Origin of the sequence: Cellulosimicrobium sp. KWT-B, from assembly GCF_002127155.1 — a bacterium.
GTDB lineage: Bacteria > Actinomycetota > Actinomycetes > Actinomycetales > Cellulomonadaceae > Cellulosimicrobium > Cellulosimicrobium funkei.
On sequence record NZ_NEDO01000004.1, the window covers coordinates 1 to 57,671 of the forward strand.

General features: G+C 73.8%; 39 protein-coding genes (1 of these 39 running past the window's edge). 9 read left to right on the forward strand and 30 right to left on the reverse strand.

Features of this window, described 5'->3' with window-relative positions:
* Positions 1-547 precede the first annotated feature (547 nt).
* Together B9L22_RS12925 and B9L22_RS12930 are read right to left on the reverse strand one after the other, a co-directional pair.
* Positions 548-2,233, reverse strand: a complete 1,686-nt coding sequence (locus B9L22_RS12925; RefSeq protein ID WP_233140100.1) for a 5-oxoprolinase/urea amidolyase family protein — start codon at positions 2,231-2,233, stop codon at positions 548-550.
* Entirely contained in the window at positions 2,230-3,030 is an 801-nt protein-coding gene (locus B9L22_RS12930; protein ID WP_233140101.1) for a LamB/YcsF family protein, read from the reverse strand. The genes B9L22_RS12925 and B9L22_RS12930 overlap by 4 nt, the downstream gene beginning before the upstream one ends.
* Before the next feature lie 133 nt (positions 3,031-3,163).
* Between B9L22_RS12930 and B9L22_RS12935 the strand changes: the two genes are divergently transcribed.
* Positions 3,164-3,838 carry an N-acetyltransferase gene (locus B9L22_RS12935; RefSeq protein ID WP_086150712.1) on the forward strand — a complete coding sequence of 225 codons (675 nt, stop codon included), beginning with the start codon at positions 3,164-3,166 and terminating at the stop codon, positions 3,836-3,838.
* Between the two features lie 112 nt (positions 3,839-3,950).
* Here the strand turns inward: B9L22_RS12935 and B9L22_RS12940 are convergent, their stop codons facing one another.
* The 15 genes from B9L22_RS12940 to B9L22_RS13010 form a co-directional block, all read right to left on the reverse strand.
* Positions 3,951-4,685: a hypothetical protein gene (locus tag B9L22_RS12940; protein ID WP_086150713.1), complete on the reverse strand. Its 735-nt coding sequence runs from the start codon at positions 4,683-4,685 to the stop codon at positions 3,951-3,953.
* A gap of 263 nt (positions 4,686-4,948) precedes the next feature.
* On the reverse strand, positions 4,949-10,534 hold the full coding sequence (locus tag B9L22_RS12945) for a ThuA domain-containing protein (protein ID WP_086150714.1): 5,586 nt from the start codon (positions 10,532-10,534) through the stop codon (positions 4,949-4,951).
* A gap of 105 nt (positions 10,535-10,639) precedes the next feature.
* Positions 10,640-11,584 (reverse strand): sugar phosphate isomerase/epimerase, encoded by a 945-nt coding sequence (locus B9L22_RS12950; RefSeq protein WP_233140102.1) that lies wholly within the window; start codon positions 11,582-11,584, stop codon positions 10,640-10,642.
* A gap of 185 nt (positions 11,585-11,769) precedes the next feature.
* A complete protein-coding gene (locus B9L22_RS12955) occupies positions 11,770-12,993 on the reverse strand; it encodes a substrate-binding domain-containing protein (protein ID WP_086150715.1) in 1,224 nt (407 codons plus the stop codon).
* A gap of 148 nt (positions 12,994-13,141) precedes the next feature.
* Positions 13,142-14,224, reverse strand: a complete 1,083-nt coding sequence (locus B9L22_RS12960) for an ABC transporter permease (protein ID WP_051028488.1) — start codon at positions 14,222-14,224, stop codon at positions 13,142-13,144.
* Positions 14,221-15,267, reverse strand: a complete 1,047-nt coding sequence (locus B9L22_RS12965; protein WP_034654875.1) for an ABC transporter permease — start codon at positions 15,265-15,267, stop codon at positions 14,221-14,223. The genes B9L22_RS12960 and B9L22_RS12965 overlap by 4 nt, the downstream gene beginning before the upstream one ends.
* Entirely contained in the window at positions 15,264-16,922 is a 1,659-nt protein-coding gene (locus B9L22_RS12970) for a sugar ABC transporter ATP-binding protein (RefSeq protein ID WP_083711953.1), read from the reverse strand. Before B9L22_RS12970 ends, B9L22_RS12965 begins: the two co-directional genes overlap by 4 nt.
* Positions 16,919-18,166: a Gfo/Idh/MocA family protein gene (locus B9L22_RS12975; RefSeq protein ID WP_086150716.1), complete on the reverse strand. Its 1,248-nt coding sequence runs from the start codon at positions 18,164-18,166 to the stop codon at positions 16,919-16,921. The genes B9L22_RS12970 and B9L22_RS12975 overlap by 4 nt, the downstream gene beginning before the upstream one ends.
* A gap of 223 nt (positions 18,167-18,389) precedes the next feature.
* The gene (locus B9L22_RS12980; protein WP_021483379.1) at positions 18,390-19,391 is read right to left on the reverse strand and encodes a sugar phosphate isomerase/epimerase; all 1,002 of its coding nucleotides are present in this window, start codon (positions 19,389-19,391) and stop codon (positions 18,390-18,392) included.
* Positions 19,392-19,431: 40 nt separating this feature from the next.
* Positions 19,432-20,229, reverse strand: coding sequence for a hypothetical protein (locus tag B9L22_RS12985; RefSeq protein WP_143317298.1), 798 nt, complete (start codon positions 20,227-20,229; stop codon positions 19,432-19,434).
* Positions 20,230-20,484: 255 nt separating this feature from the next.
* Positions 20,485-25,470, reverse strand: coding sequence for a ThuA domain-containing protein (locus tag B9L22_RS12990; protein WP_086150718.1), 4,986 nt, complete (start codon positions 25,468-25,470; stop codon positions 20,485-20,487).
* A 252-nt stretch (positions 25,471-25,722) separates the two neighbouring features.
* The gene (locus B9L22_RS12995; RefSeq protein ID WP_021479936.1) at positions 25,723-26,895 is read right to left on the reverse strand and encodes a Gfo/Idh/MocA family protein; all 1,173 of its coding nucleotides are present in this window, start codon (positions 26,893-26,895) and stop codon (positions 25,723-25,725) included.
* 119 nt (positions 26,896-27,014) lie between these two features.
* Positions 27,015-28,082 (reverse strand): substrate-binding domain-containing protein, encoded by a 1,068-nt coding sequence (locus B9L22_RS13000; protein WP_021479937.1) that lies wholly within the window; start codon positions 28,080-28,082, stop codon positions 27,015-27,017.
* Positions 28,083-28,199: 117 nt separating this feature from the next.
* Positions 28,200-29,240, reverse strand: coding sequence for an ABC transporter permease (locus B9L22_RS13005; protein WP_021479938.1), 1,041 nt, complete (start codon positions 29,238-29,240; stop codon positions 28,200-28,202).
* Entirely contained in the window at positions 29,237-30,757 is a 1,521-nt protein-coding gene (locus B9L22_RS13010; RefSeq protein WP_086150719.1) for a sugar ABC transporter ATP-binding protein, read from the reverse strand. The genes B9L22_RS13005 and B9L22_RS13010 overlap by 4 nt, the downstream gene beginning before the upstream one ends.
* A gap of 409 nt (positions 30,758-31,166) precedes the next feature.
* On the opposite strand from B9L22_RS13010, the gene B9L22_RS13015 reads away from it, so the two are divergent.
* From B9L22_RS13015 to B9L22_RS13025, 3 genes are all read left to right on the forward strand, one after another.
* The gene (locus tag B9L22_RS13015) at positions 31,167-32,348 is read left to right on the forward strand and encodes an ROK family protein (protein ID WP_034655387.1); all 1,182 of its coding nucleotides are present in this window, start codon (positions 31,167-31,169) and stop codon (positions 32,346-32,348) included.
* 69 nt (positions 32,349-32,417) lie between these two features.
* The gene (locus B9L22_RS13020) at positions 32,418-33,083 is read left to right on the forward strand and encodes a ThuA domain-containing protein (protein ID WP_021483712.1); all 666 of its coding nucleotides are present in this window, start codon (positions 32,418-32,420) and stop codon (positions 33,081-33,083) included.
* A 10-nt stretch (positions 33,084-33,093) separates the two neighbouring features.
* A complete protein-coding gene (locus B9L22_RS13025) occupies positions 33,094-33,993 on the forward strand; it encodes a dihydrodipicolinate synthase family protein (protein ID WP_086150720.1) in 900 nt (299 codons plus the stop codon).
* 4 nt (positions 33,994-33,997) lie between these two features.
* On the opposite strand, the gene B9L22_RS13030 is transcribed toward B9L22_RS13025, so the two are convergent.
* The 3 genes from B9L22_RS13030 to B9L22_RS13040 all read right to left on the reverse strand — a co-directional run bounded on the left by B9L22_RS13030 (position 33,998) and on the right by B9L22_RS13040 (position 38,230).
* On the reverse strand, positions 33,998-35,104 hold the full coding sequence (locus B9L22_RS13030; protein ID WP_086150721.1) for a hypothetical protein: 1,107 nt from the start codon (positions 35,102-35,104) through the stop codon (positions 33,998-34,000).
* A gap of 34 nt (positions 35,105-35,138) precedes the next feature.
* Positions 35,139-37,586, reverse strand: coding sequence for an NAD-dependent DNA ligase LigA (gene ligA / locus B9L22_RS13035; RefSeq protein ID WP_369824831.1), 2,448 nt, complete (start codon positions 37,584-37,586; stop codon positions 35,139-35,141).
* A gap of 62 nt (positions 37,587-37,648) precedes the next feature.
* Positions 37,649-38,230, reverse strand: a complete 582-nt coding sequence (locus tag B9L22_RS13040) for a M15 family metallopeptidase (RefSeq protein ID WP_081896044.1) — start codon at positions 38,228-38,230, stop codon at positions 37,649-37,651.
* A gap of 195 nt (positions 38,231-38,425) precedes the next feature.
* Between B9L22_RS13040 and B9L22_RS13045 the strand changes: the two genes are divergently transcribed.
* Entirely contained in the window at positions 38,426-39,649 is a 1,224-nt protein-coding gene (locus tag B9L22_RS13045; RefSeq protein ID WP_086150722.1) for a sensor histidine kinase, read from the forward strand.
* Positions 39,646-40,371: a response regulator transcription factor gene (locus B9L22_RS13050; protein ID WP_031315413.1), complete on the forward strand. Its 726-nt coding sequence runs from the start codon at positions 39,646-39,648 to the stop codon at positions 40,369-40,371. The genes B9L22_RS13045 and B9L22_RS13050 overlap by 4 nt, the downstream gene beginning before the upstream one ends.
* A gap of 7 nt (positions 40,372-40,378) precedes the next feature.
* Here B9L22_RS13050 and B9L22_RS13055 read toward each other — a convergent pair whose 3' ends face one another.
* The 3 genes from B9L22_RS13055 to adhE form a co-directional block, all read right to left on the reverse strand.
* The gene (locus B9L22_RS13055) at positions 40,379-40,768 is read right to left on the reverse strand and encodes a hypothetical protein (protein WP_143317300.1); all 390 of its coding nucleotides are present in this window, start codon (positions 40,766-40,768) and stop codon (positions 40,379-40,381) included.
* Between the two features lie 64 nt (positions 40,769-40,832).
* Entirely contained in the window at positions 40,833-41,054 is a 222-nt protein-coding gene (locus tag B9L22_RS13060; protein ID WP_031315411.1) for a helix-turn-helix domain-containing protein, read from the reverse strand.
* Positions 41,055-41,270: 216 nt separating this feature from the next.
* Positions 41,271-44,015 (reverse strand): bifunctional acetaldehyde-CoA/alcohol dehydrogenase, encoded by a 2,745-nt coding sequence (gene adhE / locus B9L22_RS13065; RefSeq protein ID WP_086150724.1) that lies wholly within the window; start codon positions 44,013-44,015, stop codon positions 41,271-41,273.
* Between the two features lie 206 nt (positions 44,016-44,221).
* Between adhE and B9L22_RS13070 the strand changes: the two genes are divergently transcribed.
* Complete coding sequence (locus B9L22_RS13070) at positions 44,222-46,435, forward strand: prolyl oligopeptidase family protein (protein WP_086150725.1); 2,214 nt, start codon at positions 44,222-44,224, stop codon at positions 46,433-46,435.
* A gap of 93 nt (positions 46,436-46,528) precedes the next feature.
* On the opposite strand, the gene B9L22_RS13075 is transcribed toward B9L22_RS13070, so the two are convergent.
* The 3 genes from B9L22_RS13075 to B9L22_RS13085 all read right to left on the reverse strand — a co-directional run bounded on the left by B9L22_RS13075 (position 46,529) and on the right by B9L22_RS13085 (position 51,012).
* Complete coding sequence (locus tag B9L22_RS13075) at positions 46,529-49,006, reverse strand: glycoside hydrolase family 65 protein (RefSeq protein ID WP_086150726.1); 2,478 nt, start codon at positions 49,004-49,006, stop codon at positions 46,529-46,531.
* Positions 49,003-49,791, reverse strand: coding sequence for an HAD family phosphatase (locus B9L22_RS13080; RefSeq protein ID WP_086150727.1), 789 nt, complete (start codon positions 49,789-49,791; stop codon positions 49,003-49,005). The genes B9L22_RS13075 and B9L22_RS13080 overlap by 4 nt, the downstream gene beginning before the upstream one ends.
* A 168-nt stretch (positions 49,792-49,959) precedes the next feature.
* Positions 49,960-51,012 (reverse strand): hypothetical protein, encoded by a 1,053-nt coding sequence (locus B9L22_RS13085; RefSeq protein ID WP_086150728.1) that lies wholly within the window; start codon positions 51,010-51,012, stop codon positions 49,960-49,962.
* 158 nt (positions 51,013-51,170) lie between these two features.
* Between B9L22_RS13085 and B9L22_RS13090 the strand changes: the two genes are divergently transcribed.
* Positions 51,171-51,599, forward strand: a complete 429-nt coding sequence (locus B9L22_RS13090) for an ester cyclase (RefSeq protein ID WP_076406036.1) — start codon at positions 51,171-51,173, stop codon at positions 51,597-51,599.
* Here B9L22_RS13090 and mnmA read toward each other — a convergent pair.
* Positions 51,572-52,759, reverse strand: a complete 1,188-nt coding sequence (mnmA, locus tag B9L22_RS13095) for a tRNA 2-thiouridine(34) synthase MnmA (protein ID WP_086150729.1) — start codon at positions 52,757-52,759, stop codon at positions 51,572-51,574. The genes B9L22_RS13090 and mnmA overlap by 28 nt on opposite strands.
* Positions 52,756-53,988: a cysteine desulfurase family protein gene (locus B9L22_RS13100; RefSeq protein ID WP_086150997.1), complete on the reverse strand. Its 1,233-nt coding sequence runs from the start codon at positions 53,986-53,988 to the stop codon at positions 52,756-52,758. The genes mnmA and B9L22_RS13100 overlap by 4 nt, the downstream gene beginning before the upstream one ends.
* A gap of 290 nt (positions 53,989-54,278) precedes the next feature.
* On the opposite strand from B9L22_RS13100, the gene B9L22_RS13105 reads away from it, so the two are divergent.
* Positions 54,279-55,325: an aminoglycoside phosphotransferase family protein gene (locus B9L22_RS13105; protein ID WP_086150730.1), complete on the forward strand. Its 1,047-nt coding sequence runs from the start codon at positions 54,279-54,281 to the stop codon at positions 55,323-55,325.
* A 61-nt stretch (positions 55,326-55,386) separates the two neighbouring features.
* Here the strand turns inward: B9L22_RS13105 and B9L22_RS13110 are convergent, their stop codons facing one another.
* Both B9L22_RS13110 and B9L22_RS13115 read right to left on the reverse strand, forming a co-directional pair.
* A complete protein-coding gene (locus B9L22_RS13110) occupies positions 55,387-57,522 on the reverse strand; it encodes a PhoX family phosphatase (protein WP_086150731.1) in 2,136 nt (711 codons plus the stop codon).
* A gap of 126 nt (positions 57,523-57,648) precedes the next feature.
* Positions 57,649-57,671: the end of an electron transfer flavoprotein subunit alpha/FixB family protein gene (locus B9L22_RS13115; protein WP_085387578.1), read on the reverse strand. 985 nt of this gene lie beyond the right edge of the window; only the last 23 of its 1,008 coding nucleotides appear in the window; the start codon falls outside the window, past its right edge — the gene reads right to left on this strand; its stop codon occupies positions 57,649-57,651.

Genomic DNA, 57,671 nt, shown 5'->3' on the forward strand with positions numbered 1-57,671 from the left:
GGGTTCACAAAACTGGCATCAACACGAAAGATGACATCATCTTCCGAAATCAACCAAAGGAATCCCAGACACAACCAACCCAACCACCCGACGGGCAACCAGGCCAGCCATGCCACAGGGACAAAAAATTTGGCATTGACTAACAAGCACACTGTTGAGTTCTCAAACAACCGACACACACCAACTCAGCACCACCCGACCGGGCGAGAACCTCGCTTGGGGCAACCCTTCAACCTTACCAGGTCTTCCCCGGTTCCTCAACCCCGGCTGTTCGCCGTGGTCCAGTCACCGTGGTCTTCCTCGTCGCGGGCAGAGAACACTCTACGCCATGCGGTGGAAGGGTTTCGACCCCGGGACCAGCCACCCTCGATCGTTCGAGGCGGTGTCTGTTCCTCCCTGTCGGGCCGACATCCAGAACATTACGCGGCCTCGCGCGACATGGTCAAGCCGCTCCCCGGTGACCCGGCCCACAGGGACGTCGCCGCTCGACGCACGGCACGACGTGCGGCCGTCCGCCCCGCACTCCCGCGCTCCCCTGGCGCCCCGATCAGACCGTCGTCGCGAGCCGCAGGATCACGCGGTCCCCCGGTCGGAGCTGGGCCGCGCGGTCGACGTCCCGCTCGCGGAGCACCCCGATGACCGGGTATCCCCCGGTGACCGGGCGGTCCGCGAGGAAGACGACGGGACGCCCGTCGGGCGGGACCTGGACCGCGCCGCGGACGAGCCCCTCGGACGCCAGCTCCCCCGGCCTGCGGGGCACCGCCTGGCCGTCGAGCCGCAGCGCCACGCGGTCGCTGTCCGGCGTCACGGTCCGCAGCGCGCGCAGCGCGTGCCCCGCACCGGGGAGGAACCAGTCGGAGCGCGGCCCGGGCAGCACCTCGAGCACCGCACCCGCCCGCTCGCCCGGACGCGGCTCGCCGGGCGGGAACCGCACCGGTGCGACGTCGGGCCACGGCCACGCGCCCGACGGCGCGGCCCCCACCGCGACGGCGTCACCCGGCTGCAGGGGTTCCGGACCGAGCCGGGCCAGCACGTCCCGCGAGCGCGACCCGAGGGCCGCGGGCGGCCGGAGCCCGCCGCGCACCGCGAGGTAGGTGCGCAGACCGTGCGCCGGCAGGCCGAGGCGCAGGGTCCCGCCGTCGGGCACCCGGAGGGCCGCGTGCATGCCGACCGGGCTCCCGTCCACGCTCGCGGGGACCGCCGCCCCGGCCAGCGCGACGACCGCCCCGCCGGCGAACCGCACGGCGAGACCACCGAGGGTGACCTCGATCGCGGCGGCACCGTCCGGGTTGCCCACGAGCCGGTTCGCGAGCGCGTACGACGCGCGGTCGGCCGCTCCCGACGGCCCGACGCCGACAGCGGCGAGCCCCGGGCGCCCCGCGTCCTCGACGAGCGCGAGGGGTCCGGTCGCGAGCACCTCCAGGGCGCGCGGGCCCGGCGGCGAGGGGGTGGTGGCCCGGTCCTGCGCGGGCTGCACGCGCGGCGCCCCCGCACTCCCGTGCTGCTGCTCCCTCCGCGGCGGCACGAGCGCGCCCGCGGTCACGGCCGCGCGGACCGGCACGAACCGCACGCGCGCGCCGGGCGCGACGAGCGCGGGCGGGTCGCGGTCGACGTCGAACATCCGCGCGTCCGTGCGGCCGAGGAGGCGCCACCCGCCCGGGGACTCCCCCGGGTAGACGGCGGTGAGCCCGCCCGCGAGCGCCACCGAGCCGGCGGGGACACGGGTGCGCGGGGTGGCCAGGCGCGGGGCGGCGATCGCGGGATCGACCCCGGAGAGGTACGTGAAGCCCGGCGCGAACCCGCCGAACGCGGCCTCGTACTCGCGGCCGTGGTGCCGCGCGACGACCTCCTCGACGCTCAGGCCCGCCCAGCGGGCGACGTCGTCCAGGTCGGGGCCGTCGTAGCGCACGGGGATCTCGACGAGCTCCCCGACGTGGGTGGTGGGGCCGGTCGTCGACGCGCGCCGCGCCGCCGCGCGCAGCCACGCCCGGGCGGCGGGGACGTCCGCAGGCGCCGCGCAGCGCACGAGCACCGTGCGGGCGGCCGGGACGACGTCGACCACGCCGGGCGGCGCGTCGCCCAGGGCCCGGTGCAGCGCGCGCACGGCGGCGAGGTCGGGAAGGTCGACGAGCAGCGCGGCCTCGCCGAACGCGTGCACCGTCACCTCTCCGTCGGGGCCGTCGGCCGCGTCGCGGACCGGCGACCCGGGAGCGGGCGACCCTCCGGTCGTCACGGCACGGCGTCCGCGCCCGCCGACCCGCCGTGCGGGGAGTCGACGAAGGGCCGCACGACGACCCCGGCCTCCTGGAGCGCGGTCCGCAGCGCCCCGAGCAGCCCGACCGCCCCGGGGGTGTCCGAGTGGACGCACACCGAGTCCGCCTCGACGCGCAGCGACGTGCCGTCCGCGGCCTCGACCGTGCCGGTCGTCACGAGCCGGACGACGCGCCGGGCGACCTCGTCGCCGTCGTGCACGACGGCGCCCGGCTCCCCGCGCGGGACGAGCTCGCCCGACGGGAGGTAGCCGCGGTCGGCGAAGGCCTCACGGACGGTGGGCTGCCCCGCCGCGTCCGCGAGCCGCAGCACGGCCGAGCCGGGCAGCCCGACGACGGGCAGCGTGGGGTCGTAGGCGCGCACCGCGTCGACGACGGCCCGGGCCTGCGCCTCGTGGTGGACGATCGCGTTGTAGAGCGCGCCGTGCGGCTTGACGTACCGCACGCGGTCCCCCGCGAGCCGGGCGAACCCGTCGAGGGCGGCGAGCTGGTAGAGCACCTCGTCGGCGAGCTCGCCGGGGTCCACGTCCATGAACCGCCGTCCGAAGCCCGCCCGGTCCCGGTAGCTCACGTGCGCGCCCACCCGCACCCCGCGCGCGGCGGCGTCCCGCGTCACGGTCCGCATGGTCGTCGCGTCGCCCGCGTGGAACCCGCACGCGACGTTAGCGCTGGTCACGAGGCCGAGCAGGGCCTGGTCGTCGCCGAGGGTCCAGCGGCCGAAGCCCTCGCCGAGGTCGGCGTTGAGGTCGATGCGCGTCACGCGTCCATCATGCCCGGGACGCGCGCTCGGCGGGCCCTGCCACGGGCCCCACGGCTGCGCCACCGCGGGGCCGACGCGGTGTCCACCGTGCCGCGGGCGGGGACGCGGAGACCACGGGCGTAGATTTCCTGGCATGCCGGACGACACCACCACCGCCACGACGGCCGTGCGCCGCGCGACGACCGCCGACGCCGCCGCGCTCGCGGACCTGGCCGCGCTCACGTTCCCGCTCGCGTGCCCGCCCGGCACGTCGCCGGACGCGATCGCCGAGCACGTCGCGACGCAGCTCTCGCCCGACCGGTTCCGCGCGTGGGCCGCGAGCGCCGCGCACGCGCTGCTGCTCGTCGAGGCGGCGTCGCCCGGCGCCTCAGCAGGAACGTCGGCGGGCGCGTCGGGAGACACGTCGCCAAGCACGTCGGCGGGCACGTCGGCAGGCACCGTGGAGACGGACGCCGGGTCGCCCGAGGCCGCGAGCGGCCCGCTCGGGTACGCGCTGCTGGCGAGAGGCGTCCCCGACGACCCGGACGTGGCGGCCGCCGTCGGGCCGGGCGAGGCGGTGGAGCTGTCGAAGATCTACGTGCACCCGGTCGCGCAGGGCACGGGCGTCGCGAGCGTGCTCATGACCGCGACGACGGGGGCCGCGGCGCTGCTCGGGCCCGGGCTCCCCCTCTGGCTCGGCACGAACGGGCACAACGCGCGCGCCCAGGCCTTCTACCGCAAGCACGGGTTCGCCGTGGTCGGGGGCCGGACGTACGTCGTCGGCGGGGAGACCCATGCGGACGTCGTCATGGCCCTGCCCCGCCGCTGACGGACGGGAGGTCCCGGTCGGGCTCGGCCTGCACCCCGGAGGGCGCCCGACCGGGAGGTCGGTGGGCGGCCCGTGCGGGCCGCGGTCGTGCGGTGGACGGTGGTCGGTCGGCTCAGTGGTCGTGCGCGTCCTCGCCGTCGGCGCCCTCGTGGCCGCCCTCGTCACCGCCCGTGTGGCCGAGGCCGAGGCCCCCGTCGAGCGAGTCGTCGGGGTGGACGGGCAGGAAGACGTGGACGTGGCCCTGGCCGTCGGCGGTCGAGCGCAGGTCGAGCTGGACGGCGGCGAGGCCCCACGTCTCGACGGCGCGCGTGCGCAGGTCGCCCGCGAGGGCGTACAGGTCCGGGGCCGCGGCGGGGTCGGCGCTCGCGGCGAGCCCGACGGCGTCGAGCGCGTCCCCGACGAGCTCGAGCGACGTGAGCATCCCGTTGCGGACGATGTTGTGCTCGGAGGAGCCGCTCGCGAGCGCCTCGGTCTCGGCGACGAGGCCGTCGACGGTCGCGTGCCACGCGGTGACGTCGCCCGGTTCCGCGGGGACGGCGCTCGACCCGTCGACGGGGAGCACCGCGTGGAGGCCGTGCAGGACGGGGACGAGCTCGGTCTGGAGGTACCGGGCGTGGTCGATCGACGCGACGAGGTTCTCGGCGTCGCGCGCCTCCTCGGCCGCCTCGAGCTCGGCGACGCGCGCCGGGTCGACGGCGAAGCCGCCGTCGTCAGCGGCCGCGCCGCCGCGCGTGAGCCCCACGACGGCCGCGACGGCGACCGCCACGAGCGCGAGCGCGCCGACGACGAGCAGGACGCGGCGCCACGGGTCGAGGCCCACGAACCACCGGCGCGCGCGGACGCGCACCGGTGGCCGGGGTTCGGGGCGGCCGGCACCGCCCCGGTCGGCAGGACGGGAGCGTGCGGGCGTCGTCGGGCCACCGGTGCGGCCGGTGCCCTTCCGGGCTCCTCCCGCCGGGGTCCGGGTCGTCGGCGTCCGTGCCGAGGTGCGCTGTGCCACCTGTCGCTCCTGTCCTGTGGTCGTCCCGCCGGGTGCGCCGGCCCGGCCCGTGGGCCGGGCCGGCGCGGCGGCCGGTGACGGGGGGCGGGTCTCCCGTCACCGGCCCGCCGTCAGCCGCAGCTCACGGCGTCGTACGGCACCTCGATCTCGGTCGTGACGTCGCCGAGCGTCGCCGTGACCGTGGCCGTGCCCGCCTCGAACGCCGTCGCGCGCGACGCGAACGACTGGTAGGCGTTGGCGCCCACCTCGACCGCGCCGAACTCCTTGGAGCCGAACGGCGTGGTGAGGGTGATCGCGACGGGCGCCTCGTCGGCGTTCGTCGCGCGCAGGGCGAGGTACGCCTTGCCCGCGAGGCAGCGGGCCGAGGCGGTGACCTCGACGTCGACCGTGGGCTCGGGCTCGGAGTCCGTCGTGAGACGGAACCAGTCGAACGCCACCGTGACCGGCGTCTCCTGCTCCGGGCCGATCGCCATGAGGCCGACCTTCGTCAGCGCCGCGTCGTTGGTGACCGGGGCGCCCAGCGGGGTCCAGGTCACCCCGCCGTCGCTGACCCAGCCCTGGTACGTGCTGCCCACCTTCTCGAGCCGCAGGTACCAGTAGCCCGACTCGGTCGAGTCGGCGAGCTCGAGCTGGCGGTTGCCGCCGTTGCCGAACTGGCCGCCCTTCTCCGAGACGAGCTCGGCGCCGAGGTTCAGCGCCGCGCCCGGGGCGTTCTTCGCGAGCACGTCGGCCTTGACGTAGTTGTCGTCGTCGCCGTACGCGATGAGGCCCGCGAGCTGCCACCGGTGCACGAGCGGCGCCTTGAACCGCGTCTCGACGACCCAGTCGCCCTCCGGTGCCGTCTGGAGGACGAAGTTGCGCGGGTCGCCGTTGTTGCCGGCGTTGATGTCGCCCGGCTGGGTCGTGATGCGCAGCTCGCCGTCGGCGACGGCGACCTTGGACCCGTCGTAGCGCACGACCGCGTCCCAGCGGCAGCCGTCGAGGGCGTCGCCCTCGAACTCGTCGCTCGGCTCGCGCTCGCCGTCGTCCGACCCGTCGCCCGTGACGCGCACGTAGTCGACCTTGGCGACCGAGTCGGCGGCCGCGGTGTCGCCGCCGGCCATCACGCCGAACGTCGCGCCCGGCTTCACGGGCGCCGAGCCCGCGAGCGCCGTCCACGTCTGGCCGTCCGCCGAGTACGCGGCCGTGATGGCGGAGCCGTCCGAGACGAGGCGCAGGTGGATCGACGTCGGGAAGTCCCCGGCGACGTTCGTCTGGCCGTGCCACGTGCGGGCGCCGCCGGTCTCGGTCTGGAACTCGAGGAACCGGTTGCCGTTCTGGTTCTTCGTGAACGCGAGCTTCGTGTACTCGTCGTCGGTCACGTGGACCAGGAGGCCGGCGTGCTGCCAGTGCCGGGCGAGCGGGACGTCGAGCTTCGTCTCGAGCGTCCAGGCGCCGGCGGGTGCGGGCTGACCGAGATAGCTGATCGGCCCGGTCTGCGCCTCGTTGATGTCGCCCTGCACGACCGGCAGGACGGCGTGGCCGTCGGCGACGGTGATCGGCTTGCCGTCGGCCTGGCGGACGACCGTCCACCGCGGGTCGAGGGTGTCGCCGTCGAACTCGTCGGACGAGTCCGCGAGGCACTGCGGCGGGGTCTCCTCACCGGGTCCCCCGGTCTGCGGGTCGTCGTCGAACGCGAAGTCCTGGAACTCGACGGCGCTCGTGGCCGACGTGCTGTGCGCGGTGACGAAGAGCCCCACGTCCTGCACGGACGCCGCACCCGGGAGGGCCTGGGGCTCCCCGATCTGCGTGAAGTTCTCGCCGTCCTTGCTCCAGGAGGCCGTGTACAGGTCGCCGTCGCGCACGATCCGCACCCACGCGGGGTAGCTCGTCGAGCTCGCGGCGGACGACGTGACGAGCTGGCCGGCCGCGTTGCCGCGGAGCCACTCGAAGCCACCGCTCGGGCGCATGCCCAGTGCGGCGTAGCCCGGCGAGCTCCCGACCTGCGTGACGTCGTTGCGGACGATGATCCCGGCCTTGGCGGACCCGTTCGAGTTGCCCTGGCTGGTGATCTTCACCGTCGCCGACCAGTTCTCGTCGGCGCCCTGCTCGCGGTAGATGGTCGAGTACTCGTCGGTGCCCTGCCACATGTTCGCGCCGCCCGACGTGATGAGGTACTTGCCCTCGGCGAGCTGCTCGAACGTCCCGTTCGCGTTGGTGAAGGTCTTCATGCCCCCGAAGAGGTCGCCGACCTGCGCCACGACGACGCGGGACCGCGTGTAGAGGCCCTTGTCGTTGGTCGCGACCGCGGTCAGCTCGTAGTTGTTGTCCGCCGTCACCTCCCACGTGGCCTCGTACGGCGCCTCGGTGTCGGTCCCGATCGACTCGCCGTCGACGAAGAACTCGACCTCGGTGACCGTGTTCTCCGTGTCGTCGGCCTCGGCCGTGACCGTGATCTCGCCCTGCTCCAGGCGCACGCCCGCCTCGGGCGCGGTGATGCGCACCTTCGGCCGCGTGGTGGCGGAGACGCCCTTGCCGTCGGCCTCGACGAAGTTGAGGCGACGCTCGCCCGCGCCGGGGAAGACGACGTAGAGCGTGAACGGCTCCCGGGGGTCGGTGACGTCCACGGTCACGTCGGTGAACGTGCCGAGACCCGTCTGCGGGACCTCCGCCGTACCGAGGAGCTCGCCGTCCGCGGCGTCGCGCCGCAGCTCGATCGTGCCCTCGGCCGCCGCGGCGACGCGCAGCGTGAGCGCCTGCACGCCGTACAGGCTCACCGGGTCGTACGACGCCCAGGCCCCGTTCGACCCGGTGATGACCGAGCCGCCGCCCTCGACGTCCCGGCTCGGGATCGTCGTGGTGCCGTCGGAGTCGGCGTGGAACTCCGCCTCGCGCTTCTTCGGGAAGATGAGCGTGGTGTCGGAGCCGGTGAGGGCCGGGACGTCGTCCACGCCGCCGCGGTCGGTGTAGCGCGCGTCGATCACGTAGAAGACGTTCATGTCCTCGCCGTGGCCGCCGCCGAGGCTCGTCGCGACCGTGCCCGTCCGGCCGTGCAGCGGCTCGGAGGGGTGCGCGTGCGCGTCGTGGCCGAGCGCGGGCTGGATGATGACCTGCTCGTCGTCGATGGTCTCGCCGTCCGGCGAGTCCTCGGCGTCCGTCACGGCCACGTCCCACGTGATGTCGTCACCGAAGGTGAAGAACGAGCCGGTGGGCGGCAGGCCGAAGTCGACCTCGGGCCGCGTGTTGCCGACCGTGATCGGCACGGTCGCCGTGCCGACCTTCCCGGCCGGGTCGGTCACCGTGAGGCGGGCGTCGTAGACGCCGTTCTCCGTGTAGGTGTGGCTCGGGGCGGCGGACGTCGAGTCCGTCGTGCCGTCACCGTCGAAGTCCCACGCGTACGTGAGCGCCTCGCCCTCGGGGTCGGTGCTCCCGGTCCCGTCGAACGACACCTCGAGCGGCGCGATGCCGGAGTCGGGCGTCGCGACCGGCTTCGACACCGGCGAGCGCGAGCCCGACAGGTAGTCGATGCGGTGCAGCCCCGAGTTGGGGTTGTCGCGACCGAAGCCGCCGCCCCAGTCGAGCACGTACATCGCGCCGTCGGGGCCGAACTTCGAGTCGATCGGCGCGAGGAACTGCTCCTGCGGGAGGAACGGGTTGACCTTCTCGACGTCGGTCACGCCGGGAGCGGCCTCGGGGTCCTTGAGGTCGATCGTGTACATCTTGTTCCGGGCCCACTCGTAGAAGAAGGCCTTGCCGTCGTAGGACGACGGGAACTTCGTGTCGGAGTCGAGCTCCGGGTCGTACTCGTAGAACGGGCCGCCCATGGGCGCGAGGCCGCCGCCGGCGTTGATGACGCCGGGCACGGACGAGCGCTGGTAGCCGTACCAGAGGTCCGCCGGCTGCGCGGCGGGGAGCTCGGTGAGGCCGGTGTTCTTCACCGAGTCGTTGACCGGGGCGTCGCAGTCGAAGAAGTCACCGACCGTGACCGGGCTCGTGCGGTAGTCGACGTCGCGGAACGGCTCGTTGTTCCCCATGCACAGGGGCCAGCCGAAGAAGCCGGGCTCCTTGATGAGGTTCCACTCGGCGATGCCCGCGGGGCCACGGTTCGCCGGGTTGTCCGACCCGTTGTCGGGCGAGTAGTCGGCGACGCCGAGGTTGCCCGTCTTCGGGTCGATGGTGAACCGGAACGGGTTGCGGAAGCCCATCGCGTAGATCTCGGGCAGCGTCTTCTCGGTGCCCGGCGCGAAGAGGTTGCCCTCGGGGATCGAGTACGTGCCGTCGTCCTCGGGGTGGACCCGCAGCACCTTGCCGCGCAGGTCGTTCGTGTTCGCCGACGTCGCGCGCGCGTCGTGGAACGTGCCGTCGCGCTCGGAGATCGGCGCGTAGCCGCCGGACGGCTCGGAGTGCGGGTTCACGTCGTCGCCCACGCCGATGTACAGGTCACCGGTCTCGTGGTCGACGAGCAGGCCGCCGCCCGTGTGGCCCGGCTCGTCGGGCAGGCGCCCGGCCGGGATCTCCATCAGGACCTTCTCCGACGCCGGGTCGATCACGGTCGCGCCCGGGCCGTCCGAGGACACCGTGAACCGCGAGACGCGGTTGAAGAAGTTCGCCGGGTCGGAGTCGTTCGAGCTCGCGGGCGAGTAGTACTGGTACAGGTACCCGTTCTCCGCGAAGTCCTTGTCGAGCGCGATGCCGAGCAGGCCGTCCTCGCCGCCCGAGTACACGGGGAGCGTGAGCGCCGTCGTCGTGTTCTGCGTCCGCGGGTCGTAGACGCGGACCTGGCCGCGCACGAGCTCGGTGTAGAACACGCGGCCGTCGGGCGCGACGTCCATGCCGAAGGGGGCGCTCGTGTTGGAGTCGAGCGCGACCTTCTCGAACGAGCCCCAGTCGGTGCCGCCGCAGTCGCCCTCGACGAGGCCCGCGGCCCACTGCACGCCGCCGACGACGTGCTGCACGAAGTCGGGCTCCTGCGTGTAGTGCGCCCCGAAGTGGCCCATGCCCGTCATCCAGGCACGACCGCCGTCGTACGGCTTGCACCAGGAGATCGGGTGGTCGTAGCCCATCTTGTTGCCGCCGGCGTCGTACGTCGTCTCGTCCATCGTGGCGAGGACGTGCGCGCTGCCGCGGACGTTGGCCGAGAAGTTGTACCACTCGTCCGCGCGCGTCCAGCGCTGGGACAGGTGCTCGGTCGACGGGTGCGTGCGGTCCTCGACGCGGACCGTGCCGGGCAGGCCGGGGCTGTTGCCCGTGGCGGCGTGACCGGGCATGAGCGCGCCGATCATGTCGTCCCACCACTGGTAGCTGCCGCGCATGTCGGTCGCGTTGTGGATGGCGACGATGCCGCCGCCCGCCTGCTGGTAGCGCTCGAGCGCCGCCTTCTCGTCCGCGTTCCACGGGTCGCCCGACGTCTGGAACATGACGAGGGCGTCGTACTGCGCGAGGTTGTCGTCGGTGAACACCGAGGAGTCCTCGGTGTGGTCGGACTCGATGCCGACCTCGGCGAACGCGGCCTCGAGCACGGGCGTGCCCTGCGTGATCGCCTCGGTGTGCCGGAACTGGGTCGTCTTGGTGAAGATGAGCACCTTGTGCTCGTCCTCCGCGGGGACGGGGTCGTCCGCGGCAACGGCCGTCGTGACGGGCGCAAGCGTGAACGCGAGCGCCCCGACGGTCAGTGCGGCGGCGACCGATCTCGCCCTGCGTGGGCGTCGTGCAGTCATCGTGGTGCCTCCAGGGGCATGACGTGCGGGCCCGGACGTCGTCGTCCGGGCAGGGTGGTCGTCATCCCGCGGCGTGCCGGCGCCGGCGGTCGTCTGCGACTACGGCTACGTGCTCTCCGGCTCGGGCATCAGTCCCTTCAGGTAGGCGAGGCCATCGACGGCGATGGCGTCCTGGGTCGGCGCCAGCGGGCGCCAGATCGAGGCGGCCGTGGCGATCGTCGCGTTCTCGGCGGTGAAGGACTCGATGACGAGCGGTCCGTCGTAGCCGGTCGCGTCGAGCGCGGCGAGCAGGCCGCGCCAGTCGAGGTGGTCGGTGCCCGGTGCGCCGCGGTCGTTGCCGCACACCTGGACGTGCGCGATGCGCTCGCCCGCGCGAGTCACCGCGGCGGGCAGGTCCGTCTCCTCGATGTTCATGTGGTAGACGTCGAGCATGAGGCCGATGCCGGCCGCGGGCAGGCGCCGCACGACCTCCAGCCCCTGGTCGACGGTGTTGACGAGGCTCGTCTCGTAGCGGTTGAGCGGCTCGAGCCCGACGACGACGCCCGCCGCCACGGCGTGCTCGACGACCGGGGCGAGGTGCTCGGCGAGCTCCTCGTAGGTGGCCTCGCGCTCGGCCGGGCCGAGCCGCCACGTGCGCCCGACCGACGCGTATGCCGGGCCGCCGATCACCGGGGCGCCGACGGTCCGTGCGACGTCGACGACGTGACGCAGGTAGTCCTGGGTGGCGCGCACCGTCGCGGCGTCCGTGGCGACGAGCTCGCGGCCCTCGCCCATGACGAGCGAGACGCTCGCGGCGAGGCCGTGGTCGGCGAGCACGGCGGCCGCCGTCGCCGGGTCCCAGTCCCCCGGGTTCTCGACGGGCAGCTCGAGCACGTCGAAGCCCCACCCCGCGACGCGCGGGGCGATGCCGCGCAGCGCGTCGTCGGTCAGGGGCGACGTCCACACCCACGTGTTGACGCCGAGCGCGCGCCGGCGCACCGGGGCGGGCGCGCCGTCGGGCGCGAGCAGGTCGGTCGCGCGGTGCGCGGGGGTCGGGCCGGGAAGAGCCACGTCGCTCTCTCTCGTCGGGTCCGAGCACTCGGCCGTCCCGCCCGCGTGCCCGACGCCGCGGCGCGCCCCCGTGCGGGAGGTGCGCCGCGCCGTCGGGCGGGCGGGCGGGGCGCCCGGCCGGTCGGACGGCGACCGGGCGGCCCCAGGTGGTCCGGCCGCGCGGCCGGACCGGGGTGGTGCTGGCGTCAGCGGTCGGTCCACGCCTCCGGGAACCCGGGCAGGTCCTCGCCGCCGAACTTCGCGTAGTGCAGGGACGGCATGTCCTTGTTCGCCTCGAGGTAGGCGTCGAGGTCCTCGGCGACGACCGGCGACTGCGGCAGGACCCACTCGGACGGCACCTGCTCGCCGGCCCAGATCATCTGCGCCGCGAGGATCGGCGTGCGCCACTGGAAGTTGGAGTACACGGCGCCGATGGCGGTCATGTCCGTGTCCTTCCACTTGCGCAGGAAGCTCATCTCGTCCTCGCCCATGAAGACCGGGTACGGCTTGCCCGCGTCCTCGAACGCCTCGACGGCCGCGACGGCGCCGTCGCCGGCGTCCATCCAGATGCCGTCCACGTCCCCGCGCTGGAGGTACTGCGTGACGATGTCCTTGATCTTCGCGCCGTCGCCGCCGGTGAACTCGGCGCCCACGACCTCGAGCTCCGACTCGGAGAAGATCTTGTCGGCAGCGGCCCAGCGGTTCTCGAGCACGTCGACGCCGGGCAGGATGCGCAGCGCGAGGACCTTCGAGCCGGGCTCGAGGTTCTCGACGAGGAACTCGGCGCCGTCGGCGCCGTACGCGTAGCCGCCGATCGGGTGGATGAACGTCACCATGCAGTCGGTGTTGACGCCGCGGTCGAACACGATGACGGGCTTGCCCGACTCGCACGCCGCCTCGACGGCGGGCGTGAGGGTCGCGGTGGTCGACGGCGAGATGACGATCGCGTCGCAGTCGCCGGCCGCGACGAACGCCTGGATGTCGGAGATCTGCTTGTTGTCGTCGTCGGCGGCGTCGGAGACGCGGAACTCGCCGATCACACCCGCCTCGGTGAGGACGTCGACCTGCTGCTGCATGGTGATGAACCCGGTGACGCGCCACGGGTTGGACACCGACGCGTTCGAGAAGCACAGCGTGTTGCCGCCCTCGGCGCTCGCGAACTCGGCCGTGTCCACGTACTCGGGCTCGATGGCCTGGAGCCACGGCTGGTCGGCCGGGCCCTCGGGCACGACCTCGCGCTGGGCGAGCTGGCGGTCGTAGTCCGCCTGGACGAACCACTCGGAGTCGGCGCCGCCGGACTCCTCGCCCGCGGGGCTCTCCTCGGCCGAGGTCTCCCCGCCCGTGTCTGTGGGGGTGTCGGTCGTGCAGGCGGCCGCGAGGAACAGCGTGGCCACCGCCGTGCCGGCCAGGAGTGCTCGTGTACGTCGCATGTCCTTCTTCTCCTTGGTGAGACGTCGTCGTCCCGCAACGTGCGGGGAAGGGGGTACAGCTCGGGTGCTGCCACACGGCCGTGCGCGGGGGTCCGGCAGGGGTCGTGCGCGGGGAGGGGCGCGGGCGTCGTCGCCGGGCGCGCGGGGCTCAGGCGTTCGCGGGGGCGGGCTCCTTCGGTGCGGGGGTCGGGCCCGCCGCCGGCGGGGCGTCGGGGGTGGACGCGCGGCGCCGCGACCGGCGCGGCAGCGCGGCGTAGGCGACGGCCGCGATGATGATCACGCCCTGCACGGCGGGGCGGATCGTCGACGGCAGGCTCAGCTGGTTGAAGAGGGTGAACAGCGCCTCGAGCGTGAGCGCGCCCGCCATCGCGGCGATCACGGTCCCCCGCCCGCCGCCGAGGACGACGCCCCCGAGCACGACGGCGGTGATCGCCATGAACTCCAGGCCCTGCCCGACCTGGGCGGTGACGCCGGCGTACCCGCCGATGAGGATCGCCGCGACGGTCGCCAGGAAGCCCGAGAGGAGGAAGGCGCGCGTGCGCACCCACCACACCGAGCCGCCCGCGTAGCCCGCCGCGACGTCGTTGTCGCCCGTCGCGACGAGCGTGCGGCCGAACGGGCGGCGCATGAGCAGGGCCGCGGCGACGCCGAGCACGACGACGACGAGCAGCGCGTACGGCACCTGGAACTGGCCCGGGGTATCGGGGATGCCCCCGCGTCCCCACTGCCGGAACCCGTCGGTGAGGGCGCCCGTGGGGGCTCCGCCCGTCCAGAGCCGGATCGCGCCGTAGAGCACGAGCATCATGCCGAGCGTCGTGATGAACGACGGCACCTTGAGCAGCGTGGTCACGAGGCCGTTGACGAGCCCGACCGCGAGGCCGAAGACGATCATGAGGGCCATGACGGGCCAGGTCATGGAGTCCTCGCCGTCCATGAGCTTCGCGGCGATGACGACCTGGGCGCCCACGAGCGAGCCGACCGACAGGTCGAACTCGCCCGAGACGATGACGAAGTACTGCCCGATCGCGAGGATGACCAGCGGCGCGGCCTTCTTGACGAACGCCATGAGCGACATGGGCTCGCCGAACGACGGGTTCATCACGAGGATGACCGCGAAGACGAGCACGAGCAGCGCGAACACGGTCCAGCTGCCGCCCGCGGTGAGGCGCTCGAGCCAGCCGGCCCGCGGCGCGCGCGCCGGGATGGTCCGGCGCGTGGTGTCGGTGGTCATGCGGACGCACCTCCGGTGCGGGTCGGGCGGAAGCGGGCCCGGCTGCTCGCCGGGTCGATCTGGCGCCGGGCGTACAGGGCGACGGCGGCGATGATGATGACGCCGCGCAGCACGTCCTTGAAGAACGGGTCGACGTCGAGCACGTTGAACACCGTGTCGAGCACGGCGAGGATGAGCACGCCGCCCACCGTCCCGACGACCGAGCCGCGCCCGCCCATGAGGAGCGTCCCGCCGAGCACGACGGCGGCGATCGAGTCGAGGTCGAGACCGTAGGAGTAGACGAGCGCGTTGCCGGTGCCGAAGCGCGCGGCGATGAGCAGACCGGCGACGCCCGCGCAGACCGAGCACAGCACGTGCGCGAGAACCAGCGTCCGGTCCGTCCGGATGCCCGAGAGCCGGGCGACGTCGGTGTTCCCCCCGACGGCGAACATGTGGTACCCGGGGCGGGTGCGCGTCAGGAGCACGACGCCCGCGGCCGCGACGAGCAGCATGACGACCGTCGAGACCGGCACCGGGCCGACGCGCGTGTACCCGAACATCTGGAACGAGGCGGGCACCTCCCCCGCCGGGCCCTTGAACTGCGTGTCGAGGTAGCCCTTGATGATGAGCCCGACGCCGAGCGTCGCGATGAACGCGTTGACCCGCAGCTTCGCGATGACGAGCCCGTTGACGAGGCCGACGACCGCCGCGACGCCCACCGCCGCGAGGACGCCGAGCCACACGCGCGACGGGTCGCCCGCCATCGTCGTCGCGCCGACGATCGAGCTGAGCGCGACGACGTAGCCGACGGACAGGTCGAGCGACTTGCACAGGACGGCGAACGTCTGCCCGATCGCGACGAAGCCGAGCAGGCTCGTCTGCGTGAGCATGTACGCCGTGTTCGCCGTGCTGAACAGGTTGCCGCCGCCCACGGCCACGAGGACGCCGGCGATCACGAGGATCCCGACGAGGGCGAGGTAGACGATCTCCGTCGAGCCCAGCCGGCGACGGCGCGCGGGGGCGCGGCTCGCGGTGGGGGCGGCGGTCGCGACCGCGGTGCTCATCGGTGCTCCTTCGGGCCGTCGGGGGCGTGCGGGGCGCTGCGGGGCGTGGTGCCGGGGTCGGCGCCCGGGAGGTCGTCGGCGTCGGCGAGTGCGCCGAGGTCGACCTGGACGTGCTCGCCGGAGGTGTCCTCGCCCGCGCCCGTGGCGAGCGCCATGACGGTCTCCTCGTCGCTGCCCGCGGGGAGCTCGCCCGCGAGGCGGCCGTCGCGCATGACGAGCACGCGGTCGGCCATGGCGACCACCTCGGGGAGCTCGGACGAGATGAACAGCACGGCGACGCCGTTCGCGGTGAGCTCGCGCATGAGGTCGTAGACCGCGCGCTTGGCGCCCACGTCGATGCCGCGCGTCGGCTCGTCGAGCACGATGACCTGCGGGTCCGTGACGAGCCACTTCGCGAGGACGACCTTCTGCTGGTTGCCGCCCGACAGGTACTGGACCTCGGCCTCCTGCGAGCTCGCGACGAGCTCGAGCGAGGACAGGATGCCCGGGATGCGCTTCGCGCGCCGGTCGGCCTGGCCGGGCACGACGGCGTCGAGCACGAGGCGCGCGTTGGCGAGGATCGACTGGCCCAGCGCGAGCCCCTCGGCCTTGCGGTCCTCGGTGACGAGCGCGAGGCCGGCGCGGACCGCCTGGCGCGGCGAGCGCACGTCGACCGGCTTCCCGCCGACGAGGACGCGGCCGCGCGTGAAACCCGCGATGCCGAAGACGCCGTGCGCGATCTCGGTGCGTCCCGAGCCCTGGAGCCCGGCGAGCGCGACGATCTCGCCCGCGCGGACCTCGAACGACACGTCGTCGACCTGCGTGTTGCCGACGCCCTCGAGCGCGAGCCGCACCTCGCCCGGGACGATCGCTGGGTCCTTGTCCGGGAAGTACCCCGCGAAGTCGCGGCCGACCATCGTGCGCACGAGCCGGTCCGCGTCGATGTCCGCCGTCGGCGTCGTCAGCACGTGGTTGCCGTCCTTGAGCACCGTGATGGTGTCGCAGAGGTCGAAGATCTCCTTGAGGCGGTGCGAGACGTAGAGGATCGCGACGCCGCGCTCCTTGAGCCGGTGCACGAGCTCGTAGAGGAGCTCGACCTCCTGGTCGGCGAGCGCCGCCGTCGGCTCGTCCATCGAGATGATCCGCGCGTCGTAGGAGACGGCCTTGACGATCTCGACGATCTGCTGCTGCGCCACGGACAGCGAGCCGACGCGCGTCCACGACGCGAGCCCCGTCAGGCCGAGCTCGGTGAGCAGGGCGGTCGTGTCCGCGTGCATGCGCCGCCGGTCGACGAGGCCCGCGCGGCGCGGCTCGCGGCCGAGGTAGACGTTCTCGGCGACGGACCGCTCGGGCAGGAGGTTGAACTCCTGGAACACCGTCGACACGCCCGCGTGCTGCGCGGCGAGCGGCGACGCGAACGTCGTCGTCTCGCCGTCGAGCTCGAGCGTGCCCGCGTCGGGGCGGTGCACGCCGGCGATGATCTTCATGAGCGTCGACTTGCCGGCGCCGTTCTCGCCGACGAGCGCGTGGACCTCGCCGGGCCGCACGTCGAGGTCGATCCCGCGCAGCACGGAGTTCCCGAAGAACTCCTTGCCGATGCCGCGCAGGCGCAGGAGCGGCCGGTCGTCGCCCTCCCCCGCGGCGGGACGCGGCTCGCGCGTCGTCGTCGCGGTCACGACGCGACCTCGACCCAGCCGCCCGTGCGCACCGACGTGGCCACGGCGTCGGCGAGCCGCGCGGCGCGCAGGCCGTCGTCGAACGTGGGCAGGCCGTCCGGGACGGCGCCGCCGATGGCCGCGGCGGTGTCGGCGACGAGCGCGTCGAAGCAGTCCTGGTAGCCCTGCGCGTGCCCGGCGGGGAGGCGCGAGTACCGGGCCGCCGCCGGGGAGAGCGTCTCGGGGTCGCGCACGAGGAGGCGCGACGTCGTGCGCCGGCCCTCCCAGAGCGTCTCGGGCTGCTCCTGGTCGAACGCGAGGGTGGACTCCGAGCCGGAGATCTCGAGGTAGAGCCGGTTCTTGCGGCCGGCCGACACCTGCGAGATCACGGCCGAGCCGAGCGCGCCGCCGTCCGTCGCGTACTGGAGCGTCACGGCGTCCTCGGTCGCGACCTCGTGCACGACGCCGTCGGCGCCGCGGCGGTGCGGGTTCACCGTGGCCGACTGCGCGACGAGGCGCACGATGCGCTGGCCCGTCGTGAACTCCAGCAGGTCGCAGAAGTGGGAGCCGATGTCGCCGAACGCGCGGCTCGCGCCGCCCAGCGCGGGGTCGACGCGCCAGTTGTCGTCGGAGTCGCGCAGCAGCCAGTCCTGCAGGTACGAGCCGTGCACGAGCGAGACGGTGCCCACCTCGCCGCGGCGCACGCGCTCGCGCGCCTCGCGGACCATGGCGTGGAAGCGGTAGGTGAACGGCACGACGGCGACGCGACCGTCCCGCTCGCGCGCCGCGGCCGCGAGGCCGGCGAGCTCGACCGCGCCGGCGACGTCGGTCGCGAGCGGCTTCTCGCACACCACGTGCTTGCCGGCGGCGAGCGCCGCGCGCGCCAGGGGGACGTGCAGGTGGTTGGGCGTGCACACGTGCACCACGTCGACCTCGGGGTCCGTGAGCAGCTCGTCGACCGTCGCGACGGCGCGCTCGGCGCCGAGGCCCGGCGCGGCGGCGCGCGCGATGTCGAGGTCGGCGGCGGCGACGCTCACGACGCGGCCTCCGCCCGTGCGCACGGCCCGGGCGTGGACCCCGCCCATGAACCCGGTGCCGAGGATCCCGGCGCGGTACCCGGCGGCGGGCAGCCCGAGCTCGTCGGGGTTGCTTGCGGGGAAGGTGCTTCGGGCGGTCGAGGCCCCTGGCGTGGTCGCTCCCGGGAAGGGCGTCTCCGGCTCCAGCACCGGGGTACGCACGTCCTGCGCGACGTCGTCGGCTCGCATGGATGACAACGTAGGGGCACTTATGTCGAGGGTCAAGCAAAAGCCGAACATTGACCGTCACGGTTAGATAACCCTGTCCGCAAAACAAATGTGAAGGCTCACACGACCGTCCCGGACGCGCGCACGCCACCGCCCCCGGCCGTCGGAACGACCGGGGGCGGTGGCGTGTCGGACTGCCCCCACCCGCCGGCCGGCGACGCCGGCCGGCGGGGAGACTGCGGTGCTACTTGGTCGAGAACGCGGCGTCGAAGGCCGCGTCGGGCGCGTCGAACGCGTACTTCTTGACGAACTCGAGGGCCTCGGGCGCGCCGACGAGACGGTCCATGCCCGCGTCCTCCCACTCGACCGAGATCGGGCCCTCGTAGCCGATCGTGTTGAGCATGCGGAACGCGTCCTCCCACGGCACGTCACCGTGGCCCGTGGAGATGAAGTCCCAGCCGCGGCGCGGGTCCGCCCAGGCCAGGTGCGAGCCCATCCGGCCGTTGCGTCCGTTGTGCATCCGCTTCTTCGTGTCCTTGCAGTCCACGTGGTAGATGCGGTCCTTGAAGTCCCACAGGAAGCTCACCGGGTCGAGGTCCTGCCACACCATGTGGCTCGGGTCCCAGTTGAGCCCGAACGCCTCGCGGTGCCCGATCGCCTCGAGCGTGCGGACCGTGGTCCAGTAGTCGTACGCGATCTCGCTCGGGTGCACCTCGTGGGCGAACCGGACCCCGACCTCGTCGAACACGTCGAGGATCGGGTTCCAGCGGTCCGCGAAGTCCTGGTACCCGGCGTCGATCGCCTCCTGGGAGACCGGCGGGAACATCGCGACGTACTTCCAGATCGCCGAGCCCGTGAAGCCCACGACGGTCTTCACGCCCAGCTTCGCGGCGAGGCGCGCGGTGTGCTTCATCTCCTCCGCGGCGCGCTGGCGCACGCCCTCGGGGTCGCCGTCGCCCCACACGACGTCCGGCAGGATGTCGCGGTGGCGCTGGTCGATCGGGTCGTCGCACACCGCCTGGCCCTTGAGGTGGTTCGAGATCGCGTAGACCTTGAGGTCGTACTTGGCCAGCAGGTCGAGCTTGCCCTGGACGTACTCGTCGTCGTCCCAGCGCCAGGGGTCGAGGTGGTCGCCCCAGCACGCGATCTCCAGGCCGTCGTAGCCCCAGCCGGACGCGAGGCGTGCCACCTCCTCGAACGGCAGGTCGGCCCACTGCCCGGTGAAGAGGGTGATCGGTCGTGCCATGGTCGTGTCTCCTTCGGTCGTTCTCGGTTCGTGCCCGGGGTCACCGGGCGGACGTCTTGGTCAGGGGGCGGGGCGTGTCGCCCGCGGCCTCGTCGGTGCCCGACGCGCGCGAGCGGCGCCGCACGACGACGTAGCCCCCGGCGAGCAGCGCCGCGGCGACCACGGCGACGGCGACCCACGCGAGCGCGCTCGTCGACCCGTCGTCCGTGGCGGTGCCGTCGCCCGCGGCGCCCTCTCCGGCGGCGTCGTCGCCCGCGGCGGCGTCGTCGCCGGCCGCGTCGGCGCCCGCCGCGTCACCCTCCGCGCCGGCGGCCTCGCCGCCCTCCTGCGCCGCCGCGTCGTCGCCCTCGCGCGGGGCGGGCTCCGGCAGCGGCACGACGTCGACCTGCGCCGTCGCGGTGGCCTCGGCGGGGTGGGTGATCGTGGCGGTGAGCGTCCAGTTGCCGTCGGCGAGGACGCCGGGGTCGGACGTGTACCAGCCGACGCCCTCGGACGCCGACCGCAGCGTGAGGGGGCCGACGGTCTCGCCGGCCGCGGACTCCCCCGTCACCGAGACGTCGGCCGCCTCCTCCACGGGGTGGCCGTCGACCTTCCAGGTGAGGTTCGCGGACACGCCGCCCTGGCCGTCCGTGCCGAGCGAGATGACGACGTCGCCGCCGTGGGCGCCGGCCGGGGCCGCGCCGACGAGCGCGAGCACGCCGCCGAGCAGGAGGCCCAGCGCCGCGGTGAGGAGCGCGCGGGGGCGGCGCCGCACGGGGGCGGCCGTCCGGCGGAGCGGCAGGAGCCGCGTGCCGCCCGGAGGTCGGGGGCTGGTGCGCTGGCGGGGCGTACGGGACATCGGGTCATCACCTCGTCGTGGGTCCGTGTGCGGTGGGGGCGGCGGTCGTCGCCGGTCCCCCGGGGTGCCCCGGCGCCGGGCCGGAGCGCCCGTTCCCGGGCGCCGGGGCCGGAGACCCGGAGGTCCCCGTCGTGCTCGTCGTGCGGGCAGCGTACGGTCGGCCCGGCCGATGGGCCGCCCGGACGCCCGAGCGCCCGCGCGCCGAGCGCGGTGCCCGGCGGGCCGGTGCTCAGCGCACCGACCCGCCGGAGCTCGTCAGGAGCAGGACCGGGCCGCGTAGTCCGCCGTCCCGGAGAACGTCCTCCCCTCGGCGCCCGTGGCGGTCACGGTCACGGTGCCCGCGTCGACCGCGACGGCGCGCGACGCGAACGACTGGTACGCGTTCGCACCCGGCGCGACGTCCGCGACCTGCTTCGACCCGTACGGGGTCTCGAGCGTGATCGCGAGCGGGACCGTGTCGTCGTTCGCCGCGCGGACCGCGACGAACACCTTGCCGGCCATGCAGCGCGTCTCCGCGGTGATGGTGACGGCGATCGGCTCGGCCTCGTCCTCGACCACCCGGAAGTGGCCGAAGGACGCCGGAGCACCGGTGTCGGCCGACGCCCCGAGGGCGAAGAGACCGACCTTGGCGTCCGCGGCGGGCGCGTTGGTCACGCTCTCGTCGAACGTGGTCCACGTCTCGCCGTCCGCGCTGTACGCGCCGGTGAACGTGTCACCGGAGCGCGTGAGGCGCAGGTGCCACACCGACTCGGCGAGGCTCCCCGTCTGCGGCTGCGGGTTCTGCACCACGCCGCCGACCTCGCTGCGCAGCTCGATCCGGGCGTTGCGCGCCTGGCCGGCCTGGTTGTCGACCACGTAGTCGAGCTTCACGTAGTCGTCGTCGCCGCCGTAGACGATCAGACCGCCCTGCTGGTACTGACGGTCGAACGCGGAGCCGTCGACGACGGTCTCGATCGTCCACTCGTCACCCGGCTGGTCCTGCAGCACGATGTTCGGCACCGGGCGGTTGTCCGTCCCGTAGATGTCCGTGGGCGTCGTGTCGATCTGCAGGGAGCCGTCCGCCACGCGGTAGCCGGTCGGGTCCTCGCGGACGATCGACCAGCGGCACGTGTCGAGGGCGTCGCCGTCGAACTCGTCGTCCGGCCCGGGGGCCGCCGCCGTGTCGTCGGGCGTGATGTGGAACCAGTCGAACTCGGCGTCGACGACCGGGGTGGTCGTGTTGTTGCCCTTGAGGGCCACGAGCCCGATCTTCGCGTTCTCCAGGTCGGCGATCGACTTGGTCTGCGGCATCGTCGTGAAGTCGATGCCGTCGGCCGAGTACGCCGCCTGGAGGCTCGCGCCGTCGCTGACGAACCGCACGTAGACCGTGTCGGGGTAGTCGGCACCGAGCGCGGCCGAGTTGGACTCGTTGACCTCGTTCGGCTGGGCGTTCTCCTCACGGATGAACTGGAAGATCCGCGTCGCCGGGTCCGCAGCGGCCGACCGGCCCTGGAGCACCATCTTCGCGTAGTTGTCCTGGTCCTCCCAGATCAGCAGACCGGCCTGCTGGTACTGCTGGCGGGCCGGCAGGGTCACCTTCGCGGTGGCCGTGAACGGTCCGTCCGGGAGGTCCTGGAGCACCAGGTTCGGCACGACGGTGTTGTCCGTGCCGTAGAAGTCCCGCGTCGCCGTGGGGACCACCAGGCGCCCGTCGCGCACGACGAGGTTCTGGTCGCGGTTCGTCACGGTCCAGCGGTCCTCGTCCAGGTCGGTGCCGAGGAAGTCGTCCGAGCGGCCGGAGAAGCAGAGCCCCGGACCGGTCTCGGGCGCCTTGACGGTCACCGTCGTGTACTCGACCGAGTACGCGCCGCGCTCGTCGGTGGCCCGGACCTGGAGCCGGTAGGTGCCCGGCTGGTCGTACGTGACCGCGAACGAGTCGGTGCCGTCGACGAACCCGTCGCCGAGGCCCGCGTCCCACGCGAACGTGACGGCCTCGTCCTCGGGGTCGGTCGCCGTGACCGACGCCGTGACCTCCAGCGGGGCGGTGCCCTCCGTCGGCGTGACCTCGAACGTGTCGATGGTCGGGCGCACGTTGTCCGTGACGCCGCGGCCGTCGAACTCGAGCCAGTTGACGTTCATCTGGCCGGCCACGTTGACGAAGTAGAGCGTCCCCGTGCCCTCGGGCACGTCGGTGATCTCCGTCGTCGCCATCGTGTACGCCTGCCAGTCACCGGTGTTCGGCACGGTCACCCGGCCGATCTCCGGACCGTCGGGCGCGTCCCAGCGCACGGACACCGTGCCGCCCGAGGGCGACGCGACGCGCATGCCGAGACCCTCGACGTTGTAGAGCGACATGGGCTCGTAGGCCCACCAGTCGTCGACCTCGATGTAGCCGAGGTTCTGGCCGCCGCCCGCGCTGTCGCTGGTCTGCTCCGTCTGGACGCCCGGGTCACCCGTGCTCGCCGAGCCGGGGAGCCGGCCCGTCGAGGTGTAGTACTCGGCCTGGAGCAGCTTCGGCTGCAGGATCTGGAGCGAGTTCGTCGTGAGCGGGACGCCCACCTCGCCGCCGTCGTCGGTGTAGAACGCCTCGAGCACCCAGAAGATGTTGGCCTCGAGCCCGTGGCCCTCGTCGCGGGCCGTCTGCATGACGCCCTCGCAGCCGGTCAGCTCCTCCATCGGGTGCGCGTGGGCGTCGTGCCCGAGCGCGGTCATCATCTGGAGGTTGGAGCAGTCCACCTCGCCGTCGGGGTCCTCGACCTCGACGACGTAGCGCACCTGGTCGCCCCACTCGAACACGCCACCGTTGTCCGGGAACGTGATCGTCACGCTCGGCGCCTGGTTCCCGACGACGATGCTGACGTTCGCGAAGCCCGTCTGGCCGTTCGCGTCGGTCGCCACGAGCTGCGCGGTGTAGCTGCCGTTCTCGGTGTAGGTGTGCACCGGGTTCGCCTCGGTCGACGGGTCGGACCCGTCGCCGAACGTCCACTGCAGCGAGATCGGGTCGCCCGCCGGGTGGCGGGTGCCCTCCGAGGAGAACTGCACCGTGAGAGGCGCGGCGCCGCTGGTCACGTCCGCGCTGGCGCGGGCGATCGGCGTCGGGTCACCCTGCACGTAGTTGACCTTGTAGATGCCCGACGTCGTGTTGTTGCCGCCGAAGCCCTGGCCCCAGTCGATGACGTAGAGCGAGCCGTCCGGACCGAAGTCGAAGTCCATCGCGCGGTAGAAGCCCGCCGCGGGGTCGAAGTGCTTCGGCAGGATCCGGTTGATGTCGACGAGCTCGTCGCGGTTCTCCCCGTCGAGCTGGAACGAGTACATCTTGCCCTGGTTCCACTCGCCGAAGATCGCCTTGCCGTCCCAGTACTCGGGCCACTTGACGTCCGACTCGAGCTCCGGGTCGTAGTCGTAGACGGGGCCGCCCATGGGCGCGCCGCCGCCGCCGATCTCCGGGAAGAGCGGGTTGCCGGCGTAGTTGTACCAGACGTCGGCCGCGACGGCCGGCGGGAGCTGGGTCAGGCCGGTGTTGTTCGGCGAGTCGTTCACGGGGCCGTTGGCGCAGTCGAACGCCTGGCCCGACTGGCCGGTCGCGAAGTTGTAGTCGATGTACGCCGCGTTGTCACCGGTGCAGTACGGCCACCCGTAGAAGCCCGGCTCCGCGACGATGTTCCACTCGACCGTGTTCCCCGGGCCGCGGCTCGGGTTGGCGTTCTGCGCGTCGGGGCCGTAGTCGCCGACGAGCACGTTGCCCGTCTTCTGGTCCACGCCGATGCGGAACGGGTTGCGGAAGCCCATCGCGAAGATCTCGGGCTTCGTCTTGTCCGTCCCCGGGGCGAACATGTTCCCCTCGGGGATCGTGTACGTGCCGTCGTCCTCCGGGTGGATGCGCAGCACCTTGCCGCGGAGGTCGTTGGTGTTCGCCGACGTGCGCTGCGCGTCGTACGACGTGCGGCCCGCGCGCTCGTCGAGCGGCGCGTAGCCGGCCGACTCGAACGGGTTGGTGTTGTCGCCCGTCACGATCACGAGGTTGTCGTCGCCGTCGAAGACCATGTCACCGCCCGCGTGGCAGCACGTCTCGCGCTGCGTCGGGATGACGAGGACCTTCTCCTCGCTCGCGGCCGAGATCGTCCGGGTCGCCTCGTCGTACGTAAAGCGCGAGACGCGGTTGTGCGGCCCGTCCGTCCCGACGTCCTGCGGCGACCAGAACAGGTAGACCCAGCCGTTCTCCCCGAAGTCCGGGTCCAGGACGACGCCCGTGAGCCCGTCCTCGTTGGCCTGCGTGACCGCGAGGGTCATCGCCGTGGTGGTCTGGTTGCTCTCCGGGTCGATGAGGCGGACGCGCCCGTCGCGCTCGACGTAGAAGACCGTCCCGTCGGGGGCGACGTCGAGCATCATCGGGTTGGACGTCTCCTCGTCGAGCGAGACGACCTCGTAGCTGTCCGACTGCGACGCGGCGCAGTCCGACGGCACGACGCCGGCGGCGGTCTGGATGCCGCCGAGCAGGTGCTGGAGGAACTCCGGCTCCGCGTAGGACTCGTTCGTGTGGCCGCCGCCGGTGTACCACGAGCGGCCGCCGTCGTACGCCTGGCACCAGGCGATCGGGTGGTCGGCGCCCATCGCGCCCGACCCCGCGGTGTAGGACGTCTCGTCCAGGCTCGCGAGCACGTGCACGGTGTCACGCGGGTTGGTGCGGTAGTTGTACCACTCGTCGTAGCGGTCCCAGCGCGACGGCAGGTGCGCCGTCGACTCGTGGGCGTGGTCCTCGACCTTGACGGTCGCGTCCTGGTTCTGCGGGTGGCTGCTGAAGTACGCGCCGACCAGCTCGCCGTACCACGGCCAGTCGTACTCGGTGTCGGACGCCGCGTGGATGCCCGCGTACCCGCCGCCGTTCTGGATGTAGCGCTCGAACGCGGCCTGCTGGTCGTCGTTGAGGACGTCGCCCGTCGTGGACAGCCACACGACGGCGTCGTACTGCGCCAGGTTCTCGTCCGTGAACGCTCCCGCGTCCTCGGTCGTGGTCACGTCGAAGTCGTTCTCCGCGCCGAGCTGCTGGATCGCCGCGATGCCCGCGGGGATCGACCCGTGCCGAAACCCGGCGGTCTTGCTGAAGACGAGCACGTCGAACGGTGCGGTGTCGGCGGCGGCTGCGACCGGAGCCGCCGGAGCGACGCTCCCGGCGGCGGGGGCCGCCGTGGCCGACACCGCCGTCGCGATGGTCAGGGGGAGAGCGATCGCCGCCGCGGCTGCTGCCGCGACCGTGCGCCTCATGGCGAGCGATCCTCCAAGCACGTTTCTCACAAGGTCTCCTCGTCGAGATGGGGAACTGTGCTGCGCTCCGCCGGGTCGGCGCCATCGGCCTGCCGTCCGTCCCGGGCTCGTCGGCGGACTGTCTCGGTGCTCCGCCGGGCACCTTCCTCGCCGCCAGCGCGGCGGTCGTACCTCCTCTCGTCGTCCCGGTCGTCGGCCGTGCACCTGCGCGCGGCCGACGACCGGTCTGCCGTCCGTGCGGCGGGCCGAGTCCTAGGGCTCGACCCAGCCGCCCGACGCCGCGCTGCGCTCGACCGCGTCGAGCACGCGCTGGACCACCAGGCCGTCCGCGAAGGTCGGCGCCGGGTGCGTCCCCGCGGCGATGCCCTCGACCAGGTCGACGACCTGGTGCGTGAAGGCGTGCTCGTAGCCGAGGCCGTGGCCCGCGGGCCACCAGTGCCCGACGTACGCGTGCTGCGGCTCCGTCACGACGATGCGGCGGAAGCCCGCGACGGCCGGGTCGTCGGCGGCGTCGAAGTAGTGCAGGACGTTCATGTCCTCGAAGTCGAACGCGACCGAGCCCTTCGACCCGTTGATCTCCAGCCGGATCGCGTTCTTGCGGCCGTAGGCGAACCGGGTCGCCTCGAACGTGCCGATCGCGCCGCCGGACATCCGGGCGAGGAAGATCGCGGCGTCGTCCACGGTGACGGGGCCGCGCTCGGTGCCACCCTGTCCCGAGAGACCGGCGAACTCCGTCGCGACGGGACGCTCCTTGACGAACGTCTCGAGCAGGCCGGAGACGCTCGTGATCCGCTCGCCGGTGATGAACTGGGCGAGGTCGATCACGTGCGCGCCGATGTCGCCGAGCGCGCCGCTGCCGGCCTTGGTCTTGTCCAGACGCCACGACAGGGGCGCGTCCTCGTCCGCGATCCAGTCCTGGAGGTACTGCGCGCGCACGTGCCGCACCGTGCCGATGCGGCCGTCGGCCACGAGCTGGCGCGCGAGCTGGATCGCCGGAACGCGGCGGTAGGTGAAGCCCACCATCGCGACCTGCCCGCGCCGCGCGGCGGCCTCGGCGGCCGCGACCATCTTCTCGGCCTCGGCGACCGTGTTCGCGAGCGGCTTCTCGCAGAGCACGTGCTTGCCGGCCTCGAGCGCGGCGATCGCGATCTCGGCGTGGGTGTCGCCGGGCGTGCACACGTCGACGAGGTCGACGTCGTCCCGGCCGACGAGCGCCTGCCAGCTCGTCTCCGTGGACTCCCAGCCGAGCCGCTGCGCGGCGGCGGCGACCGCCTCCGGGTTGCGGCCGCCGAGGACCCGCATCCGCGGGTCGAGGGGGAGGTCGAAGAACCGGGGGGCGGTCCGCCAGGCCTGCGAGTGCGCTGCCCCCATGAACGAGTACCCGACCATGCCGACGCCGAGCTGCGCGCCGTCGTTTCCTGCCATGACGTTCCTTCCGTGCTTCTCACGGCGCACGCCCACGGTCCGGCCGGGCGGTACCCGGGCGGACCGTGGGCGTGGTCCGCGTGCTTCCTGCTGCGTGCTGACGGGTGTCAGCGGGTCCGTCAGGACTGGAACGCGGTGGGCAGGTACTGGTCGACGTTGTCCTTCGTCACGACGGGCGCGAAGAGCTGGACCGTGCGCGGCACGTCGGACGACGCGAGGTCGCTGAGGTTCTTCTCGTGCGCCACGAGGCGGGCGAGCTTGATGCCGTCCGCCGCCTGCGTCGACGGGTAGACGACCGTCGCCTGGAGGACGGAGTCACCGGCCTGGATGTGCTCCATGACCTGCTTCGAGCCGGCGCCGCCGACCATGAAGAACTCGTCGCGGCCCGCGTTCTCGATCGCGGAGAGCACGCCGACGCCCTGGTCGTCGTCGTGGTTCCAGATGGCGTCGATCTGCGGCGCGGCCTGGAGGAGGTTGGCCGTCGCGGCCTCGCCACCCTGGACCGTGAAGTCCGCGGCGACGCGGTTGTCGACGTCGAGGCCGCAGTCGGACAGCGCGTCCTCGAAGCCCTGGCTGCGGTCCTGCGTGAGCGGGAGCGAGTCGATGCCGGCGATCTCGGCGACCACGGCGTCCGGGTTGTCGCCCAGCTGCTCGCAGATGTACTGGCCGGCGCTCACGCCCATGCCGTAGTTGTCACCGAGGACGGTGGTCCGCGCCGCGAACGGGCTGGAGAACTCACGGTCGACGTTGATGACGGGGATCCCGGCGTCCATCGCCTTGGTCGCGACCTCGGTGAGCGCGGCGCCGTCGAACGGCAGCAGCACGATCGCGTCGACGCCGTCGTTGATGAAGCCCTCGATCTGGCTGATCTGGACGTTCACGTCGTTCGTGCCGTCGGCGACACGGAGCTCGACGTCCTCGTACTCCGCGGCCTCCGCCTCGGCGGCGGTCGTGATGGCGCCCATCCAGCCGTGGTCGGCGGCGGGGGCCGAGAAGCCGATGACGATCGGGTCGCCCGGGGCGTCGTTGTCGGAGACGGCCTGGTTGGCGCTGCCCCCGCCGTCGCCCTCGGCCGTGCCCTCGTCCTGCGGCGTGTTGGAGGTGCACGCCGTCGCGATCAGCGCGATCGAGGCGGCCGAGACCGTCGCGAGCGTGATGCGGCGGCGGAGGGTGGTGCGTGCGGACATGGGATCTCCTTCGATGCTGTCCTGCGGGTGGAACCTCAGGGGAACTGGCGGGGTGGGGGTGGTGCGGGGCTCGTCCGGCTGCGGCGTGGTGCGGGGGCGCCGCGGGGCTCGGGGTCGCTAGGTGGTGCGCCGGGAGAGGCGCTGCTGGAGCAGGACCGCGCCGACGATGATCGCGCCCTTGGCGATCTGCTGCACCGAGCTGTCGATGTTGTTGATGATGAAGACGTTCGTGAGTGTCGTGAAGATCAGGACACCGAGGACGGTGCCGACGATCGTGCCCCGGCCGCCCGCGAGGAGCGTGCCGCCGACGACGACCGCCGCGATGGTGTCGAGCTCCATGAGCAGGCCGTTGGTCGAGGAGCCGGCGCTCGTGCGGGCGAGGATCATCACGCCGGCGATGCCCGCGGTCAGGCCGGACAGCGCGTACACGTACAGGAGGTGGCGCTTGACCTTGATGCCTGCGAGGCGAGCGGCCTCGGCGTTGCCACCGACGGCGACCGTCCGGCGGCCGAACGTCGTGCGGTTGAAGAGGAACCAGCCGAGCACGGCGACGACCGCGAAGATCCACACGATCTTCGGCACCCCGAGGAGGTTGCCGCGGAAGACGTCGTTGAACGCGTCGACCTGGACGATCTGCGTGCGCTTCTGCGCGATGAGCTCGGCGAGACCGCGGGCGGCGACGAGCATCGCGAGCGTCGCGATGAACGCCACGACCTTCCCGTAGGCGACGATCAGGCCGTTGAGGAGGCCGGCGCCGATGCCCACCGCGAGCGCGCAGATCACCATGACGACCCAGCCGTACGACTGCGTCGCGAGCGTCGTCGCCCAGACGGACGCGAGACCGAGCACCGAGCCGACGGAGAGGTCGATGCCGCCCGTCGTGATGACGAAGGTCATCCCGATGGCCACGACGCCCACGACCGACCCGAGGCTGAGGATGGTCATGAGGTTGCTGACGCTCAGGAACCGCTCGCCGCCCGTCGCGAAGCCCACGACGCACAGGAGGAGCAGAGCGACGACGAGGCCGATGTTCCGCCCCGCGGCGCCGGACATGAACCCGCTCTTGCGGCGTTCGCCCGCGGCCTTCTCGACCCGGGCCGACTCGTCGGCCTCCGGCTTCTTCGTCGGCATCGACGCCGACACCTGCTGCTCGCTCACGCGACACTTCCTTCCATGACCATGTCGAGCACCTGGTGCTCGTCGATGGAGCTCGAGGGCCCCTCGTGGACGACGCGACCCTCGGAGACGACGAGGACGCGGTCGGCGAGGCCGAGGACTTCGGGGATCTCGCTGGACACGACGACGACGGCGGCACCCTCGTCGGCGAGCCTGCGGATGAGGGCGTAGATCTCGGCGCGCGCGCCGACGTCGACGCCGCGCGTGGGCTCGTCGAGGAGCAGCACGCGGCAGCCGTGGACGAGCCAGCGGGCGAGCATCGCCTTCTGCTGGTTGCCGCCCGACAGCGTGCGGATGGCCCGGTCGACGCCGGTGGGGCGCAGCTCGAGCGAGTCGGCCTGCTCCTTGGCCGCCTTGCGCTCGGCGCTCTCGTCGAGGAGACCGAAGCGCGCGAAGCGCGAGAACGTCGAGAGCGTGACGTTGCGGTAGACGGGTTCGTCGAGGAGCAGGCCCTGGCTCTTGCGCTCCTCGGGCGCGAGCCCGATCCCGGCACCGACGGCGGAGGCCACGGACCCGGACCGCAGCCGCGTGGAGTCGACGGTCACGGTGCCCGCGGTCGCCTTGCGCGCCCCGTAGACCGTCTCGATGATCTCCGAGCGGCCCGCGCCCACGAGCCCGGCGAGACCGACGATCTCCCCGGCGCGCACCTGGAACGACACGTCCGCGAACACGCCGCGCAGGCTCAGTCCCGCGACGTCGAGCACGACGGGAGCGGCGTCCACCGGGCCGTCGGAGTCCGGGAAGACGTACTCGACCGAGCGCCCGGTCATGAGCGTGATGAGCTTCGCCGTCGGGGTCTCGGACACCGGGAGGTTCTGCGCGACGGTCCGGCCGTCCTTGAGGACGGTGATGCGGTCGCCGATCTCGCGGATCTCCTCGAGCCGGTGGGAGATGTAGACGACGGCGACCCCCGCCTTGGTCAGCTCCTTGACGACACGGAAGAGGTTGCCCACCTCCTCGGAGTCGAGCACCGCCGAGGGCTCGTCCATGATGATGACGCGCGCGTCGTGGGACAGCGCCCGGGCCATGGAGACGATCTGCTTGCCGGCGGCCGACAGCCGTCCGACCTCCGTGCTCGGCGAGACCTCCGAGTGCCCGAGCCGCTGGAGCAGCTCACGCGTCTTGCGCACCGCCTCGCGGCGCTGGGAGAACCCCATCGTCGCGAGCTCGTGCCCGAGGTAGACGTTCTCCGCGACGGTCAGGCCGTCGACGACGTCGAGCTCCTGGTACATCGTCGCGACGCCGTGCTTCAGCGCTGCCACGGGGTCGGAGATGGTGATGGGCTCGCCGTCGAGGAGGATCCGGCCCTCGGTGGGCTGGTGGGCACCGGCGAGCACCTTGATGAGCGTGGACTTGCCGGCCCCGTTCTGGCCGAGGAGACAGTGGACCTCGCCCGGGAGGATCTCGAGATCGACGCCGTCGAGCGCACGAGCCCCGGGGAAGACCTTGACGATGCCCTGCATCTGCAGGAGCGGCTGGGGAGGGTCTGCGGTGACCATGCGGTGAACCTAGCGAACCTTTTGACGAGCGTCAATCATAAGGTTGTCGTCTTTTGCCACTGTTACCACTCCGTGACCGACAAAAGTGTGCGCGCCCTGATCGCCGGATGGGAACGCTCCCGCCGCTCCCGGGGTGCCCCGGGGGTGCTGCGGAGGCGATAGTGTCCGGCAGGCCCTGTACGAGCAGGGATGCCGAAGATGCGACGTGCGATCGGGGACCAGGGGGAGCTCGTGGGGCGGTCGTCGCCCGGACCGGAGGCCCACCGTCGGACCTCCACACCTTTCGACGACGTCCATGTCGCCTTGGGAGGGGACAGTAGGGTACCTTTTGGCGATCGTCAAGCAAAAGCCGATGACTCGTCCGCCTGGTACGGACGACCGACGAGAGGCTCCGTGATTCACTGTGCCCATGGAGGAACTGCTGAAGTTCGCGCCGCGCCCGACCGGTGCCGGCGACATGTTCCAGCTGCTCCGGGACGGTCAGCCGCGCACCCGTGCGGACCTCGCAGCGATCACGGGGCAGGCGCGATCGACCATCGCCGCCCGGATCGACCTCCTCATGACGGCCGGCCTCATCGCCCCCGCGGGCGAGGCCAGCTCGACCGGCGGGCGCCCGCCCGTGACCTTCGCCTTCAGCCCTGAGGCGCGCATCGTGCTCGCCGTGGACCTCGGCGCGACCCACGCCCGCCTCGCCGTCACGGACCTCGCGTCCAACGTGCTCGCCGAGACCGACGCGGCCCTCGCGATCGCGGACGGTCCCGACGTCGTCCTGTCGTGGGTCGCGGACACCGGCGAGAAGCTCGTCGCGACCACGGGGCGCAGCATCGACGACCTGGTCAGCGTCGGCGTCGGCCTCCCCGGCCCCGTCGAGCACTCCTCCGGACGGCCCATCAACCCGCCGATCATGCCCGCGTGGGACGACGTCGACGTCCCCGGGATCCTGCAGAAGCGGTTCGACGCCTCCGTGCTCGTCGACAACGACGTGAACATCATGGCGCTGGGCGAGCACCGCACCGCGTGGCCCGCGGTCACCGACATGCTCTTCGTCAAGGTCGCGACGGGCATCGGCTCGGGCATCATCGCCGACGGCGAGCTCCGGCGCGGCGCGCAGGGCGCCGCGGGCGACATCGGGCACGTCGCCGTCCCGAGCGCCGCCGACGTCCCGTGCCGCTGCGGGAACGTGGGCTGCCTCGAGGCCGTCGCGAGCGGCCAGGCCGTCGCCGCGGCCCTCGCCGCCGCGGGCCTCGACGCGACCACCAGCTCCGACGTCGTCGCGCTCGTGCGCGGCGGCGACCTCGCCGCGAGCCAGGCCGTGCGCCAGGCGGGGCGCGACATCGGCTCCGTCCTCGCGGCGTGCGTCAGCCTGCTCAACCCCTCGCTCATCGTCATCGGCGGCATCGTCGCCGAGGCGGGCGAGCACCTCATCGCGGGCATCCGCGAGATCGTCTACCAGCGCTCGCTGCCCCTCGCGACGCAGCACCTGCGCATCGTCACCTCGCAGGCACGAGGTCAGGCCGGCGTGCTCGGTGCGAGCGCCATGGCCGTCGATCACGTACTCTCGCCCGCAGCGATCGACGCGCTCATCGCCTGAGCGCGGTCGACGGGGGCCGCTGCCCGCGCGCGCGGGCGCGACGAGTGTGACGAAGCACGAGGAGGAGTCATGACCGAGCGGAACCGTCGAGCGCTCGTGGTCCGGGGCGGGTGGCCCGGGCACGCACCCGAGGAGGCCGCCGAGCTGTTCATCCCGTTCCTCGAGGCGTCCGGCTACGACGTGACGCTCGAGGGGTCGCTCGAGGCGTACGCCGACGAGGAGTTCATGACGAGCCTCGACCTCGTCGTGCAGTGCTGGACGATGGGCGAGATCCTCCCGGACGAGATGCGCGGTCTGCGCACGGCCATCGCGAACGGCACCGGGTTCGCGGGCTGGCACGGCGGCATCGTCGACTCGTTCCGGCTCGCCACCGACTACCTGCAGATGGTGGGCGGGCAGTTCGCCGCCCACGCGCACGACCTCGTGGACCACACGATCGAGATCGTGCCCGAGCGCGGGGACCACCCGATCGTCGCGGGGATCGACTCGATCGCGCTGCACTCGGAGCAGTACTGGGTGCTCGCCGACTCGTACAACGACGTCCTCGCGACGACGACGATCCTCCCGCGCGACGGCGACCCGTGGCACGAGCCCGTCGTCTCCCCCGCCGTGTGGACGCGACGCTGGGGCGCCGGACGCATCTTCGTGTGCGCGGCGGGTCACCAGCTCGCCGACCTCGAGGTGCCTCCGATCCGCACGATCGTCGAGCGCGGCATCCTCTGGGCGAGCCGCTGAGCCCGCGCGCATGACCGCCTTCCGCGGCCTGCTCGCCTACCCGATCACGCCCCTCACCGACGACGACGCCCCCGACCTCGACGCTCTCGGCCGCCTGGTCCGGGACGTCGCCGGGGCCGGGGTCGACGGCGTCGTGGTGCTCGCGTCGTCGGGCGCCGGGGTCACGTTCGACCCGGACGAGCGCGACGCCGTCGTGCGGGCGGCCGTGGCCGCGGGGTCGACGGGCGCCACGGCCGTGCCCGTCCACGTCGCCGTGAGCGGCGCGTCGACGTGTGAGGTCCTCGCCCGAGCCCGTGCCGCGCGCGACGCGGGCGCCGACGGGCTCGTGCTCGCGCCGTTCTCCTACCTCCCGCTCGACGAGGCGGAGGTCGTGGCGCTGTTCGAGGCGGTCGCGGCGGACGTCGACCTGCCCGTGTGCTTCTACAACCGCAGCGTCCAGACCGCGTACGACCTCACGCCGGGCGCCCTCGCCCACCTCGCCCGCACGACGACCGTCGTCGCGGTCAAGGACGCGGCGTCGACGCCCGCGCGACCCGGGGGGCGGGTCGCCGAGCTGCGGGCCGCGACCGACGGGCTCGGCGTGAGCGTCGGGCTGAGCGGCGACGTCCCCCTCGTGCGCGGCGCCGAGCCGGCCGACGCCTGGCACACCGGGCTCGCCGCGCTCGTCCCCGCGGAGTACGTCGCGCTCCGCCGCACCCGCACCGCGGGCACGGTGCCGGACGCGCGGGTCGCCCGCTGGCTGCACGACCTGACCGCCGTGCTCGCCGACCTGCGCCCGGTGAGCGGGTTCCACGCCCTCGCCACCCTGCTCGGCGTGCCGACCGCTCCCCCGCGCGGGCCGTCGCTCCCCGTCCCGCCCGACGGCGTCGCGCGGCTGCGCGAGGTCGTCGCCCGGCGGCCCCGGGGCTGAGCCGTCAGACCGCCGCGAGCACCGCGGCGTGCAGGTCGAGCAGGCCGGTGGTGCGCTCGCTCGGGCCGCGGCCGAAGCCGCACTCCGTCGCGACGCCGACCGGGCGGCCGCCGAGCACCGACGCCGCCGCGGCGAGCCGGCGGCGTGCTCCCTCGACCCCGTCCTCGTGGTGCAGGAGCCCGAGGTAGAGCTCGGTCGCCGGGTCCAGGCGCAGGTCCGCCAGCGGCGCGACGTACGCGACGTCGTCGCGCGCGATCGGGACGGGAAGGTGCACCCACCCGACCGGCCGGTCGAGGCGCTCCACGAGGGCGTTCGCGACGCGGACGAGGTTCGCGGTGTCCGTCGGCTCGACGAAGTGCTTCTCGGCGACGTCGCCGTAGCAGAGGTGGAACCCCAGCTCGGCCCCGGCGGGCACGTGCCGCGCGAACGCCGCGGCCCGACGCGCGCATCCCGTGACGACGTCCTCGTCTCCCCCGGCCTCGGCGTCGAACCAGGCGCGCGCGGCCCCGCCGCCGAGGTTCGCGCCCTCGACGAACGCGAACTCGGTCGCGAGGTCGACCTGGACCGCGAGGTCCTCCGCGGGGATCGCGGCGCTGATCGCCGCGAGCTCGCGGACGAGCGCGGCCTCGTACGCCGGGTGCACCGCCGCGCGGTCCTGGGGCGCGACGAACGCCGTCACCGGCGCGAGCGGCGAGGGCAGGCACACCTGGAAGCGGGCCCCGGCCGGGAGGGCGCCCTCCTCGCGCAGCGCGACGAAGTCGGCGTAGGAGGCGAGGGCCGCGTCGGCGTAGCCGAGCGGGCCGAACCGCAGGTCCGCCGCGTCGACGGAGCCGTCGAGGACGTGCGGGCGCACGTCGAACCCCGCGACGACGACCGGGTCCACCGGGACGCGCGCGAGGCCGTCGACGGCGGAGAACCGCTCACCCTGGAAGAGGATCCAGTGGAACCGCTCGCCGACCTCCCCGTCGGGGACGCGGCGCACGTGGTCGCCGAGGTGCTCCCCCACCGCACGGAAGGTCTCGCGCGCGGTCGGCAGGTTCACGGAGCCCACGAGGTGGGCGCCGCGCAGGGTCGGGAGGGTACGGGACGGGGCGGTGGTGGCGTCGAGCACCGGAGCATCGTAGGCGCCCGGCCCGACGCGCGGCTCAGCCGTCCGCGCCGGGCTCTCCCCTGCCGTCCGCGGCCGGGGCGTCGCCCGCGCCGTCCGACACCGGGCCCGCACCGAGGCGGTCGGCCACCGCGTCGGGCCCTCCGGCGAGGAGCGCGACGAAGCCCTCCTCGTCGAGGATCGGCAGCCCGAGGTCGCGCGCCTTCGTCTCCTTGGAGCCGGCGCTCGCCCCGACGACGACGTAGTCCGTCTTCTTCGAGACCGACCCGGACGCCTTGCCGCCCGCCGCGATGACGGCCTCCTTGGCGCCGTCGCGGCTGAACCCCTCGAGCGACCCCGTCACGACGACCGTCAGCCCGGCGAGCGGACCGGTCGGCTCCTGACGCGCGCCGGGGCCGGGGTGGTCGGGGATCTCGAAGCGCACCCCGGCCGCCCGCCAGCGGTCGACGATCTCGACGTGCCAGCCGACGGTGAACCACTCGACGACCTGGTCGGCGATCACGGGCCCGACGCCCTCGACCGCGGCGAGCTCGTCGCGCGACGCGGTCCGGATCGCGTCGAGCGAGCCGAACCAGTCCGCGAGGGCACGCGCCGCGACCGGGCCCACGTGCCGGATGTTCAGGCTGACGAGGATGCGCCAGAGGTCCTTCGTCTTCGCGAGCTCGAGCTCCTCCACGAGCTTCGTCGCGTTGGTCGACGCCTCGAAGAGCGGCTCCCCCGCCTCGATCGCCTCGCGCTCCGCGGCCTTCGACAGCTTGCGCTTCTTCCGGAACGGCCACACGGACTTCACGGTCGCGGTCGAGCCGTCGGGCATCGTGATCTCGGCCGGCTCGCCCGTGCCGTCGTACTCGCGCGGCAGCCCGGTCTCGGAGTCGCGCACGACGACCCGGATCGGGACGAGCTGCTCGACGCTCAGCTCGAACAGCCCGGCCTCCGTGCGCAGCGGCGGCTCGGCCGGCTCGAGCGGCTGCGTGAGCGCGGCCGCCGTCACCTCGCCGAGCACCTCGACGTCGAGCCCCCCGCGCGAACCGATGTGCTCGACGCGGCCGCGCACCTGGGCGGGGCACGACTCGGCGTTGGGGCAGCGCAGGTCGACGTCGCCCTCCTTCATGGGCCGCAGCGGCGTGCCGCACTCCGGGCAGTCCGCGGGCATGACGAAGTCCTCGCGCGGGTAGCCGTCGTCCGCGAGCGCCGCGACCGGGCCCAGGATCTCGGGGATGACGTCGCCCGCCTTGCGCAGCACGACCATGTCGCCGATGCGCACGCCCTTCGCGCGGACGACGTCCTGGTTGTGCAGGGTCGCCTGGCGCACCGTGCTGCCCGCGACCTTGACCGGCTCCATGACGGCGTACGGGGTCGCGCGGCCCGTGCGGCCGACGCCGACCTGGATCGCGAGGAGGCGCGTGTTGACCTCCTCGGGCGGGTACTTGTAGGCGATGGCCCACCGGGGCGCGCGGCTCGTGGCGCCGAGCCGCCGCTGGAGCGCGAGCTCGTCGACCTTGACGACGATCCCGTCGAGCTCGTGCTCGATGTCGTGCCGGTGCTCGCCGAAGTAGGCGATGCGCTCCATGACCTCGTCGAGCCCGTGCACGACCCGGTTGTGCGGCGACACCGGCACGCCCCACTGCTCGAACAGGGCGTAGGCGTCGGACTGCCGCGCGAGCTCGGCGTGCTCGCCGGCCTCCCACTGGAGCGCACCGACGCCGTGCGCGTACATGCGCAGGTTGCGGCTCGCGGTGACGGCCGGGTCCTTCTGGCGCAGCGACCCGGCCGCGGTGTTGCGCGGGTTCGCGTACGGCGCCTGGCCCGCGGCGACGAGCTTCTCGTTGAGCGCGGCGAAGTCCGCGACGCCCATGAACACCTCGCCGCGGATCTCGATGACGTCGGGGTGCGTCGCGGGGTCGCCGGCGAGGCGCTGCGGGATGCTCGGGATCGTCCGCACGTTGGCGGACACGTCCTCGCCCGTGCGCCCGTCGCCGCGCGTGGCGGCCCGCACCAGACGGCCCTTCTCGTAGAGCAGCGCGATGGCGAGCCCGTCGATCTTGACCTCGCACAGGTAGTCCACCTCGGCGTCCGCGGCCACGCCCAGGTCGCGGTGCACGCGCGCCGCCCACGCGGCGAGGTCCTCGGCGCTGAAGGCGTTGTCGAGCGAGAGCATGGGCTCGAGGTGCTGGACGGTCGCGAAGCCGGCCGCGGCCCGGCCGCCCACGCGCTGCGTGGGCGACTCGGGCGTCTGGAGGGCGGGGTGCGCGGCCTCGAGCGCCTGCAGCTCGTGCATCCGCGCGTCGTACTCCGCGTCGGACGAGACCGGCTGGTCCTCCTCGTAGTAGGCCCGCTGGTCGGCCTCGACCTGGGCGACGAGCTCGGCCCAGCGCCGCTGCGCCGCGGCCTCGTCGAGCTCGGCGGCGGACGACGCCGCGGGCACGTCCTCGTCCGTCGGGGTCGGGGGGGTCGGCGCTGACGTCGCGGGGGTGCTCTCGCTCACCCGCACATCATCGCGCGGACCGCCCACATCCGCCGCCCCCGGACCGCGCCCCGGCCGGGCCCTCACCCCCAGCCGTGCGAGGCGTCCTCGTGCATCGGCGGGCACGTCCCGCCCGGCTCCGTCGCGGCCTCGAAGTGCCACATCTCGTTCGCGTACGTGCGGCACAGGCCGAACCGGGGGCCGTGCTCGCCGAGCCACAGCGCGCCGTCGGTCGGCCCGACGTCGATCGCGAGGCCCGCGACGTGCTCCGAGGTCTCGGGCGGGAGCACCCACCGGTGGGCCTCCTCGGGCGACCCGTAGCGCTCGAGCGCCGCCTCGACGAGCTGCTCCTGCTCCGCCGCGGTGCGCCAACCCGAGGTGAGCGTCAGCTCGACCCCCTCGGCGTCGGCGGCGGCCCGCGCCTCGTCGAAGCGGCGTTCGAGCTCGGGGTCCAGCCCGGTCGCGGTCTGGGGGCGCAGGGTGGGCGACGGGTCGGCGACGGCGTCGCCGTCGTGCGTCGTCACGGTGAGGTACGTGAGCGCGCCCGCCGCGCCGAGCGCACCGACGGCGAGGACGCCGAGCACGGTCCGGGCGACGCGCCGCGGGCCGCGAGGGCCCGGGACGTGGCGGGCGGGCGGGGTGGGGCGCAGGGGTGTCGTGGTCATGGGACGAGGCTCGCCCGCGGCGACCTCGCGCCACATCGACCCGACGGCGACTCCTCGGCCCCGCCGTGCGGTGCAGCCGGGCGGGGAGCGTCCGCCCCCGGCCCGACCTCGTTCCGCCCTGGGGCGGAGGCGGCACGGGCCGGGTTCCCTCCCGGGGCGGTGCCGCGCACGACCCGCCCCGGCTACCGTGGACGCGTGCCCCAGCCGACCCGCCTGCCCGTGTGGGCGCAGGACCTCGCGACCGCGCTCGTCGCGGGCGCCGTGTGGTTCACCGTGGTCATGGTCATGGAGCGCGGCGACTACTGGTACCCGCGCTTCCCCGACTCGTACCGGATCGCCGGGCTGGGGATCGTGCTCGCGCTCGCGCTGCGGCGCGTCGCGCCCGGCCCGCTGTTCTGGGGCACCGTCACGCTCTACCCGCTCGCGATCCCCTGGATCATGCAGACCCCGTTCGAGCTCGTGCCGCTCATGATCGCGGCCTTCGCGGCGACCCGGTCCGGGGCGGTGCCGCCGGTCCTGGCGACGGTCGGCGCCGGCCTCGCGGCGTTCGCGCTGCAGCTCGCGGGTCGCCCGGGCCTCGTCCTGCCGCCCCGACCCTTCTTCGTCGAGGAGCTCTGGGTCGCGAACTCCCCCTCCGACGTCGTCCTCGCGCTCGCCCTCGTGCTCGTCGCCGTGGCTGCCGGGTACTTCTTCCGCCGCCTCGCCCTCACGTCCGAGAGCCTGCGCGAGCGCAACGCCGAGCTCCAGGAGCTCCAGGCCGAGCTCGCGGAGCGCGCCGTGCTCGCCGAGCGCACGCGGATCGCGCGCGAGCTGCACGACGTCGTCGCGCACCACATGTCGGCGATCGTCGTGCGCGCCCAGGCGGCGGACCGCGTCGCGGCGAACCGCCCGGACGCGCCGGCCGAGGCCGTGCGGTGGATCGCCGACGAGGGCAAGCAGGCGCTCACCGCGATGCGGTCCGTCGTGCAGGTGCTGCGCCGCGGCACCGAGGCCGACGGCGGCACCGCGGCCCTCGCCCCGACACCCGACGGCGACCGGGCCGCGGACGAGCTGCGCGCGGCCGCCCGCCGCCTGCGCGACGCCGGGCGCGCCGTCGACCTCACGCTCCCCGACCCGTGGCCCGCGACGAGCGCCGAGTCCGGCCTCGCCGTCGTCCGCATCGCCCAGGAGGCCCTGACCAACGTGCTGCTGCACTCCCTCGCCCACGACGTGACCGTGACGCTGACCGACCGTGCGGGCGACCTGCGCCTGCGCGTCCACGACCCCGGACCGCCGCTGCCGAGCACCGACGGGCGGCAGGGCCACGGCCTGACCTCCATGCGCGAACGGGCGCTCGCGGCCGGGGGCGCGCTGTCCGCCGGGCCGGACGGGCGCGGCGGCTGGACGGTCGAGGCGCGAGTCCCCCGGGCGGCGGCGTGAGCGCCCCCGGCACGGGCACGACGCCGGTGCGCGTCGTCGTCGTGGACGACCAGGCGACCATCCGCCTGGGCCTGCGCATGATCCTCGACAACGAACCCGACGTCACGGTCGTCGGCGAGGCCGGGGACGGGGAGACGGCGGTCGCCATGGCGCGCGCCCTGCGCCCCGACGTCCTGCTCATGGACGTGCGCATGCCCCGGCTGGACGGCATCGAGGCGACCGCGCGCATCGTGGCCGACCCCGAGCTCGCGGCGGTGCGCACGCTCGTCCTCACGACGTTCGACGACGACGAGTACGTCTACGGCGCGCTGCGCGCGGGTGCCGCCGGGTTCCTCCTCAAGGACGCGGACCCGCAGTCGCTCGTCGACGCCGTGCACCGCGTCCACGCCGGCGACTCCCTGCTCGACCCGGCGGTCACGGGCCGCATCATCTCGACCTACGTCGAGCTCGCCCGGCAGGCGCCGCTCGCGGCCTCCGACGCCGTCGAGACCGGGTCCGCGGTCACCGGGCTCGACGCGGCGACCCCGCGCGAGCGCGAGGTGCTCCTCGCGGTCGCGCGCGGCCTGTCGAACCGCGAGATCGGGGCGGAGCTGCACCTCACCGAGGCGACCGTGAAGAGCCACGTGCGGTCGCTGCTCACCAAGGTCGGGCTGACGAACCGGGTGCAGCTCGTGATCCTCGCGTACGAGGCCGGGTTCGTGCGGCCGGGCGGCACGGCCTGAGCCCGGCTCACGCCTCCGGGGGCAGGCCCTCGACCGCGTGCCCGAACGCCTCGACGATGCGCCACATGTCGCCGAGCAGCACCTCGAGGCGCTGCTCGAACCCGTCGCCCACGTAGACCCACGTGTCGCGCGACCCGTCCCTGCGGTGGAGCGACACCACGAGCTCCGACGCCGACCGCTCGTCCCGGTGCACGCCGTCCGGCGACGCGTGCGCCGCGAGGGTCGTGGCGGGCACCGTGAGCTCCGGGCCGAGGTGCTTGCGGTCGTGCGGGTGGTCGCTCTCCTCGTGGACGGCCACGCACCACGGCGGGCAGTCGTCCACCTGCCAGGACGGCCTCCCGAGCGGCGAAGCCCACACTGCTGATCCCCCTGTCGTGCTGTCGAGCACGTCGGTCATGCCGATCACCTCCCCGGCGACGGGACCATGATGCCGGGGGCGTCCGACACGCCGGACCGCGCCGTTACGAAGGCGGTGGACGGAGGAGCGAGACGGGGTCGACGTCGAGCCGCTCGGCGAGCTTCTCGACCGAGCGGAGGGTCAGGTTGCGCTCCCCGCGCTCGACCCCGCCCATGTAGGTCCGGTGGACGCCGAGGAACTCGGCGAAGTCCTCCTGGCTCATCCCGCGGCCGACCCGGAGGGTCCGCAGGTTCTCACCCAGCGCGCGCTGCAGATCTCCTTGCACGCGTGCAACCGTCACCCAGCGCTACTCCTCGGTCTACAGACTTATCGGTATCACCCCGTTCTCGAACGACCCCCTCCCCCCGCTCCGCGAGGGGCGCCCGCGCGACGCGTGCTACTCATAGATAGCACACTGCGGGCCCTCCCGTCACACGACGGAGCCCGACGGCGGAAGGGGACTCGCGCCGTCGGGCTCCGGGTTTCGTGGGGCCGGGAAGGGTCAGCCGGCCACCACGCTCCCGGCAGGCGGGGTCGCCGCCTGCCCGTCCTCGGTGCTCGCGCCCTCGTGGGCCGCGAGACGCTCTGCCCGCACGACCTCGCGGCTGCTGCCGCGGTAGGCCGCGACGAGGATGTCGCGCATGTCCTCCAGGACCGGCATCCGCGGGTTCGCCGGGGCGCACTGGTCCTCGAACGACCGGAGCGCGAGGTCGTCCAGGCGGCTCATGAACGCCCGCTCGTCGACGCCCTGCGCGGCGAACGTCGCCTCGATGCCCACCTTGGCGCGCAGCTCCTCGACCGCCCTCGCGTACGACTCGACGCCCTCCTCCGGGGTGGAGGCCGGCAGCCCGAGGTGCTTCGCGATCTCCTGGAACCGCTCCGGGGCCACGTAGCGCTCGTACTTGGGCCAGCTCGTGAGCTTCGTGGGCACCTGGCCGTTGTAGCGGATCACGTGCGGCAGGAGCACCGCGTTGGTGCGCCCGTGCACGAGGTGGAAGGTCGAGCCCACGGTGTGCGCCATGGCGTGCACGATGCCGAGCATCGCCGAGCCGAACGCCATGCCCGCGATGGTCGCCGCGTTGTGCATCTTCTCGCGGGCCTTCGGGGCCGCCGCGCCCTGCGTGACCGAGTCCTCGATGTGCTCGAAGACCATCTTGATCGCCTGCAGGCACAGCCCGTCGGTGAAGTCGTTCGCGTAGACGGAGACGAACGCCTCGGTCGCGTGCGTGAGGGCGTCGAAGCCCGAGTCGGCCGCGAGCTTCGCCGGCATGGTGTCCGTGAGCACGGGGTCGACGATGGCGACGGTCGGGGTGAGCGCGTAGTCCGCGAGCGGGTACTTGAAGCCCGTCTCCGGGTCGGTGATGACCGCGAACGGCGTCACCTCCGCGCCGGTGCCCGACGACGTCGGGATGCACACGAGCTTCGCCCTGCCCCCGAGCTCGGGGAACTTGTAGGCGCGCTTGCGCACGTCGAAGAACTTCTCCCGCATGTCGGAGAACTCGATCTCCGGGTGCTCGTACCGCAGCCACATGACCTTGGCGGCGTCCATCGGCGACCCGCCGCCGATCGCGATGATCGTGTCGGGCTCGAAGTCGCGCATCGACTCGGCGCCGCGGTTCACGGTGCCGACGCTCGGCTCGGGCTCGACCGCGTCGATGATCTGGATCGCGACCTTCTCCTCGCGGCGGGCGAGGACGTCGAGCACGCGGTCGACGACGCCGATGCGGCTCATGACCTTGTCGGTGACGATCGTGACGCGGTGCACGTCGCGCATCTGGGCGAGGTACTGGATCGAGTTCGGCTCGAAGTACGTCTTGGCGGGCACCTTGAACCACTGCATGTTGTTGTTGCGCCGCCCGATCCGCTTGACGTTGATGAGGTTGACCGCCGACACGTTGTTCGACACCGAGTTCGCGCCGTAGCTGCCGCAGCCGAGCGTGAGCGACGGGAGCAGCGCGTTGTAGATGTCGCCGATGCCGCCGAGCGACGTCGGGCTGTTCCACAGCACGCGCACGGCCTTCACGCGCGACCCGTAGCGCTCGACGAGCGCCTCGTCGGACGTGTGGATCGCGGCCGAGTGGCCCAGGCCGTCGAGCTCGACCATGCGCTCCGCGAGGCGGACGCCGTGCTCGGTGTCGCGCGCCCGCAGGACGGCCAGGACGGGCGTGAGCTTCTCGCGGCTCAGGGGCTCGTCGGGGCCGACGTCGTCGATCTCGGCGAGGATGATCGACGTGTCGTCGGGGACCTCGAACCCCGCCTCGCGCGCGATCCACACCGGCGACTTGCCCACGACCTTCGGGTTGAGCTTCGCCCCGGCGCAGTTCGTGCCGTTCGCCTCGACCCCGAAGATCAGGCGCTCGAGCATCGCCTTCTCGGCGGGCGTCACCCGGTAGGCGTGCAGGCGGGCGAGCTCGCGCATCGCGTCGTCGTAGATCACGTCGTCGAGGATGAGCGCCTGCTCCGAGGCGCACACCATGCCGTTGTCGAACGCCTTCGACATGACCACGTCGTTGATCGCGCGGCCGAGGTCGGCGGTCTTCTCGACGTAGGCCGGGACGTTCCCCGCGCCGACGCCGAGGGCGGGCTTGCCTGCCGAGTAGGCCGCGCGGACCATGCCGTTGCCGCCCGTCGCGAGGATGAGCGCGACGCCCGGGTGGTGCATGAGCGTGCTGGTCGCCTCGATCGACGGGTGCTCGACCCACTGGATGCAGTCGTCGGGCGCGCCGGCCGCGACCGCGGCGTCGCGCACGATGCGGGCCGCCTCGACCGACGAGCGCTGCGCGCTCGGGTGGAACGCGAACACCACGGGGTTGCGCGTCTTGAGCGCGATGAGCGACTTGAAGATCGTGGTCGACGTCGGGTTCGTCACCGGCGTCACGGCGCACACGACGCCGACGGGCTCGGCGATCTCGACGACGCCCGTGAGCTCGTCGCGACCGATGACCCCGACCGTCTTGAGGTTCGCCATCGAGTTGGGCACGTGCTCGCAGGCGAAGATGTTCTTCGTCGCCTTGTCCTCGAAGACGCCGCGCCCGGTCTCGGCGACGGCCATCTGCGCGAGGTGGCCGTGCTGGTGCAGGCCGGCGACGGACGCCTTGAGGACGATCCGGTCGACGTCCTCCTGCGTGAGGCTCATGTACTGGTCGAGCGCCTTGCGGGCCCGCTCGACGAGGACGTCGATCTCGTGCGTCGTGCGGGTGTCCTCGGTGCGGTTCTCGACCTTCGTGCTGGCGCTCTTCGCGCTCATGCGTCCCCTCCGGTGCCCGACCTCGCCGGGCGTCGGCCGCGGGTGTGCCGGGGCCGGGATGCCCCGGCTCCTTCGGCGGTCTCTCTACTTGTGAAGGTTTTCACAAGCCGCGCGTCCCCACAAGGGTCCGGCCCCGATGCGGGCCGAAGGTCCCCGCCTCCTCGTGACCTCCGCACCGCGGCCAGCGCGCCGTAGGGTGGGTGACCATGACCGCCGAGCAGACGACGAGCCCCTCGCCCGCGACCGAGAGCCGCGCCGCGACCGACCGACCGGACGGCACCCCCCACGACCCGTACCTCTGGCTCGAGGACGTCGAGGGCGACGAGGCGCTGGCCTGGGTCCGCGCCCGCAACGCCGAGGTCGCCGACACGCTCGAGACCGCCGACGAGTTCGCCGCGACCGAGCGCGCGATCCGCGAGGTGCTCGACTCCGACGCTAAGATCCCCGAGGTCTCGAAGATCGGCGACCGGTACTACAACTTCTGGCGCGACGCGCAGCACGAGCGCGGCGTCTGGCGGCGCACGACGCTCGAGTCCTACCGCACCGACGACCCGGAGTGGGAGACCGTCCTCGACCTCGACGCGCTCGCCGCGGCCGAGGGCGAGTCGTGGGTCTGGCACGGCGCGAGCGTCCTGCGCCCGACGCCGGAGCAGCTCGCCGCGGGCGAGCCGTGGCGGCACGCGCTCGTCGAGCTCTCCCCCGGCGGCTCCGACGCCGACGTCACGCGCGAGTTCGACCTCGTGGAGAAGCGGTTCGTCGCGCCGGAGGACGGCGGCTTCCACCGCGCCGAGGCCAAGGGCTCGCTCGGCTGGATCGACGCCGACACCGTCTACGTCTTCACCGACTTCGGCGAGGGCACGCTCACGCCGTCCGGGTACCCGCGCGTGGTCAAGCGCTGGACGCGCGGCACCCCGCTCGACGCCGCGGTGACCGTCTACGAGGGCACCGACGAGGACATGTACATCTCCGCCTGGCGCTCGCACACGCCCGGGTTCGAGCGCGACTTCGTGCACCGCTCCAAGGCGTTCTACTCCGACGAGCTCTACCTCGCCGAGCGCACCGGCACGCCCGAGCAGCGCCTGACGAAGATCGACGTGCCCGACTCCGCAGAGGTCGGCGTGCGGCGCGAGTGGCTGCTCGTCGAGCTGCGCGACGACTGGACCGTCGGCGGCACGACGTACCGCGCCGGGTCGCTCCTCGCGGCCCGGTTGGACGACTTCCTCGCGGGCGACCGCGGCTTCACCGTGCTCTTCGAGCCGACGGCGACGACGTCGCTCGCCGGCGCCACGTGGACGCGCCACCACCTCGTCGTCAACGTGCTCGACGACGTGAAGAACCGGCTGCACGTGCTGACGCCGCCGGACGCCGGGGGCGCCGTCGGGCAGGAGGCCGCGGACGCGCCGTGGGTGCGCTCGGAGATCCCGGGCCTGCCCGCGCTGGGCACGGTCGCCGTCGGGGCGGTCGACCCCGTCGACACCGACGACCTCTGGCTCGTCACGACCGACTACCTCACGCCGACGACGCTCTCGCTCCTGTCGCTCGGCGAGCACCCCGGCGACGCGGGCGCGCCCGAGGTCGTCAAGTCCAACCCCGCGTTCTTCGACGCCGACGGCATGACGGTCGCGCAGCACTTCGCCACGTCCGACGACGGCACGCGCGTGCCGTACTTCGTCGTGGGCCGCGCGGACCTCGTCGCGGGGGCGGGCGACGGCGGCACCGGGACCGGCACCGCGCCCACGCTCCTGTACGGGTACGGCGGCTTCGAGATCTCGCTCACGCCCGCGTACTCCGGCGCGCTCGGCCGCGCGTGGCTGTCGCAGGGCGGCGTCTACGTCGTCGCGAACATCCGCGGCGGCGGCGAGTACGGGCCCGCCTGGCACCAGGCCGCGCTCAAGGCGAACCGGCACCGCGCCTACGAGGACTTCGCCGCCGTCGCGCGCGACCTCGTCGCCCGCGGGATCACCACGCCCGAGCACCTGGGGATGGAGGGCCGCTCCAACGGCGGCCTGCTCGCCGGCAACATGCTCACGCAGTACCCCGAGCTGTTCGGCGCCGTCATCGTCGGCGTGCCGCTGCTCGACATGCGCCGCTACACGAAGCTCCTCGCGGGGGCGTCGTGGGCCGCGGAGTACGGCGACCCGGACGACCCGGAGCAGTGGGAGTTCATCCGCACGTTCTCGCCGTACCACCTGTTCGACCCCGAGCGCGACTACCCGCCCGTGCTGTTCACGACGTCGACGAAGGACGACCGCGTCCACCCGGGCCACGCGCGCAAGCTCGCCGCGAAGATGCTCGGCGAGGGCAAGGACGTCACGTACTACGAGAACGTCGAGGGCGGCCACGGCGGCGCCGCGAACAACGCCCAGGCCGCGCACATGGCCGCGGTGCACTACCGCTTCCTCGCCGAGCACCTCGGCTGACCGGGCGCTCCCGCCGGGCCGAGCAGGTGGTCCTGGTGCGTCCGCGAGACCGGACGCGCCAGGACCACCTGGTCGGCGAGGTGCGGGCGAGCCTCAGGAGTGCGGCACCGTCGCGGTGATGAGGGTGCCGTCCTCGCGGCGGTTGCCGGAGAGGGCGCGCAGGCTCGGGCGGCCCGGCCTGACCGGGCCCTGGCCGTCGAGCGCGACGCGCGTGACCTCGCCCGGGACGACCTTCACCTGCTCGCCCCGCACGACGACCTGCGCGCCGTCGCCGGTCTCGGCGTCGAGCTCGATCGCGTCGGGCAGCACGGTGACGCGCAGCCGCGAGCCGCGCCACTGCACGCGGAACGTGAGCGACTCCCACTCCTGGGGCAGGCGCGGGTCGAACGTGAGGTCGCCCTCGGAGTCGCGCATGCCGCCGAACCCGTACGCGAGCGCGGACCACGTGCCGCCCGCGGACGCGACGTGCACGCCGTCGGACGCGTTGGCGTGCAGGTTCGCGAGGTCGACGAAGATCGACGACACGAAGTACTCGAGCGCGAGCTCGTGGTACCCCACCTCGGCCGCGACGATGGACTGCACGACGCCCGAGAGCGTCGAGTCGCCCGTGGTCAACGGGTCGTAGTACTCGAAGTCGGCGAGCTTCTCCTCGGCGCTGAAGTGCTGCCCCTGGAGGAACAGCGCGAGCACGACGTCGGCCTGCTTGAGCACCTGGTAGCGGTAGATGACGAGCGGGTGGTAGTGCAGCAGGAGGGGCCGCTTGTCCTCGGGCGTGTGCGCGAGGTCCCAGATCTCGCGCTCGAGGAAGTGCGAGTCCTGCGGATGGATGCCGATGCTCTCGGCGTACGGGATCGACATGTGGTCGGCCGCGCGGACCCACTCCGCGGCCTCGTACGCGCCGAGCGAGAGCCGGTCCACGAGACGCGCGTAGTCCTCGGGGTGGTCGGCCTTCATGCGCTCGACGACGTACGCCGCGGCGCGCAGGTTGAAGCGCGCCATGACGTTCGTGAAGAGGTTGTCGTTGACGACGGTCGTGTACTCGTCCGGCCCGGTGACGCCGTGGATGTGGAAGTTGTCGTCGCCGTTGGCGCGCCAGAAGCCGAGGTCCTCCCACATGCGCGCCGTCTCGACGAGGATGTCCGCGGCCTCGCGGCGCAGGAAGTCCTCGTCGCCCGTCGCGCGCACGTACTGCACGAGCGCGTAGCTCACGTCGGCGTCGATGTGGTACTGCGCCGTCCCGGCCGCGTAGTAGGCGGACGCCTCCTCGCCGTTGATCGTGCGCCAGGGGAAGAGCGCGCCCTTCTGCGACAGCTCCGCGGCGCGGCGCCGGGCGGCGTCGAGCATCTGGTAGCGGAAGCGCAGCGCGTTGCGCGCGTACCGCGGGCTCGTGTACGTGAGGAACGGCAGGACGTAGATCTCGGTGTCCCAGAAGTAGTGCCCGCTGTACCCGGAGCCGGTGAGGCCCTTCGCGGGGACGCCGTTGCCCTCGGCGCGGGCCGTGGCCTGCGCGAGCTGGAACAGGTTCCAGCGCACGGCCTGCTGGACGCCCGGCTGGCCGGGGATCTCGACGTCCGAGCGCGCCCAGAAGTCGTCGAGCCACTCGCGCTGGAGCGCGAGCTGGGCCTCGACGCCGGTCTCGCGCGCCCGGTCGAGCGTGCGCCGGCAGCGGTCGACGAGCTCGCGCGACGGCACGCCGCGCGACGTGTGGTACGCGACGAGCTTGGTGAGCCGGATCGGCCGCCCGGGCTCGGCGTGCACGCGGAACACGTGCTTCGCGAGGTCGTCCTCGGCGAGCGTGCGCACGTCCCACTCGTTCTCGGTCTCGAGCAGGTCGTCGGCCGCGACGGCGAGCGTCATGCCGGAGTTGGTGCAGCGGTAGGACAGCACGAGGCGCTCGTCGTCGCCGAACTGCGTCTGCGGCTGGAGCACCCGCCCGGTGAACTGGTTCGACTTGCGCGGGTCGAAGCCCTCCCCCAGCGACGCGGACCGCACGTGGTACTCGTCCTGGCCGTCCTGGCGGTTGAGGATCTGGGACGAGATCGCGACGGGCGCGGCCGCGTCGAGGAGCGTGACCTCGAACGTCATGACCGCGAGGTGGCGCTCGACGAACGACACCATGCGCTGCGAGCGGATCTGCACGCGCTTGCCCGACGGCGTGCGCCACAGCAGCTCGCGCCGCAGGACGCCGTCCTGGAGGTCGAGCGAGCGCTCGTAGTCGATGAGGTCCGCGACGGGCAGCAGGAGGGGCTCGTCGTCCACGTAGAGGCGGATGACCTTGGCGTCCGGGACGTTGACGATCGTCTGCCCGACGCGCGCGAAGCCGTACGCCTCCTCCGCGTGCCGGATGGGCCACGTCTCGTGGAAGCCGTTGACGAACGTGCCGTGCGAGTGGGACTCGCGGCCCTCCTCGACGTTGCCGCGCATGCCGAGGTAGCCGTTCGCGACGGCGAACAGCGTCTCGGTGACGCCCAGGTCCTCCGCGGAGAACTGCGACTCGACGAGCCGCCACGGGTCGGCCGGGAAGCGCAGGCGGTCGACGGTGCCGCGCTCGTCGGCGGTCCGGCGGATCACGCGCCCGCCTCCTCGTCGGCGGGGGCGGTCACGGCGGGACGGGCGACGTCGGCGGTCGCCGCGCGGGGACGGTCGAGGACCGTCGCGTCGAGCTCGCCGAGGTCGGCCACGACGACGTCGGCCCCGTGCGCGAGCAGCGCGTCCGCGCCCACCCCGCGGTCGACGCCGAGCACGAGCCCGAACCCGCCGGCCGCACCGGCCTGCACGCCCGACAGCGCGTCCTCTACGACGACGGCCTCCGCGGCGGGGACGTCGAGCAGCTGCGCCGCGTACAGGTACGTGTCCGGTGCGGGCTTGCCGGCGACGTGCTCGCGCGCCGCGACGTTCCCGTCCACGACGACCGCGAACCGGTGCGTGAGCCCGGCCGCCGCGAGGACGGCCGGGGTGTTCCGCGACGACGACACGACGGCGACCGCCGCGCCCGCCGCGGTCACGGCGTCGAGGAACCGGACCGAGCCCGGGTACGGCGCGATGCCCTCCTCGGCGAACATGCGGTTGACGATCTCGTCCTTGCGGTTGCCGAGCGCGCACACGGTGGACTCCCCCGGCGCGTCCGTGACCTCGCCGCGCGGCAGCGTGACGCCCCGCGACGCGAGGAACGTCGCGACGCCGTCGTACCGCGGCTTCCCGTCGATCGACGCGAAGTAGTCCGCGGCGGTGTACGGGGCGAGGCCGTGCGCGGCGCAGTAGGGCGCGAACAGCCGTTCCCAGGCGCGCATGTGGAGCTCGGCGGTCGGCGTGAGGACGCCGTCGAGGTCGAACAGCACGGCTCGCAGGACGGGCATGGAGATCCTTCGCGGTGGGGGGACGAGGGTCTGCGCCCGGCCGTTCCCGCGCCGTCCGGAGGCCGCGGGACGGCCGTCCGCACGTCGCCGTCGTGACCGTCGCGCGAGGTCAAGCGTACGCACCCTGAGCCGTGCGCGGAAAGCGCTCAGGGCGTGTCCGGGCGACGCTCAGGCGTGGGCGCGCTCGGCCAGGACGTCGGCGACGCGGCCGAGGTTCGCGAGCAGCGCGCGGTGCTCGTCGGGCGTGCCGGCGACCCCGCGACCGGGGCCGCCGCCGACGCCGGACCGCGGCGCGCCGAGGAGCGTCACGTCGTCGAGCGCGGGCAGCCCGAGCCCGATGCGACGCCACGGCACGCTGACGAGGTCGGCGAGCTCGCCCAGCGCCGGCCCCGCGCACTGCGAGACCTTCGCGGGCGGCAGCGCGGCCCAGAGGCGCACGCCGCGCTCGACCGCGCGCGCGACCGTCTCCCAGGACCGCTCGTCCCACGCGCCGAGCGTCAGGCCGACCGCGTCGGCGCCCGCGAGGACGACCGGCGCGACGCCCACCCAGGCGGGCCCCACGTGGACGACCGTCGACGCGGACGCGGCGCGCGCGGCGTCGAGCACCGGGCGCAGCCCGTCCACGAGGTCCGGGCCGGGGACGGCGCGCAGGCGCGAGTAGCCCGAGAACGTGGGCAGCACGCCCGCGCCCACCTGCGCGAGCAGCGGCTCGTCCACCTGCACGACGACGTCCGCCCCCGGGACCTGGCGGCGCACCTGCGCGACGTGCTCGGCCACGCCCGCGGCGAGCGCCTCGACGACCTCGCGCACCGCGCCGCGGTCGGACAGCACGCGGTCGCCGCGCGCGAGGTACACCTCGGCGGCGAGCGTCCACGGCCCGGTGACCGTCACGGCGAGCGGCCCCGCGTACCCGGCGCCCGCGATGGCGAGCGCCTCCACGTCCTCGCGCAGGTACGCCTCCGCGCGGCGCAGGTCCGCCCCGCCGTGGTCCGCGAGCTTCCAGCCGTGGGGGCCGAGCTCGACGGGCAGCCCGGGCAGCAGCGCCGCCGTCCGCCCCGTCGCGTCGGCCCCGGGCCCGCGGCCCGGGAGCTGGACGAGGAACGGCACGCCCCGCACGCCCGTCGGCACGTCGGCGAGGTCGCCGAGCACCGTGAGCTGCGCCTCGAGGACGTCCGCGCCCTCTCCGCCGGGCCACGGCCCGAGCCCGCTCACCGCGGTCATGCCGCACCCCCGCGCGCCGCCTCGCGCGGCAGACCGCGCACCTCGTCACGAACCACGTGCCGTCCACCTCTCTCCAGGAGCACACCGGAACACCGAGCCGTGCCGCGACCCCGCCGGGGTCCGGGGGCCGCACGGCCGTCCCGCGGAAGGACCCCGCCATGGGCACGCACGAGAACAAGGCCGCCGCCGTCGCCGTGCACACGCACGCGATCCCGGGCAACCACGCCGACGCCGTCGCGGCGCTGCTCGCGCCGGGCTTCCGCAACCACGACGCCGCACCGGGCGGCGACGGGGGCGACGAGGGCCTCGTCGCGACCATGCACTGGTACGCGGACGCGTTCGAGGACCAGCGCGTCGAGGTGCTGCACGCGGTCGCGGAGGGCGACCTCGTGGCGCTGCACGTCGAGCTCAGCGCGCGGCACACCGGCTACTTCCGCGGCGTCGCGCCGACGGGCCGCCGCTTCCGCGTCCGCGAGATGCACGTGCTGCGGTTCACCGAGGGGCGCGCGGCCGAGCACTGGTGCGTGCGCGACGAGTCGGCGCTCGTGCGGGCGCTCGCTCACCCGGCGGCCGTCGGCGTCGGCTGAGCCTCCGGCTCGCGCGCGGCGCCGGGGCCTCGGCCGGCCCGGTACGCCCGGTCGACCGTGCCCTGACCGAGCACGCGCGTGCCGGCGTAGACGACGAGCGACTGACCGGCCGCGACGCCCCGGAGCGGCGTGCCGGTGAGCTCGACCTCGATCGACCCGCCGGGGACGGCGCGCACGCGCGCGGGGACGGGCGCGCCGTGCGCGCGCACCTGCACCTCGACGTCGGCCGCCTCCCCCGCGGGCGGGCACGCGTCGTCGAACCACACGGCGGCACCCGCCTCGATCCGGTCGACGCTCAGCAGCTCGGCCGGGCCGACGACCACCCGGTTGCTCGCGGGCTGGACGTCGAGCACGTAGCGCGGGCGGCCGTCGGGCGCGGGCCGGTCGATCCCGAGCCCCTTGCGCTGGCCGACCGTGTACGCGTAGGCGCCGTCGTGCTCGCCGAGCACCGTGCCCTCCGCGTCGACGATCTCCCCCGGCCGTGCGCCGAGGCGCGCGCGCAGGAAGCCCTGGGTGTCGCCGTCGGCGACGAAGCAGATGTCGTAGGAGTCGGGCTTCGCGGAGACCGACAGGCCGCGCCGCGCCGCCTCGGCGCGGACCTCGTCCTTCGACGCGAAGCCGCCGAGCGGGAAGATCGCCCGCGCGAGCCGCTCGGGACCCATGACCGCGAGGACGTACGACTGGTCCTTCGCCGTGTTCGGGGAGCGGTGCAGCTCGCGCACCGTGCGCACCCCGTCCGGCGCCGACGCGTCGGGGACCTCACGCGTCTCGACGCGCGCGTAGTGGCCGGTCGCCACCGCGTCGAACCCGAGCGCGGTCGCCTTGTCGAGCAGCGCCTCGAACTTGATGTGCTCGTTGCAGCGCACGCACGGGTTGGGGGTGCGCCCGGCCTCGTACTCCGCGAGGAAGTCGGCCACGACCGTGTCCTCGAACCGCTCGGAGAGGTCCCACACGTAGTACGGGATGCCGAGGACGTCGGCCGCGCGCCGCGCGTCCCCCGCGTCCTCGATCGAGCAGCACCCGCGCGAGCCGGTGCGGAACTGGTCGCGGTCGCGCGAGAGCGCCATGTGCACGCCGACCACCTCGTGCCCGGCCTCGACCGCGAGCGCCGCGGCGACGGCCGAGTCGACGCCGCCCGACATGGCGGCCAGGACCCTCACGCGGCGCCTCCCGTGCGGCTCGTGACGCGCGTGCGCGCCGGGCTCGACGCGAGGCCCGCGGCCCGGGCGCGCTCGACGGCCCGGGGCAGGGCGTCGAGGAGGCGCGCGACGTCGTCGCGCGTGGACGTCACGCCGAGCGAGAAGCGGAGCGCACCCCGCGCGTCCGCCTCGGGGACGCCCATGGCGAGCAGGACGTGCGACGGCTGCGGCACGCCGGCCTGGCACGCCGAGCCGGTCGAGGCCTGCACGCCCGCAGAGTCGAGCAGGTAGAGCAGGGAGTCGCCCTCGGCGCCGGGGAACGTGAAGTGGGCGTTGCCGGGCAGGCGGTCGACGCCGTCGTGCGCGCCGGGCTCGGGCCCGCTGAGGACGGCGTCCGGGACGCGCTCGCGCACGCCCGCGACGAGCTCGTCGCGCAGCGCGGCGAGGTGCGCGGCCCGCTCGGCGCGGCGCGCGACCGCCTCGGTCACCGCGACGCCGAACGCCCGGATCGCCGGGGCGTCGAGGGTCCCGGAGCGCACGCCGCGCTCCTGGCCGCCGCCGTGCAGCACCGGCGTGAGCGGGGCGTCGCGCCGGGCGACGAGCGCGCCGACGCCGACCGGGCCGCCGAGCTTGTGCCCGGAGACGGTCATCGCGTCGAGACCGCTCGCGGCGAAGTCGACCGGCACCTGCCCGACGGCCTGCACGGCGTCGGAGTGCACCGGGATGCCGTGCGGGCGCGCGAGCTGCACGACCTCCGGCACGGGCTGCAGCGTCCCCACCTCGTTGTTGGCCCACATGACGGAGATGAGGGCGATCTCGTCGGCGTGCTCCGCGATCTCGGTGCGCAGGGCGGCGAGGTCCACGCGCCCCTCGGCGTCCACGGGCAGCAGGACGATCTCGGCGCCCGCGTGCTCCGCCATCCAGAACGCGGGGTCGAGCACCGCGTGGTGCTCGACGGCGGACACGACGATGCGCCGCCGGCGCGCGTCGGTGGTGCGCCGGCCCCAGAACAGGCCCTTGACCGCGAGGTTGTCGGCCTCCGTGCCGCCCGCCGTGAAGACGACCTCGCTCGGTCGCGCGCCGAGCGCGGCGGCGACCGACTCGCGCGCCTCCTCGACCGTGCGCCGCGCGGCGCGCCCCGCGGCGTGCAGCGACGACGGGTTGCCCGTGCGGGTCAGCTCGTCGACGAACGCGTCGCGCGCCGCCGGGGACAGCGGCGTCGTGGCGGCGTGGTCGAGGTACGCCGTCACGGGGACGGGGGTCGGCCCGCCGTGCGCGCCGGGGCGGGCGCCGGTCGCGGGGCCGGGAGCAAGGGTCACGGTCACCCAGTCTACGAACCGCAGGGCCGCGCTCGTGGTCCGAGGGGTGGGCGGCGCTGGACATCCCGGCGGAAAGCGCTAGGTTGTGGGACATCTACGCCCGGCCGTCGCCGGGCGCTCGCCCGGTCGCAGGACCGCCGTCGCGCGCCACACGTCGCCGCGGGACGGGAACGTGCCGCGGGCGGGACCGTCCAGCCACCGACAGGGGAAGTGGCCTCTCGATGCCCGACGACGTCGCGCCGCCCGCCGTCGAGGCCGCCGGGGACGTCCCGGTCGCCTCGGGCGGCCGACGCCTGCTCTGGGCCGACCTGCCGCTCGCGCTGCGCGACGAGCTGGAGGCGGTCGCCGGGGGCAGGGTCGTGCACGAGCGGTCGGTCCCGGCGGGGTTCAGCCCGGGGCTCGCGTCCGTCCTCACGCTCGACGACGGCAGCCGCCTCTTCGTCAAGGCCGCACGGACCGCCGACGAGCCCGTGGCCGCCGACCTGCACCGCGCCGAGGCGAAGGTCGCGACGCGGCTGCCCCGCGCGGTCCCCGCGCCGCGCTTCGCCTGGGGCCACGGCGACGGCGACTGGGTCGCCCTCGCGTACGAGGCGGTCGACGGGCGCTCGCCCGGCACGCCGTGGGACCCGCACGAGCTCGACCGCGTGCTCGCGGCGCTCGTCCGCGTCGCGTCCGTGCCCGGCGCCCGGGCGATGCGCCTGCCGCCGACCGGCCCCGACTTCGCCGACATGGCGACCGGCTGGCGGGCCCTGCGCGCGCACCCCGACCCCGGCCTCGCCACGCTCGTGCCCTGGGCCGCGACGCACCTCGACGCGCTCGCCGAGGCCGAGCGCGGGGCGCTCGTCGCGTGCGAGGGCGAGTCGTTCGTGCACGGCGACCTGCGCGCCGACAACGTGCTGCTGACCCCGGAGAAGGTGTACCTCGTCGACTGGCCGTACGCGTCGCGCGGCGCCGCGTGGCTCGACCTCGCGATGCTCCTGCCGAGCGTCGTCATGCAGGGCGTCCGGGACGTGTGCGAGCCCGTCACCGTGAGCGCCGACCCGGCGCGACGCGCACGCGGGGGCGCCTGGGCGGCTGCGACGTTCGCCGCGCACCCGCTCGGCCAGGACGTGCACCCCACGGACCTGCGCGCCGTCGTCGCGGGGATCGCCGGGTACTTTCTGCACTCCGCGCGGCAGCCCGCGATCCCGACCATCCCTCGCCTGCGACCGTTCCAGCGTGCCCAGGGCGTCGCGGCCGTCGCGTGGCTGGAGCAGCTCGGGCTCTGAGCGCGTGACGGCCCCGGCGCCGTCATGGCGCCGGGGCCGTCGTGGCGTCGGGGCCCGGGCGTCAGTCCTGCCAGACCTGCACGACCGCGGGCCGCGGCCCGGCGAAGGCTCCCGGCGGCACCGGGGCGCCCGGCGTGAGGTAGTCCGGGAAGTGCGACACCTGCGCGTCGAACGTCCCGTCCTCGCCGGGGTGCTGCACCGCGACGTAGACCATGCGGTCCGCCGAGTCCACGACGGGCCCGCACGTCTCGGCGCCGCGCGGCACCGAGAGGAACTGCTCGACCCGCCCGCGCTCGCGGCCGTCGAGCGTGACCTTGAACAGCCCGTCGCACTTCTGGATCGTGCTCGGCTGGCCGTCGGTCGAGATCCACAGGTTGCCCTCGGCGTCGAACGCGAGGTTGTCCGGGCAGGAGATCGGGGAGACCTTCTCCTTCGGGTAGCCCGAGAAGTAGGTGGAGGTGTTCGTCGCGGGGTCGCCCGCGACGAGCAGCAGGTTCCAGCGGAACGTCAGCGACGCGGCGTCGTCGCGGTCCTCGACGATCTCCACGACGTGCCCGTCGCGGTTGGTGTTGCGCGGGTTCGGCTCGGTCGCGGCCTCGGCCGCCGCCGGCCCGCGCGCGGTGTTGTTGGTGCACGCGACGTAGACGCGACCCGTGACCGGGTTGGGCTCGACGTCCTCGGGGCGGTCCATCTTCGTCGCCCCGACCTTGTCGGCCGCGACGCGCGTGTAGACGAGCACCTCCTCGACGGTCATGCCCTCGACCTCGCTGCGCCCGTCGACGACGAGCGGGACCCACTCGCCCCGGCCGTCGAACGCGCCGTCGGACGGCACCGCGCCCGACCCGTCGATCTCGGACGCCGGCGAGTCGCCGCGGAACCGCGCGACGTACAGCGAGCCCTCGGTGAGCAGCGTCTTGTTGTGGCGGCGCGCGCCCTCGCTGTTCCCCGGGCGCATCGTGCGCGACGAGACGAACTTGTACACGTAGTCGAAGCGCTCGTCGTCGCCCATGTACGCGACCGCGTTCCCCCGGCGCGAGAGGATCACGTTGGCGCCCTCGTGCTTGAACCGGCCGAGCGCGGTGTGCTTCACCGGCGGCTCGTCGGGCGCGTACGGGTCGATCTCGACGATCCAGCCGAACCGGTTCGGCTCGTTCTCGTACCCGGGGTTGCGGGCGTCGAACCGCGGGTCGTCGAGCTCCCACCCGTACCCGGTCGCGGCGTCGCGCAGGCCGTAGCGCGCGTCGTGGCCCGTGCCCGACGTGCGGAAGTAGCCGTTGTAGTTCTCCTCGCCCGAGAGCACGGTGCCCCACGGGGTCGTGCCGCCCGCGCAGTTGTTGAGCGTGCCGAGCACGCGCGTCCCCGACGGGTCGGCGACCGTCCTGACGAGGTCCGACCCCGCGACGGGCCCGGTGAGGCGGAACTCGGTCCCGAGGTGCACCCGGCGGTTGTACCGGCTGTCGGCCACGTAGTCCCACGGCGTCCCGGTCCGACGACGGCGCACCTCGACGACGGACATGCCGTGCGCCGCGCGCTCGATCGCCCGGCGGGTCGGGGCGTCGTACGAGGCGTCGAACATGATCGCCGGGTTCGTGTACTCGTGGTTCGCGACGAGCAGCCCGCGCGTCCCCCGGCCCGGCCCCTTGCCCGCGCCCCGGCCGCCGGCGAGGGCGTGCTGGCGCTCGAACGGCAGGATGTCGAGGTAGTCGTTGTTGTAGCCGAACTGCCGCGCCTGCTGCTCCGGGGTCTGGCGCGAGACGTCGAACGGCGCGCCGCCGCGCAGGATCGGGTCGCCCCAGCGGATCACCGGGCGCCACCGGTAGCCCTCGGGGACGACGAGCGCGTCGCGCGTCGCGGGCTGGGGCGAGATCGCGCCGAACGCGAGGCCCTTCTGCGGGCGGCCACCGCCGTGGCCGCCGTGCGCCACGACGCCCTGGGCGGCGGCCGCGGACGGCGCGGCGACGGTCTGCGCGCCGAGCACGACGGCCGCGGCTCCCACCGCGAGCCCGCCGAGCAGCGCGCGGCGCGACAGCGCGCCCGCGACCACGTCGCGGAACGTCTCGTTCGCGCTCTCGTTGGGGACCGGGTGCGAGCACGCGTCCGCGCACTTCAGCCGGCAGGTGACGGGGCTGCGCTTGCCGCGCGCGTGCGGCGCGACGGAGAGCAGGGGGCGATGCTCAGGGGCAGGCGTGATCGTCATCGGTCGTCTCCACGGGTCGGGGGGCCTCCCCGTCACCGGGGAGTCGGCCCGACGCTAGGAACGATCGATGACCGGCCGACCACCGCCCGGAGGACACCGGGTGAACTCTCGGCGCCGGCCGGGTGCTCAGCCCTGCGACGCCCGGTGCT

Bases quoted from the DNA above. Each gene is read 5' to 3' on its own strand.
- B9L22_RS13080 (WP_086150727.1), bottom strand. From the start codon at position 49,791: ATGCCCGTCCTGCGAGCCGTGCTGTTCGACCTCGACGGCGTCCTCACG.
- B9L22_RS13020 (WP_021483712.1), top strand. From the start codon at position 32,418: ATGACCGAGCGGAACCGTCGAGCGCTCGTGGTCCGGGGCGGGTGGCCC.
- B9L22_RS13090 (WP_076406036.1), top strand. From the start codon at position 51,171: ATGGGCACGCACGAGAACAAGGCCGCCGCCGTCGCCGTGCACACGCAC.
- B9L22_RS13085 (WP_086150728.1), bottom strand. From the start codon at position 51,012: ATGACCGCGGTGAGCGGGCTCGGGCCGTGGCCCGGCGGAGAGGGCGCG.
- B9L22_RS12935 (WP_086150712.1), top strand. From the start codon at position 3,164: ATGCCGGACGACACCACCACCGCCACGACGGCCGTGCGCCGCGCGACG.
- B9L22_RS12990 (WP_086150718.1), bottom strand. From the start codon at position 25,470: ATGAGGCGCACGGTCGCGGCAGCAGCCGCGGCGGCGATCGCTCTCCCC.
- adhE (WP_086150724.1), bottom strand. From the start codon at position 44,015: ATGAGCGCGAAGAGCGCCAGCACGAAGGTCGAGAACCGCACCGAGGAC.
- B9L22_RS12985 (WP_143317298.1), bottom strand. From the start codon at position 20,229: ATGTCCCGTACGCCCCGCCAGCGCACCAGCCCCCGACCTCCGGGCGGC.
- B9L22_RS13105 (WP_086150730.1), top strand. From the start codon at position 54,279: ATGCCCGACGACGTCGCGCCGCCCGCCGTCGAGGCCGCCGGGGACGTC.
- B9L22_RS13070 (WP_086150725.1), top strand. From the start codon at position 44,222: ATGACCGCCGAGCAGACGACGAGCCCCTCGCCCGCGACCGAGAGCCGC.
- B9L22_RS12995 (WP_021479936.1), bottom strand. From the start codon at position 26,895: ATGGCAGGAAACGACGGCGCGCAGCTCGGCGTCGGCATGGTCGGGTAC.
- B9L22_RS13040 (WP_081896044.1), bottom strand. From the start codon at position 38,230: ATGACCACGACACCCCTGCGCCCCACCCCGCCCGCCCGCCACGTCCCG.
- B9L22_RS13010 (WP_086150719.1), bottom strand. From the start codon at position 30,757: ATGGTCACCGCAGACCCTCCCCAGCCGCTCCTGCAGATGCAGGGCATC.
- B9L22_RS12975 (WP_086150716.1), bottom strand. From the start codon at position 18,166: ATGCGAGCCGACGACGTCGCGCAGGACGTGCGTACCCCGGTGCTGGAG.
- B9L22_RS13025 (WP_086150720.1), top strand. From the start codon at position 33,094: ATGACCGCCTTCCGCGGCCTGCTCGCCTACCCGATCACGCCCCTCACC.
- B9L22_RS13000 (WP_021479937.1), bottom strand. From the start codon at position 28,082: ATGTCCGCACGCACCACCCTCCGCCGCCGCATCACGCTCGCGACGGTC.
- B9L22_RS13055 (WP_143317300.1), bottom strand. From the start codon at position 40,768: ATGACCGACGTGCTCGACAGCACGACAGGGGGATCAGCAGTGTGGGCT.
- B9L22_RS12980 (WP_021483379.1), bottom strand. From the start codon at position 19,391: ATGGCACGACCGATCACCCTCTTCACCGGGCAGTGGGCCGACCTGCCG.
- B9L22_RS12955 (WP_086150715.1), bottom strand. From the start codon at position 12,993: ATGCGACGTACACGAGCACTCCTGGCCGGCACGGCGGTGGCCACGCTG.
- B9L22_RS12965 (WP_034654875.1), bottom strand. From the start codon at position 15,267: ATGAGCACCGCGGTCGCGACCGCCGCCCCCACCGCGAGCCGCGCCCCC.
- B9L22_RS13015 (WP_034655387.1), top strand. From the start codon at position 31,167: ATGGAGGAACTGCTGAAGTTCGCGCCGCGCCCGACCGGTGCCGGCGAC.
- B9L22_RS12960 (WP_051028488.1), bottom strand. From the start codon at position 14,224: ATGACCACCGACACCACGCGCCGGACCATCCCGGCGCGCGCGCCGCGG.
- B9L22_RS13110 (WP_086150731.1), bottom strand. From the start codon at position 57,522: ATGACGATCACGCCTGCCCCTGAGCATCGCCCCCTGCTCTCCGTCGCG.
- B9L22_RS12945 (WP_086150714.1), bottom strand. From the start codon at position 10,534: ATGACTGCACGACGCCCACGCAGGGCGAGATCGGTCGCCGCCGCACTG.